The 56,640-nt window shown below is 67.4% G+C and carries 52 protein-coding genes and 1 tRNA gene (2 of these 53 running past the window's edge); 29 read left to right on the plus strand and 24 right to left on the minus strand.

Annotated elements, in window-relative coordinates; genetic code table 11:
* From rpsA to aroA, 3 genes are all read right to left on the minus strand, one after another.
* On the minus strand, positions 1-110 hold the 5' portion of the coding sequence (gene rpsA / locus D1610_RS10650) for a 30S ribosomal protein S1 (protein WP_118864164.1). Its footprint begins 1,609 nt before the window's first position; only the first 110 of its 1,719 coding nucleotides appear in the window; its start codon is at positions 108-110; its stop codon lies beyond the left edge, outside the window.
* A 202-nt stretch (positions 111-312) separates the two neighbouring features.
* Positions 313-942: a (d)CMP kinase gene (gene cmk, locus D1610_RS10655; RefSeq protein WP_118864165.1), complete on the minus strand. Its 630-nt coding sequence runs from the start codon at positions 940-942 to the stop codon at positions 313-315.
* A gap of 13 nt (positions 943-955) precedes the next feature.
* Positions 956-2,284, minus strand: coding sequence for a 3-phosphoshikimate 1-carboxyvinyltransferase (gene aroA / locus D1610_RS10660; RefSeq protein WP_118864166.1), 1,329 nt, complete (start codon positions 2,282-2,284; stop codon positions 956-958).
* A 101-nt stretch (positions 2,285-2,385) separates the two neighbouring features.
* Here aroA and D1610_RS10665 point away from each other — a divergent pair, with 101 nt between their 5' ends.
* The 6 genes from D1610_RS10665 (at position 2,386) to D1610_RS17070 (ending at position 5,798) form a co-directional block, all read left to right on the plus strand.
* A complete protein-coding gene (locus D1610_RS10665) occupies positions 2,386-2,712 on the plus strand; it encodes an FYDLN acid domain-containing protein (RefSeq protein WP_118864167.1) in 327 nt (108 codons plus the stop codon).
* Between the two features lie 57 nt (positions 2,713-2,769).
* Positions 2,770-2,845: transfer RNA gene (locus D1610_RS10670), tRNA-Ala, on the plus strand.
* A 114-nt stretch (positions 2,846-2,959) separates the two neighbouring features.
* Complete coding sequence (locus tag D1610_RS10675; protein WP_118864168.1) at positions 2,960-3,535, plus strand: SRPBCC family protein; 576 nt, start codon at positions 2,960-2,962, stop codon at positions 3,533-3,535.
* On the plus strand, positions 3,535-4,722 hold the full coding sequence (locus tag D1610_RS10680) for a zinc-dependent alcohol dehydrogenase (protein WP_118864169.1): 1,188 nt from the start codon (positions 3,535-3,537) through the stop codon (positions 4,720-4,722). The genes D1610_RS10675 and D1610_RS10680 overlap by 1 nt, the downstream gene beginning before the upstream one ends.
* 23 nt (positions 4,723-4,745) lie before the next feature.
* Positions 4,746-5,528, plus strand: a complete 783-nt coding sequence (locus tag D1610_RS10685) for an SDR family NAD(P)-dependent oxidoreductase (protein WP_118864170.1) — start codon at positions 4,746-4,748, stop codon at positions 5,526-5,528.
* 111 nt (positions 5,529-5,639) lie between these two features.
* Entirely contained in the window at positions 5,640-5,798 is a 159-nt protein-coding gene (locus tag D1610_RS17070) for a hypothetical protein (RefSeq protein WP_182466786.1), read from the plus strand.
* On the opposite strand, the gene D1610_RS10690 is transcribed toward D1610_RS17070, so the two are convergent.
* On the minus strand, positions 5,780-7,069 hold the full coding sequence (locus D1610_RS10690) for an MFS transporter (RefSeq protein WP_118864171.1): 1,290 nt from the start codon (positions 7,067-7,069) through the stop codon (positions 5,780-5,782). The two genes, D1610_RS17070 and D1610_RS10690, sit on opposite strands and share 19 nt — an antisense overlap.
* Before the next feature lie 114 nt (positions 7,070-7,183).
* On the opposite strand from D1610_RS10690, the gene pgsA reads away from it, so the two are divergent.
* From pgsA to D1610_RS10705, 3 genes are read left to right on the plus strand one after another with little or no spacing between them, the layout of a single operon-like run.
* On the plus strand, positions 7,184-7,735 hold the full coding sequence (pgsA, locus tag D1610_RS10695) for a CDP-diacylglycerol--glycerol-3-phosphate 3-phosphatidyltransferase (RefSeq protein ID WP_118864172.1): 552 nt from the start codon (positions 7,184-7,186) through the stop codon (positions 7,733-7,735).
* Positions 7,736-7,740: 5 nt separating this feature from the next.
* Complete coding sequence (gene moaD, locus D1610_RS10700; RefSeq protein WP_118864173.1) at positions 7,741-7,998, plus strand: molybdopterin converting factor subunit 1; 258 nt, start codon at positions 7,741-7,743, stop codon at positions 7,996-7,998.
* Positions 7,995-8,432: a molybdenum cofactor biosynthesis protein MoaE gene (locus D1610_RS10705; RefSeq protein WP_118864174.1), complete on the plus strand. Its 438-nt coding sequence runs from the start codon at positions 7,995-7,997 to the stop codon at positions 8,430-8,432. Before moaD ends, D1610_RS10705 begins: the two co-directional genes overlap by 4 nt.
* On the opposite strand, the gene D1610_RS10710 is transcribed toward D1610_RS10705, so the two are convergent.
* Both D1610_RS10710 and D1610_RS10715 read right to left on the minus strand, forming a co-directional pair.
* The gene (locus D1610_RS10710; RefSeq protein ID WP_118864175.1) at positions 8,429-9,025 is read right to left on the minus strand and encodes a fasciclin domain-containing protein; all 597 of its coding nucleotides are present in this window, start codon (positions 9,023-9,025) and stop codon (positions 8,429-8,431) included. The two genes, D1610_RS10705 and D1610_RS10710, sit on opposite strands and share 4 nt — an antisense overlap.
* A 43-nt stretch (positions 9,026-9,068) precedes the next feature.
* Positions 9,069-10,001 (minus strand): hydrogen peroxide-inducible genes activator, encoded by a 933-nt coding sequence (locus tag D1610_RS10715; RefSeq protein WP_118864176.1) that lies wholly within the window; start codon positions 9,999-10,001, stop codon positions 9,069-9,071.
* A 148-nt stretch (positions 10,002-10,149) separates the two neighbouring features.
* On the opposite strand from D1610_RS10715, the gene D1610_RS10720 reads away from it, so the two are divergent.
* Both D1610_RS10720 and ahpD read left to right on the plus strand, forming a co-directional pair.
* Positions 10,150-10,692 carry a peroxiredoxin gene (locus tag D1610_RS10720; RefSeq protein WP_118864177.1) on the plus strand — a complete coding sequence of 181 codons (543 nt, stop codon included), beginning with the start codon at positions 10,150-10,152 and terminating at the stop codon, positions 10,690-10,692.
* 227 nt (positions 10,693-10,919) lie between these two features.
* Positions 10,920-11,441 (plus strand): alkylhydroperoxidase, AhpD family, encoded by a 522-nt coding sequence (gene ahpD, locus D1610_RS10725; protein WP_118864178.1) that lies wholly within the window; start codon positions 10,920-10,922, stop codon positions 11,439-11,441.
* Between the two features lie 4 nt (positions 11,442-11,445).
* On the opposite strand, the gene D1610_RS10730 is transcribed toward ahpD, so the two are convergent.
* Positions 11,446-12,207: a sulfite exporter TauE/SafE family protein gene (locus tag D1610_RS10730; protein ID WP_118864179.1), complete on the minus strand. Its 762-nt coding sequence runs from the start codon at positions 12,205-12,207 to the stop codon at positions 11,446-11,448.
* Between the two features lie 374 nt (positions 12,208-12,581).
* On the opposite strand from D1610_RS10730, the gene epsC reads away from it, so the two are divergent.
* Positions 12,582-13,298: a serine O-acetyltransferase EpsC gene (gene epsC, locus D1610_RS10735; protein ID WP_425453215.1), complete on the plus strand. Its 717-nt coding sequence runs from the start codon at positions 12,582-12,584 to the stop codon at positions 13,296-13,298.
* Positions 13,298-13,636 carry a DUF2794 domain-containing protein gene (locus D1610_RS10740; RefSeq protein ID WP_118864180.1) on the plus strand — a complete coding sequence of 113 codons (339 nt, stop codon included), beginning with the start codon at positions 13,298-13,300 and terminating at the stop codon, positions 13,634-13,636. The genes epsC and D1610_RS10740 overlap by 1 nt, the downstream gene beginning before the upstream one ends.
* Before the next feature lie 48 nt (positions 13,637-13,684).
* Here the strand turns inward: D1610_RS10740 and D1610_RS10745 are convergent, their stop codons facing one another.
* From D1610_RS10745 to D1610_RS10795, 11 genes are all read right to left on the minus strand, one after another.
* Complete coding sequence (locus tag D1610_RS10745) at positions 13,685-14,731, minus strand: hypothetical protein (RefSeq protein WP_118864181.1); 1,047 nt, start codon at positions 14,729-14,731, stop codon at positions 13,685-13,687.
* 195 nt (positions 14,732-14,926) lie between these two features.
* Positions 14,927-15,826, minus strand: a complete 900-nt coding sequence (locus tag D1610_RS10750; RefSeq protein ID WP_118864182.1) for an SDR family NAD(P)-dependent oxidoreductase — start codon at positions 15,824-15,826, stop codon at positions 14,927-14,929.
* A 149-nt stretch (positions 15,827-15,975) separates the two neighbouring features.
* Positions 15,976-16,398, minus strand: a complete 423-nt coding sequence (locus tag D1610_RS10755; protein ID WP_118864183.1) for a hypothetical protein — start codon at positions 16,396-16,398, stop codon at positions 15,976-15,978.
* Positions 16,399-16,531: 133 nt separating this feature from the next.
* Positions 16,532-17,230 (minus strand): phosphate regulon transcriptional regulator PhoB, encoded by a 699-nt coding sequence (gene phoB / locus D1610_RS10760; RefSeq protein ID WP_118864184.1) that lies wholly within the window; start codon positions 17,228-17,230, stop codon positions 16,532-16,534.
* A gap of 10 nt (positions 17,231-17,240) precedes the next feature.
* Positions 17,241-17,933 carry a phosphate signaling complex protein PhoU gene (phoU, locus tag D1610_RS10765; RefSeq protein ID WP_118864185.1) on the minus strand — a complete coding sequence of 231 codons (693 nt, stop codon included), beginning with the start codon at positions 17,931-17,933 and terminating at the stop codon, positions 17,241-17,243.
* A gap of 11 nt (positions 17,934-17,944) precedes the next feature.
* Positions 17,945-18,691 (minus strand): phosphate ABC transporter ATP-binding protein PstB, encoded by a 747-nt coding sequence (gene pstB / locus D1610_RS10770; protein WP_222926997.1) that lies wholly within the window; start codon positions 18,689-18,691, stop codon positions 17,945-17,947.
* 83 nt (positions 18,692-18,774) lie between these two features.
* Positions 18,775-20,073 carry a phosphate ABC transporter permease PstA gene (gene pstA, locus D1610_RS10775; RefSeq protein WP_245942158.1) on the minus strand — a complete coding sequence of 433 codons (1,299 nt, stop codon included), beginning with the start codon at positions 20,071-20,073 and terminating at the stop codon, positions 18,775-18,777.
* Positions 20,066-21,460 (minus strand): phosphate ABC transporter permease subunit PstC, encoded by a 1,395-nt coding sequence (pstC, locus tag D1610_RS10780; RefSeq protein WP_118864186.1) that lies wholly within the window; start codon positions 21,458-21,460, stop codon positions 20,066-20,068. Before pstC ends, pstA begins: the two co-directional genes overlap by 8 nt.
* Positions 21,461-21,473: 13 nt before the next feature.
* Positions 21,474-22,508: a substrate-binding domain-containing protein gene (locus D1610_RS10785; RefSeq protein ID WP_118864187.1), complete on the minus strand. Its 1,035-nt coding sequence runs from the start codon at positions 22,506-22,508 to the stop codon at positions 21,474-21,476.
* Positions 22,509-22,566: 58 nt separating this feature from the next.
* Positions 22,567-23,832: an ATP-binding protein gene (locus D1610_RS10790; RefSeq protein WP_245942160.1), complete on the minus strand. Its 1,266-nt coding sequence runs from the start codon at positions 23,830-23,832 to the stop codon at positions 22,567-22,569.
* Positions 23,829-24,500 carry an HAD-IA family hydrolase gene (locus D1610_RS10795; protein ID WP_118864258.1) on the minus strand — a complete coding sequence of 224 codons (672 nt, stop codon included), beginning with the start codon at positions 24,498-24,500 and terminating at the stop codon, positions 23,829-23,831. The genes D1610_RS10790 and D1610_RS10795 overlap by 4 nt, the downstream gene beginning before the upstream one ends.
* 62 nt (positions 24,501-24,562) lie before the next feature.
* On the opposite strand from D1610_RS10795, the gene glmU reads away from it, so the two are divergent.
* The 4 genes from glmU to glmS are packed head-to-tail and all read left to right on the plus strand — an operon-like array spanning position 24,563 to position 28,467.
* A complete protein-coding gene (glmU, locus tag D1610_RS10800) occupies positions 24,563-25,936 on the plus strand; it encodes a bifunctional UDP-N-acetylglucosamine diphosphorylase/glucosamine-1-phosphate N-acetyltransferase GlmU (RefSeq protein WP_118864188.1) in 1,374 nt (457 codons plus the stop codon).
* Between the two features lie 46 nt (positions 25,937-25,982).
* Complete coding sequence (locus D1610_RS10805; protein ID WP_118864189.1) at positions 25,983-26,210, plus strand: DUF433 domain-containing protein; 228 nt, start codon at positions 25,983-25,985, stop codon at positions 26,208-26,210.
* A complete protein-coding gene (locus tag D1610_RS10810; RefSeq protein ID WP_118864190.1) occupies positions 26,210-26,635 on the plus strand; it encodes a DUF5615 family PIN-like protein in 426 nt (141 codons plus the stop codon). Before D1610_RS10805 ends, D1610_RS10810 begins: the two co-directional genes overlap by 1 nt.
* Before the next feature lie 8 nt (positions 26,636-26,643).
* A complete protein-coding gene (glmS, locus tag D1610_RS10815; RefSeq protein ID WP_118864191.1) occupies positions 26,644-28,467 on the plus strand; it encodes a glutamine--fructose-6-phosphate transaminase (isomerizing) in 1,824 nt (607 codons plus the stop codon).
* Between the two features lie 3 nt (positions 28,468-28,470).
* Here glmS and D1610_RS10820 read toward each other — a convergent pair whose 3' ends face one another.
* Entirely contained in the window at positions 28,471-28,773 is a 303-nt protein-coding gene (locus tag D1610_RS10820) for a plasmid stabilization protein (protein WP_118864259.1), read from the minus strand.
* A 102-nt stretch (positions 28,774-28,875) separates the two neighbouring features.
* Between D1610_RS10820 and D1610_RS10825 the strand changes: the two genes are divergently transcribed.
* Genes D1610_RS10825 through D1610_RS10845 form a run of 5 tightly spaced genes read left to right on the plus strand, consistent with a single transcriptional unit; the run spans position 28,876 to position 35,620 of the window.
* Positions 28,876-29,526: a protein-L-isoaspartate(D-aspartate) O-methyltransferase gene (locus D1610_RS10825; RefSeq protein ID WP_118864192.1), complete on the plus strand. Its 651-nt coding sequence runs from the start codon at positions 28,876-28,878 to the stop codon at positions 29,524-29,526.
* 43 nt (positions 29,527-29,569) lie between these two features.
* Positions 29,570-29,911 carry a tRNA-binding protein gene (locus tag D1610_RS10830; RefSeq protein ID WP_118864193.1) on the plus strand — a complete coding sequence of 114 codons (342 nt, stop codon included), beginning with the start codon at positions 29,570-29,572 and terminating at the stop codon, positions 29,909-29,911.
* Positions 29,912-29,965: 54 nt separating this feature from the next.
* Positions 29,966-30,769, plus strand: a complete 804-nt coding sequence (locus D1610_RS17395) for an ImuA family protein (protein ID WP_182466787.1) — start codon at positions 29,966-29,968, stop codon at positions 30,767-30,769.
* A complete protein-coding gene (locus D1610_RS17260; protein WP_245942176.1) occupies positions 30,696-32,213 on the plus strand; it encodes a Y-family DNA polymerase in 1,518 nt (505 codons plus the stop codon). Before D1610_RS17395 ends, D1610_RS17260 begins: the two co-directional genes overlap by 74 nt.
* Entirely contained in the window at positions 32,210-35,620 is a 3,411-nt protein-coding gene (locus tag D1610_RS10845) for an error-prone DNA polymerase (protein WP_245942161.1), read from the plus strand. The genes D1610_RS17260 and D1610_RS10845 overlap by 4 nt, the downstream gene beginning before the upstream one ends.
* A gap of 10 nt (positions 35,621-35,630) precedes the next feature.
* Here D1610_RS10845 and D1610_RS10850 read toward each other — a convergent pair whose 3' ends face one another.
* The 5 genes from D1610_RS10850 to D1610_RS10870 all read right to left on the minus strand — a co-directional run bounded on the left by D1610_RS10850 (position 35,631) and on the right by D1610_RS10870 (position 46,192).
* Entirely contained in the window at positions 35,631-36,734 is a 1,104-nt protein-coding gene (locus D1610_RS10850) for a glycoside hydrolase family 53 protein (protein ID WP_118864197.1), read from the minus strand.
* Positions 36,735-36,742: 8 nt separating this feature from the next.
* Entirely contained in the window at positions 36,743-39,421 is a 2,679-nt protein-coding gene (locus tag D1610_RS10855) for a TonB-dependent receptor (RefSeq protein ID WP_118864198.1), read from the minus strand.
* 328 nt (positions 39,422-39,749) lie between these two features.
* On the minus strand, positions 39,750-42,476 hold the full coding sequence (locus D1610_RS10860) for an exo-rhamnogalacturonan lyase family protein (RefSeq protein WP_118864199.1): 2,727 nt from the start codon (positions 42,474-42,476) through the stop codon (positions 39,750-39,752).
* On the minus strand, positions 42,473-43,168 hold the full coding sequence (locus D1610_RS10865) for a DUF6250 domain-containing protein (RefSeq protein WP_118864200.1): 696 nt from the start codon (positions 43,166-43,168) through the stop codon (positions 42,473-42,475). The genes D1610_RS10860 and D1610_RS10865 overlap by 4 nt, the downstream gene beginning before the upstream one ends.
* A 3-nt stretch (positions 43,169-43,171) precedes the next feature.
* Positions 43,172-46,192, minus strand: a complete 3,021-nt coding sequence (locus tag D1610_RS10870) for a TonB-dependent receptor (RefSeq protein WP_118864201.1) — start codon at positions 46,190-46,192, stop codon at positions 43,172-43,174.
* Positions 46,193-46,451: 259 nt separating this feature from the next.
* Here D1610_RS10870 and D1610_RS10875 point away from each other — a divergent pair, with 259 nt between their 5' ends.
* The 7 genes in view from D1610_RS10875 to D1610_RS10905 are tightly spaced (at most 20 nt apart) and all read left to right on the plus strand, a layout consistent with a single transcriptional unit that may run on beyond the window.
* Complete coding sequence (locus D1610_RS10875) at positions 46,452-48,302, plus strand: rhamnogalacturonan lyase (RefSeq protein ID WP_281268972.1); 1,851 nt, start codon at positions 46,452-46,454, stop codon at positions 48,300-48,302.
* Positions 48,303-48,306: 4 nt separating this feature from the next.
* Complete coding sequence (locus tag D1610_RS10880) at positions 48,307-49,509, plus strand: rhamnogalacturonan acetylesterase (RefSeq protein ID WP_118864202.1); 1,203 nt, start codon at positions 48,307-48,309, stop codon at positions 49,507-49,509.
* On the plus strand, positions 49,509-51,011 hold the full coding sequence (locus D1610_RS10885) for a rhamnogalacturonidase (RefSeq protein ID WP_118864203.1): 1,503 nt from the start codon (positions 49,509-49,511) through the stop codon (positions 51,009-51,011). Before D1610_RS10880 ends, D1610_RS10885 begins: the two co-directional genes overlap by 1 nt.
* A 20-nt stretch (positions 51,012-51,031) precedes the next feature.
* Complete coding sequence (locus tag D1610_RS10890) at positions 51,032-51,346, plus strand: L-rhamnose mutarotase (RefSeq protein WP_118864204.1); 315 nt, start codon at positions 51,032-51,034, stop codon at positions 51,344-51,346.
* On the plus strand, positions 51,346-54,351 hold the full coding sequence (locus D1610_RS10895) for a glycoside hydrolase family 35 protein (protein WP_118864261.1): 3,006 nt from the start codon (positions 51,346-51,348) through the stop codon (positions 54,349-54,351). Before D1610_RS10890 ends, D1610_RS10895 begins: the two co-directional genes overlap by 1 nt.
* A 19-nt stretch (positions 54,352-54,370) precedes the next feature.
* On the plus strand, positions 54,371-55,483 hold the full coding sequence (bglB, locus tag D1610_RS10900; RefSeq protein ID WP_118864205.1) for a beta-galactosidase BglB: 1,113 nt from the start codon (positions 54,371-54,373) through the stop codon (positions 55,481-55,483).
* A protein-coding gene (locus tag D1610_RS10905) for a glycoside hydrolase family 28 protein (RefSeq protein WP_118864206.1) crosses the window boundary here: on the plus strand, positions 55,483-56,640 show its 5' portion. 231 nt of this gene lie beyond the right edge of the window; the window shows 1,158 of its 1,389 coding nt (coding positions 1-1,158); the start codon lies at positions 55,483-55,485; its stop codon lies off the right edge, out of view. The genes bglB and D1610_RS10905 overlap by 1 nt, the downstream gene beginning before the upstream one ends.

The following is a 56,640-nucleotide window of genomic DNA, read 5'->3' on the forward strand; positions in this document are numbered from 1 at the left end:
CCGGTGACGGTGCCCTTGACGACGTGGCCCTCGAAACTGTCGGCGCCGCCGAGCGTCTCTTCGAGCATTTTCGCGAAATCGTCGCGCGTCGGATTGGTCATGGTTGCCATATGGCTCAACTGTCCTCAGTCATTGTTTCCGGCCAGCCGGTTGGGTCCGGCGGTCTTGGCCTCACACCCGCCCGCGGCCGCATGCCGCGCACGGAATCCGCGCGAAGTGGCGCATTCGCGGCAGGTTCGTCCCAAGCGAAAAGGGCGCGTGAGCCCTATCGGCAACGCCGATGGCCAACGCGCCTCGCTGCGGTGCGCCTTGTCAGGCCGCTGCCGCTGTCCGAGCCTCCACGAGCGCGACCGCCCGCTGGATCGCGGCGTCTATAGAGAGGAAGCTGGTATCGAGCAATACCGCGTCGTCGGCCGGTTTCAGCGGCGCGGTGGCCCGCGCCATGTCGCGCGCGTCGCGCTCGCGGATGTCGGCGAGCACCTTGTCGAAGCTGACGAAGCTGCCGCGCCGCTGCAGCTCGGCATGGCGCCGCTGGGCGCGGATGCGCGGGGTCGCCTTGACGAACAGCTTCACCTCCGCCTCGGGCGCGATCACGGTGCCGATGTCGCGCCCGTCGAGCACCGCGCCGCCGGGCTGGCGGGCGAACTTGCGCTGGCGGTTGAGCAAAGCGGCGCGGACCAGCGGGTGGGCCGAGACCTGCGACGCGGCGCGCCCCGCCTCGTCGCCGCGCAGCTCGGGATCGTCGAACAGCGCCTCGTCGAAATCGACCGCGGCCATCGCGTGCGCCTCGTTCTCCGGGTTGGCGCCCTCGCGCAGCACCGTCAGGCCGACCGCGCGATAGAGCAGGCCGGTGTCGAGATGGGGCAGGCCATAGCGCTTGGCCAATGCGCGGGCGATCGTGCCCTTGCCCGACGCGGCGGGCCCATCGACGGCAATGATCATGAAGGGTTCGAACTCAGTTTTGCAGATGTGCGAGCAACTCGAAGAAATCCGGAAAGCTGGTGGCCACCGGCGCGGCATCGTCGATGCTGATGGGCTTGGCGGCGTGAAGTCCAGCCACCGCGAAGCTCATTGCGATACGATGGTCGAGTTTCGAGGCGACCTGCGCGTCCCCCGGGAACCCGTCGCCGTCGCGGCCTTCGATGATCAGGCCGTCCGGCAGTTCCTCGCAGGCGACGCCGATCGCGCGGAGCCCCTCGGCCATCGTTGCGATCCGGTCCGATTCCTTGACGCGCAGCTCCTCGATCCCGCGGATCTCGGTGCGGCCCCTCGCCAGCGCGGCGGCGACGAACAGCACCGGATATTCGTCGATCATGCTGGGCGCGAGCGCGGGATCCGGGTCGGCGGCGACAAGCGGCGCGTGGCGCACGATCAGATCGGCCACCGGCTCGCCGCCGACGCTGCGCGCATCGACCTCCTCGATGTCCGCGCCCATCGCGCGGAGCGCCGTGAACACGCCGCTGCGGGTCGGGTTCAGCCCGACATTGGCGATGCGCACCTCGCTGCCCGGCACGATGCTGGCGGCGACGGCGAAGAAGGCGGCCGAGGAGGGATCGCCGGGGACGGCTATCTGCTGCGGCTTCAGCTCCGCCTCGCCGACAAGCGAGATGACGCGCGCGCCCTCTTCATCGATCTCGACCGACAAATCGGCGCCGAACCCGGCCAGCATCCGCTCGCTATGGTCGCGCGTCGCGACGGGCTCGATCACGCGGGTGATGCCGGGCGCATTGACGCCGGCGAGCAGCACCGCCGACTTCACCTGCGCGGAGGCGACGGGCAGCCGGTAGGAAATCGGCACCGCCGGGCACAGCCCGCGCACCATCAGCGGCAGGCGGCCTCCGGGGCTGGCGGTAATGTCGGCGCCCATCGTCGCCAGCGGATCGATCACGCGGCCCATCGGGCGCTTCGACAGCGATGCGTCGCCGATGAAGGTCGCCGTGATCGGGTGGCTCGCGACCAAGCCCATCAGCAGCCGGGTCGAGGTGCCCGAATTGCCCATGTCGAGCGCGCTTTCGGGCTGGAGCAATCCGCCGACGCCGACGCCGTGGACGCGCCAGACGCCATCGCCGCCGCGCATGATATCGGCGCCCATCGCCCGCATCGCGGCGGCGGTGGCGAGCACGTCCTCGCCCTCCAGCAGGCCTTCGATCCGGCTTTCGCCGACCGCGAGCGCGGAGAGCATCAGCGCGCGGTGGCTGATCGACTTGTCGCCCGGCACGCGGACGGTCCCGCGCAAGGGGCCGGGTGCGGAAATGACGCGCGGTTGCGGTGCGGGATGGGTCATCGGCGCGGGCTTTTGACAGCGCGCTTTCGCTATGGCAAGGCGCGCCCCTGTTCGGCGGGCCTGGCTCGCTATCCCACATAATCCGAAGGACAAGACGGCTCATGGTGAAGCCTGAATGGGGCACGAAGCGGACCTGCCCGAAATGCGCCACCCGATTCTACGATCTGGGTGAGGAGGATCCGGTGGTCTGCATCAGCTGCGGCGCCAAGTGGGAGCCGGAGCCCGTGCTCAAGTCGAAGCAGCCGCTGCCCTTCGACGCGCCCAAGAAGGAGCTGGAGAAGGACAAGGCCGACGACAGCGACCTGGATAGCGATGACGAGGATCTGGACATCGCCGAAGACGAGGAACCCTCGCCCGACGACGAGGTCGATCTCGGCGGCGACGACGATCTGGGCGTCGTGACCAACGACGACGACGAAGAAAGCTGATAAAGCCGATTGCATCGGCGGCGGCGCTTCGCTAGGGGCGTCGCCTTGCCAGCGGATGGGGCCGTAGCTCAGCTGGGAGAGCGCTGCAATGGCATTGCAGAGGTCAGGGGTTCGATCCCCCTCGGCTCCACCATCCCCTCTTGATTTCAATCAATGAGAATCCCGGCTGGTCGCCGCTCTATCGCGGCGAGCGGCCGGAACGTGTGCCCGTCTGACCGGTTCTTCCTTGATTCAAGGAGACCCGCAGATGGCCGATACACTGTCCGCGCGCGACGATGCGCCCGCCACCACCGCCAAGCACCCGCCAGACCCCGGCACCGATGATCTGATCGAACGGGGCAATGAATTCGTCGCCCGCAGCGTGACGATCAACCGCCCGCGCGCCGAGCTCTATGCCTATTGGCGCGACTTCGCGAACCTGCCCAGCTTCATGGACAATGTCGTCAGCGTCGATGCCACCGGCGGCGACCGTTCGCACTGGGTGGTCAGGGCGCCGGCGGGCAAGACGGTCGAATGGGATGCGCGCATCACCGAGGATCGCGACGGCGAGCTGATCGCCTGGGCGTCCGAGGAGGGCGCCGACGTGCCCAATAGCGGCCGGATCGAGTTTCGCGACGCCGGCGCGCGCGGCACCGTCGTCACCGCGACGATCGCCTATGATCCGCCAGCGGGAACGATCGGCAAGATCGTCGCCAAGCTGTTCCAGCGCGAGCCCGCCATCCAGGCGCGGCGCGATCTCAAGCGGTTCAAGCAGCTGATGGAGACCGGCGAAGTCGCCACCGCCGCGCGCAACCGCGCCCAGCATGCCGAGGAGATGAACTGATGCGCGCGCTCACCTGGCACGGCAAGCATGACGTCCGCGTCGACACGGTCGACGATCCCGAGATCGTCAATCCCCGCGACGCCATCCTCAAGATCACATCGACTGCGATCTGCGGATCGGACCTGCATCTGTACGACGGCTATATCCCGACGATGCAGAAGGGCGACATATTGGGCCATGAGTTCATGGGCGAAGTGGTCGATGTCGGCCCGGGATCGACGCTGAAGAAAGGCCAGCGGGTCGTCGTCCCGTTCAACATCGCCTGCGGCAGCTGCTATCAGTGCGGCAAGCAGCAATATTCGGCGTGCGACAACACCAACCCTGCGGACAATCAGGATCTCGGCCACACGCTATATGGCCACGGCATGCCTGGGATCTTCGGCTATAGCCACCTGACCGGCGGCTATGCGGGCGGCCAGGCGGAATATGTCCGCGTGCCGTTCAGCGACGTCGGGCCGATCGTCATCCCCGACGGCGTCGATGACGACAAGGTGCTGTTCCTTTCCGACATCCTGCCGACCGGCTGGATGGCGGCGGAAAATGCCGAAATCGAGCCGGGCGACATCGTCGCGGTGTGGGGCTGCGGCCCGGTCGGTCTGTTCGCGGTGCAATCGGCCTTCCTGATGGGCGCCGAGCGCGTGATCGCCATCGACCATTTCCCGCACCGGTTGGAGCTGGCGAAGAAGTTCGGCGCAGAGACGATCAACTTCGAGGAATCGAAGACTTACGAGGCGCTGATGGAAATGACCGGCGGCATCGGCCCGGATGCGGTGATCGATGCCGTCGGCCTGGAAAGCCACGGCCTGTTCCTCGATAACGTCGTCGATCAGATCAAGGCATCGACCTTCCTGGGCACCGATCGCATCCACGCGCTGCGCCAGGCGATCGTCGCTTGCCGCAAGGGCGGGCGGGTATCGATGCCCGGCGTCTATGGCGGCATGGTCGACAAGTTCCCGCTGGGCGCGCTGATGGAAAAGGGACTGACGCTCAAGACCGGCCAGACGCACTGCCAGCGCTATTTGCCCGCGCTGCTGCAGGCGGTGATGGAGGACGAGATCGATACGACCTTTCTGATCAGCCACCGCATGCCGCTCGAAGCCGGCCCGGAGGGCTACCGGATGTTCCATGACGAGCAGAACGAGGTGACCAAGGTCGTCCTCAAGCCCGACATGGCGCTCGCCGCCTGATCCCCATCCAAGGAGATACACCCATGGCCGACAAGTTCGCCATCATCACCGGCGCTTCGACCGGCATAGGCTTCGAGCTTGCCCAACTCGCCGCCGAAAACGGCTATGATCTGCTGGTCGTCGCGGATGAGCCGCTGATCGACGCAGCCGCAGCGGATTTCCGCAATAAATCGGTCGATGTGCAGGCGGTCGAAGCCGATCTCTCCACCATCGAGGGCGTCGACCGGCTGCTCGCCGCGGCGGGCGGGCGCGACATCGATGTGCTCTGCGCCAACGCCGGGACAGGGCATGGCGGCGCGTTCCTCGATCAGGACGTCGCCGGCTGGCGCCATGTGATCGACACCAACATCACCGGCACGCTCTACCTGCTGCAGAAGATCCTTCCCAGGATGATGGCGCGCGGGGAAGGAAAGGTGCTGATCACCGGCTCTATAGCGGGCTATATCCCGGGCGCGTTTAACGCCGTCTATAACGGCACCAAGGCGTTCGTCGACAATTTCACCGCTGCGCTTCAGAACGAGCTCAAGGATGCCGACGGCGTCACCGTCACCAACCTGATGCCCGGCCCGACGGACACCGAATTCTTCGCCCGTGCCGAGATGCTCGACACCGAGGTCGGGCAGGCGGAGAAGGCCGATCCGGCGAAGGTCGCGAAGGACGGCTGGGATGCGCTGATGGCGGGCCGCGCCTCCATCGTCTCGGGAGTCTCGAACAAGCTGCAATATGCCGCTTCGGGCCTGGCGCCCGTCGGCGTGCTCGCCGAAATGCACCGCAAGCAGGCGGAGCCGGGCGGCGCGGACGATTGAGCGACGCGCCCGGCGGCTGAAGGTCTCCGGGCGGTGTCCCAGCTTCGGACAGCGCGAAAAAGCGCGCAAAAGCAGGCGGCCAAATCGTTACCAAAGTGTTAACGTCGCGTCATGCAACGCGACTCGTCCTATCCGCTACCGGCCCGTCATCCGCTGCGGCGGCGCTTTCCGCCGCCGACGATCGCGATGCCCAACGAGGATAGCGACCTGAAGCTGTTCGCCCTGAGCTTCACCGCCTTCTTCATCGTGATCTACGGGTTCATCGCCTGACCGCAGTCGACCCCGTCGCACGCCTTGTGCAGCCGCCATGCCGCATAGGCGGAGGCGAGCGCCGTCACCACCAGCACCCAGATCGCATCGACGACGCTGACCCCCGCGGCGGTGACGCCCAATATTCCGACCGATCCGAACACCATCGCGCCTGAATTGACGATGTTGTTGGCGGCGACCGTGCGGGAGGTCTCGGACTGGTCGACGGTGGTGGTCAGGAACGCGTAGAGCGGCACGACGAACATCCCGCCGGTGATCGAGATGCCGGCGAGATCGATGAACACCCGGATAGCGCCCGGATCACGCAGGAAGGTGGGGATGTCCGACAGGCCCTCGCGCGGCGGCCAGCCGCGGGACGTGAAGTAGAAATCGATCAGGAACACCCCCATCGCGATCACCGATCCGGTCGCGTAGCGCGCCGAGACCTCGCCCTTGAGCAGCCGGTTGATGATCACCGATCCGATCGCGATGCCGACCGAGAAGATGGCGAGGAACACGCTCGCCACGCCGGCCTCGGCGTAGAAGGTGTTCTTGACCAGCGGCGGGAACAGCACCGCGAGCATGGCGGCGATCGTCCAGAACACGCTGATCGCGACGATCGCCAGGAACAGCCGGCGGATATGCATCGTCGCTCGCACCAGGTTGATCGAGGAACGCAGCACGTTCCAGTCGAGATCGAGATGGATGAGCGGCGGCGCGGGCGGGATGGCGCGGGCGGAGAGCATGCCCAGCACCGCGACGCCCAGCACCGCGAAGGCGGCGTGATGCGCGTCGAGCAGCCCGCCGGCGATGGTGCCGGCGAGGATCGCGATATAGGTGCCCGCCTCGACCAGTCCGGTGCCGCCCAGCACCTCGTCCTTGGCCAGATGCTGCGGCAGCACGGCATATTTGATCGGCCCGAAAAAGGTCGAATGCACCCCCATCGCGAACAGCGCCGTCAGCATCACCCATACGGTGGAGGTGAAGATGCCGATCGCCCCCACCACCATGATGCCGATCTCGGCCCATTTGATGATGCGCATGATCTGCGCCTTGTCGTGCCCGTCGGCCAGTTGCCCGGCGAGCGCGGAGAACAGGAAGAAGGGCAGGATGAAGATGCCCGTCGCCAGCGCCGAGAAGCTCGTTTCCGCCTCTACCGAATTATAGACGTAATAGGTGACGAAGAAGACCAGCGCGTTCTTGAACAGGTTGTCGTTGAAGGCGCCGAGGAACTGGGTGACGAACAGCGGCAGGAAGCGCCGCTTGCCGAGCAGGCTGACCGATGGGATCATGTGGGGGATTGGGTCCGCGTCGATGCTGGGACCGCTGGCATAGGCGATGCCGCCCGGCCTCTCAATCGCTTAATCCGCTTGCGGCGGCCGATGTCTGGCCTAGAACGGCACGCGATGCTGACCCTGCCCAACATCCTCACCCTGTCGCGGATCATCACCGTGCCGATCCTGGTCTGGGCCCTGTGGTGGCCGGGCTGGCCGTTCGGCTATGCGATCGGCTTCGCGCTCTACTGCCTGATGGGCTTCACCGATTATTTCGACGGCTATCTCGCGCGGTCCAAGGGGACGGTGTCGAAGCTGGGCGTGTTCCTCGATCCCATCGCCGACAAGATCATGGTCGCCGCGGTTATCCTGATGCTGACCGCCAATGGCGACATCCCCGGCATCCATCTGATCGCCGCGATCATCATATTGCTGCGCGAGATCGCCGTGTCGGGGCTGCGCGAGTTCCTTGCGCAGCTTCAGGTCTCGGTGCCGGTCTCGCAGCTCGCCAAGTGGAAGACGGCGCTGCAGCTCGTGTCGCTCGGCGCGATCATCCTCGGCGGCGCCCTGCCGCGCGAGGAGTGGATCTGGGCGATCGGCATCAGCGCCCTGTGGGGCGCCGCGATCCTGACGCTCGTCACCGGCTGGGACTATCTGCGCGTCGGCCTGAAGCACATGGACTGAATGCCGTGCCGGTCCAGATTCTGTATTTCGCCTGGGTGCGCGAGCTGGTCGGGGTCGGGATGGAGCGGATCGATCTGCCCGGCGAGATCGCGACCATCGCCGAGCTGATCGGCTGGCTGGCGGCCCGCAGCGAAGGCCATGCGGCGGCGATGGCCGATCCGGCGCGGCTGCGCGCAGCGATCGACCAGCGCTTCGTCTCGCTGGACGCCCCCGTCGCCGGCGCGCGGGAGATCGCGCTCTTTCCGCCGGTGACGGGCGGATGATTGTCGTTCGCGTCCAGCCGGGCCCGCTCGATCCCGCGGCGGAGCTCGCCGCGCTGGGGGCTTCGGGCGCCGTCGCGAGCTTCACCGGCCATGTCCGCGCGGACGACGGCGTGCGCCTGCTCGAGCTCGAACATTATCCGGGCATGACCGAGCGCGCGCTGGAGGAGCTGGCCGCCGCAGCTGCCGAGCGCTGGCCGCTGTCGGCGCTGCGCATCGTCCACCGCGTCGGCGCGATGCAGCCGGGCGAGGCGATCGTGTTCGTCGGCGCAGCCTCGGATCACCGCGCGGCGGCGCTCGAGGCGACCGCCTATCTGATCGACCGGCTGAAGACCGACGCGCCCTTCTGGAAGCGCGAAAGCCGCGGAGGTCCGGACGCCGCTTCGTGGGTCGAACGCCGCGCGGCCGATGATGAGGCGGCGACGCGCTGGGATTAACCCATCTTGGGCAAGAGCACGCCGTTCACCACATGGACCACGCCGTTGGACTGGCGGACATCGGCCTGCGTTACATAGCTCTTGTTGCCGTTGACGTCGGTCAGCATCACCGCGCCGGTCTCCATGCGCGCGGTCAGCGGTTCGCCCTGGACCGTGGTGAGCGTGGCGGTGCCGCCGCCCGCGGTGATCTGCTGCTGCAGTTGCGCGGCGCTGATGTTGCCGGGCACGACATGATAGGTCAGCACCTTGACCAGCGTCGCCTTGTTCTCGGGCTTCAGCAGCGTATCGACGGTGCCCGGCGCGAGGCGGCCGAAGGCGGCGTTGGTGGGCGCGAACACCGTGAAGGGACCGGGCCCGGACAGCGTCTCGACAAGTCCCGCCGCCTTGACCGCGGCGACCAGCGTGGTGTGATCGGCGGAGGCAGACGCGTTCTCGACGATCGTCCTGGTCGGCAGCATCTCCGCCCCGCCGACCATCGGATTGGCGCTGGCGGCCGCCGCCGTCGCGCCTTCGTCCGCCATGGTGGTGGAGCACGCCCCCAGCGCCAGTGCGCCGATCGCGGCCAGCGCGGCGTGGCCAAGGTTACGGATCATCGCATCTCTCCCGGTTCTTGTCGTGGATGCGCGGAGATACGGCTCAGCGCGCCCGATGGTTGCGCGCGCCGTTCGGGTCCGACTGGCCGAGCAGTTCGGCGAGCAGGCGGAAATCCTTCTCGCGCGGGGACGCCTTGCGCCACACCAGCGCGATCCGCCGCGCCGGATTGTCCGCCTCGAGCGGCCGCGCCTCGACATCGGTGCCGTCGAGGATGCCGGCGTCGATCGCCATCCTGGGCAGCATCGTCACGCCAAGGCCGTTGTCGACCATCTGCACCATGGTGTGGAGCGAGGTGCCGAGCATCGTCGCCTCGGCGCGCAGCTCGGGCCGGTTGCACGCGGCGAGGGCATGATCCTTCAGGCAATGCCCGTCCTCGAGCAGCAGCAGCCGCCCCTCGTCGATCGCATCGGCGGTGATCGAGCCGGTGCTGTGGCCGATCTCTCCGGCCAGCCCGGCGACGTACAGCGCATCGTCGAACAGTGGCGCCATCTCGACGTCGCCGCAGGCATAGGGGAGGGCGAGCAGCACGCAATCGGTGCGGCCGTGCTGCAGCCCCTCGCACGCCGCGGCGCTCGGCTCCTCGCGCAGGAACAGCTTCAGGTCGGGCCAGTCGCGGCGCAGGCGGGGCAGGATCTTGGGCAGCATGAACGGCGCGATGGTCGGGATCACGCTCATCCGCATCTCGCCCGAGAGCGGCCGTCCGGCGGCACGGGCGAGGTCCGAAAGCTCCTCCGCCTCGCGCAGCACCCGCCGCGCCTTGGCGACGATCTGGTCGCCCAGCGGCGTGAAGCGCACCACCCGCCGCGTGCGTTCGACCAGCACGATGCCGATCAGCGTCTCCAGCTCGCGGATGCCCGCCGACAGCGTCGACTGGGTGACGAAGCACGCCTCCGCCGCGCGGCCGAAATGGCCATGCTCGCGAAGCGACACGAGATATTGCAGCTGCTTGAGCGTCGGGAGGTAGGTCTGGCTCATTCATCGTCCAAATCGATCAACAATCACATAATAACCTATTGGATCGATGAAAATCCAGCCTATATGCGCTGCAGCATAGACGGCGGGCGAACCGCCGCATGTGAGGATTCCGTAAGGCCGCCATTCATTCAAAAGGAGGCCACAGCCCATGCTTACCGTTGGAGACAAGCTCCCCGAATTCACAATTCCCGTCCAGCAGGGCACCGACGCGCTGCCCGCGGGCGAGACGCTCAGCCATGACGCCTTCCCCGGCAAGTGGAAGGTGCTGTTCTACTGGCCGAAGGACTTCACCTTCGTCTGCCCGACCGAGATCGTCGGCTATAGCGAGCTGAAGGGCGATTTCGAGGATCGGGACGCCGTGCTGATCGGCGCATCGACCGATACCGCGCACGTCCACCTCGCCTGGCGCAAGTCTGACCCGGACCTCGCCGCGGCCGATTTCCCCTGGCTGGCGGACAATGGCGCGGTGCTGGCGAAGCAGCTCGGCATCCTCGATGCCGAAGAGCATGTCGCCTATCGCGCGACCTTCATCGTCGATCCGGACAACGTCATCCAGGCGGTGCAGGTCAACGGCCTCAACGTCGGCCGCAACCCGGCGGAGACGCTGCGCGTGCTCGACGCGCTGCAGACCGACGAACTTTGCCCGTGCAACTGGAACAAGGGCGACGACGTCCTCCAGATCGCGGCCTGATCGCCGGATCGGAAGGGCGCGGGGCAACCGCCTCGCGCCCTTTTTCACGCTTGGGCGGAATGACCGCCACCCCGGACTTGTTCCCCGTCACCCCGGACCTGTTCCCCGTCACCCCGGACTTGTTCGGGGGCCATCGTGCCGGGAGTGCGGCGTCCAGGTTCAGTCACCGGTCTGGCCGCCAGATCGTTCGATCCTGATCATCCGCTCCCCAACAAGAAGAGAAACCCATGTCCCTCAAGGATTTCGCCGCCACGCTCCCCGATTTCGCCAAGGATATCCGGCTGAACGTCGGATCGCTCCTCAACGAGACCAATCTTTCCGATCAGCGCAAATATGGCCTGCTGCTCGCCTGCGCGCATGGCTCGGGCCACAAGCCGTTGGTCGATGCGACCGAGGCCGAGGTCGATGGCAAATTGTCACCCGAGGCGGCGAACGCCGCCCGCGCCGCCGCGGCGGTGATGGCGATGAACAACGTCTATTACCGTTTCACCCACCTGGCGGGTAACAAGGAATATGTGAACATGCCGGCCAAGCTGCGCATGAACGTGATCGGCGCGCCCGGCATCGACAAGGCCGATTTCGAGCTGTTCAGCCTCGCCGTGTCGGCGATGAACGGTTGCGGCCTGTGCATCGATGCGCACGAGAAGGTGCTGAAGGGCCACGACGTCAAGGCCGAGACGATCCAGTCGGCGGTGCGGATCGCATCGGTGATGAAGGCGGTCGCGACGGTCCACGCCGCGACCGCTTGATCGGTCAGGCGACGAAATAGCGGTAGATGCTGTAGAGGCTGGTCAGCGTCAGCACGATGCCGACCAGCACCAGCAGGATCTTGGGCTGAACCCGCTTGGCCATGATCGCGCCGAAGGGCGCGGCGAGCACGCCGCCGATCAGCAGGCCGACGACGGCGGTGGTGAAGGCGGCGAAGCCCAGGCCGACGATGAACGTCACCGAGATCGACAGCGTCAGGAAGAATTCGACGCTGTTGACCGTGCCGATGGTGGTGCGCGGCTGGGCGCCCTGGACCAGCAGGTTGCTGGTCACCACCGGCCCCCACCCGCCGCCGCCCGCCGCGTCGAGAAAGCCGCCGGCCAGGCCCAGCGGTTCGACGATCCTGGGCTCGCGGTGGTGCGGCGGATAATGGAAGCCGCGCCACAGCAGGTACAGGCCGATCGCGGCCAGATAGGTCATCACGAACGGCCGGGTCACCGACGCGTCCAGCGTCACCAGCAGGTAAGCGCCCGTGACGCCGCCGATCACGCCGGGGATCAGCAGCCGGAAGAACAGCCGCCAGTTGACGTTCTTGTGGATGGCGTGGCTGATTCCCGAAACGCCGGTGGTGAAGCATTCGACCAGATGCACGCCGGCCGAAGCGGTCGCCGGCGGCACGCCGAGCACGCTGACGAGCAGCGTCGAGGATATCACCCCGAACGCCATGCCCAGCGCGCCGTCGATGATTTGTGCCGCGAAACCGACCAGGATGAAGGGCAACAGTGCGGCAAGATCGATCTCGGGCAAGGGCGTCGTCCTTCGTCGTTTTCCGCTCGCAAGCTAGCGTGCGTTCATAACCCCACAAGATAGATAGAGTTTCAAGCGCGCAATCAGGCGATGGACGATGCCGGAAACATGCCGGTTCGATGGAATGCGTTATCGCGGCCGAGACGCTCCCTGAAATCCTCCCTCGCGCAGCGGGGGAGGGGGACCAGCCGAAGGCTGGTGGAGGGGGCTGCCACAAGCGAATCGTTCGTGGCCTGCCCCCTCCACCATGCTGCGCATGGTCCCCCTCCCCCTGCTTCGCAGGGGGAGGATTTGCAGCGGCCATCCTGTTTGCCCCATCCCAGGCCATTGCCGGTAGCGAGGACACACCCTAAATTGCGGCGCTGACCAAGGATATGGGAGCATCCGCGGTGCCTGACGCCCTCAAGGCCTATCTCGATTCGGTGAAGGCGCGCGATCCCGCGCCCCGTTCGCGCTGGGAGGTGATGCTCTATCCGGGCGTTCTGGCGCTCGGTCTTCACCGCGTCGCGCATTGGCTGTTCGAGGCGGAAATGTTCTTTCTCGCGCGCTTCGTGAACCATTTCTCGCGCTTCCTGACCGCGATCGACATCCATCCGGGCGCGAAGATCGGCCGCAACTTCTTCATCGATCACGGCTTCGTGGTGATCGGCGAGACCGCCGAGATCGGCGACGACGTCACGATCTACCAATGCGTCACGCTGGGCGGGACAAGTCCCGACAATGGCGTCGCGGGCAAGCGGCATCCGACGATCGGCGACGGCGTGATCATCGGATCGGGGGCCCAGGTGCTGGGGCCGATCACCGTCGGCGCGCGCGCGCGCGTCGGCGCGAACGCGGTGGTGACCAAGGACGTGCCCGACGGCGCCGTGATGGTCGGCATTCCCGCGCGCCAGACGCTGGTCGACGCGGCGGACTATCAGAAGGAGTTCGTCCCCTACGGCACGCCGTGCAGCGAACGCTTCGATCCGGCGACCCAGCAGGTCGAGATATTGAAGTGCGAGCTGGAGGCGATGCGCAAGCGGCTCGACGCGCTTGCAGCCGAGAAGTCCGGCGCGAAGGAGCGCGCCGCCAAGGAACGCGATCGCGCCTGATGGGGACGGTCACCCCCTTTCCGATGCCGGCCACGGGGCAGGTCGGCTTCGAACGGATCGAACTCACACGCATCCTCGATCTTTACGGGCGGATGGTCGCGGCCGGGCACTGGCGCGACTATGCGATCGACCTGGGGCGCGAAGCGGCGATCTTCTCCGCCTTTCGCCGCACCGCGGAGAACCCCGAATTCCGCGTCGAGAAGCGCCCGGCGCTGCGCCACCGCCAGGGCATGTGGTCGCTGGTGGGGGAGGGCGGCGCGATCCTGCGCCGCGGCCACGAACTGGGCCCGGTGCTGGCCCCGGTCGAGCGGCGCCTGCTGAAGCTGGTCGGCGAATAGCGAAAGGGCCAGGCTTGCGCCCGGCCCTTCCTGCCTCCCGCTTGATTGCTACGCGCTCGCCGCGGCGGGTGCGAAGCGGTCGGTCAGCGGCAGGCGGCCCTGCCACATTTCCGGCAGGCGCTGCACCACCAGGCGGCGCGTCGGATGCCAGAAGGCCGAGAGCATCAGCAGCGCCGATCCGATGATGAGCGCGGTGAAGGCGGTGCCCAGCTCGACCGCGCCGGCATTCTCGAACAGACGCGAGAGCGCGAACAGGACGTAGGCGAGGCTGGAGACCAGCAGCGCCCGGCGGTCGATCGCCAGGGCGACCAGCCCGAAGCCGATATAGAGCGCGATCACGATGAACGCGGCGGACGGCGGGATCGCCCCGTCGAGCACGCCGAGCAGGTGGAAGATCGGGTGCGCGATCATCGGCGCGGCGGCGAGATGCAGCCAGAAGGCGACGTCCGAGCGGCGCGTGGTGCGTCCGCGGTCGCTCATGTCCCAGCGCATCGCCAGCGCGAAGATCGCCAGGCCCGCCACCAGCGCGACCCAGGGGATCGCCGCCTCCGGATCCTGGAAGGCGGTGACGATCAGCGCGCCCACGCTGGCCGCCAGCGCGACCGCGCCCGCGGCGACGGTGATCGGCACCATGAAGCGGCGCCAGTGGATCCAGGTGGCGAAGGCGGTCGCGAGCGCGATCCCCGCGACGATGAGCGCATCGACGCGGTCGCTGAAATCGGGATTCCACACCACCATCACGCCGACCAGCGTGGCGGCGACGCCGCCCGCGAAGCTCAGCAGCAGCAGGATGCTGGGCAGCGCCATCCGGCGGATGCGGGTGAAATATTCGGCGAGGCCCCAGCTCGCCGCCGCGACGCCGGCGCCGGCCAGCGGCTCGCTGATCGTCTCGCCGATCCAAGCGATGGCGACGAGCAGCAGCACGATCGCGATCGAGACGAAGATGTCGTTGAAGCCGGTGAGCAGCCGGAAATGCTCCTCATCCACCGCCGGCGCGGAGCGTGCGGCGGAAACATGGTTGCGCAATGCCGCGGCCGCCTCCGGAGTCAGCGCCCCCGCGCGTACCGCATTGTCGAGATCGCTTTCGCTATACATGCGATTCCTCCCTGTTGGAGATACCGCCATAGCATTGGTGTATTAAAACAGCAATACACCAATCTTCCACAGTCTGAGATTGGTCGGGCAACCCCGCCGTCGCCCCTGCGGAGGCAGGGGCCTCTGGATTTGTGGCACATCGGAATGCCGCATTTGCCGACTGAGGCCCCTGCCTCCGCAGGGGCGACGGAACGCTCACCCGCCCTGCAGGTGCCTGAGGATCACCATCGACTGCTCGGCGCCCGATTGCGGCACGATCTCGCCGGTGCGGTCGGTGATCCGGCTCCACAGCCGCTCGACCGCCTCCGGCGTGCGGTCGTCGGCGGGCAGCAGCGCGCCCTGAGTCATCGTGACATAGGCGGCGTGGACCACGCCCGCGCCCGCGCCGATGATCGCGTTGGTCGGCGCGTCCTCGCAGACCAGGTACAGCGCGGCCGGGACGACATTCTCGGGCGCGAAGGCCTTGAACGCCTCTTCGGGGAAGATGTCCTCGGTCATGCGCGTGCCGGCGACGGGGGCGATCGTGTTGACCTTGATCCCGTATTTCGCGCCTTCGAGATAAAGCGTCTTGGTGAGGCCGGCGAGGCCGAGCTTGGCCGCGCCGTAATTGGCCTGGCCGAAATTGCCGTACAGGCCGGTCGAGGACGCGGTCATCAGGATGCGGCCGTAATTCTGCTCGCGCATCGTCTCCCACACCGCCTTGGTGCAGTTGGCCGACCCGTTGAGGTGCACATCGACGACGAATTTGAAATCCGCCGGCTCCATCTTCACGAAGCTCTTGTCACGCAGCACGCCGGCGTTGTTGATCAGGATGTGGACGCCGCCCCACTTCTCCTTCGCCTTCGCCACCATTTCGACCATCTGGTCATACTCCGTGACACTTCCCCCATCGGACATCGCCTCGCCGCCCTCAGCCGCGATTTCCTCGACGACATTGAGCGCGGCGTCCGAATGGCCGGTGCCGTCGCGCGCGCCGCCGAGATCGTTGACCACCACCCTGGCGCCGCGCCGCGCCAGTTCGAGCGCATAGGCGCGGCCGAGCCCGCCGCCCGCGCCCGTCACGATGGCCACGCGGCCTTCGAAGCTGATGGTCATCGATTGCCCTCCCGTTCCGGCTGATTCGGCGCCGTCCTAGACCGCCATACCCGAAACGGGAAGCGCCGCCGCGACCGGGGGGGGATGGTCACGACGGCGCTGTGACAGCCTGATCGGGGGGAATGACCAGGTGTTCGGCTTCTAAACGGTCAAACGCCGCCGGGGTTCCGACAGCCGTCCTGCACCGAGCCGCGGCATACCGGATACTCGTCCTTCGGCGGCGGCGGCGGGAACGCCTGGGCGACCGGAACGGACGGCTTGAACACGACCTGCGCGCCCGGCTGCGGCGTGCCCGACATCGGCGGCGTCGACGGGGCATAGCCGCCCTCGGTCATCGTGCCGGTGGTCGCCATCGCCGGATCGGTGGCGGGCGCCGTCGCGCGCGCGGTCGATGGATCGGTGGGGGCAGCGGCCGGATCGGCGGGCGTGGTCTGCATCGCCGGATCCTGCGCCATGGTGCTGTCCTGCGTCTGCATCGTGTCCGGCTCGGCCGGCGGAGTTGTCGTGGTGTCCTGGGCGAACGCCGGAACCGACAGGGCGAGCGCGCTGGCTGCCAGCAATGCGAACTTCATGAGCTTCCTCCTTCGGCCGATCGCCCGGAAAGGCGCCGGCCAGTTGCATAACAGAGCGCATGCCGGGCGGCAGCGCGCACCCGGACAACGCATTCTTGTCAGGAAGGTTCAATCGCTTGCGAAACGATTTCGCTCAGGCGGTGCTTTCGGCGTCCAGAGCGTAGCCGGCGGAGCGCACCGTGCGGATCAGATCGGGCTTGTCGCCGACGTTGATCGCCTTGCGCAGCCGGCGGATGTGCACGTCGACGGTGCGCGCCTCGATATCCGAATCATGGCCCCAGACCGCGTCGAGCAGCCGGTCGCGCGAGAACACCCAGCCGGGGTGCTCCAGGAAATGCTTGAGCAGGCGAAACTCGGTGGGGCCGAGCGGCACCATCCGCCCCGAGCGGCGGACCTTGTGGCCGACGGTGTCCATCTCGATGTCGGCATAGGTCAGCGCCTCGCCGGCCAGCGCCGGGCGCACGCGACGCAGCACCGCGCCGACGCGGGCGACCAGCTCGCGCGGGGAGAAGGGCTTTGTGACGTAATCGTCCGCGCCGGTTTCGAGCCCGCGCACGCGGTCCTCCTCCTCGCCGCGCGCGGTGAGCATGATGATCGGCACATTGGCGGTCTCGGGCGCGCGGCGCAGGCGGCGGCACACCTCGATGCCGGGCAGCCCCTCGACCATCCAGTCGAGCAGGACGATATCGGGCGCCGCCTCGCGCGCGAGAAGCAGCGCTTCCTCGCCGTCGGCGGTATGGCGGACCTCGAAGTCCTCGCGCTTGAAATGCCAGATGAGCAGCTCGGCGAGCGCCGAATCGTCTTCCACCAGCAACATTTTCGCCCGGGCCATGTTCGTCTCCTTACACGTCGCTGCCGCCGCGGTCGCGCTCGGCCATGTAATTGCCGGTCGCCGCGAAATAGACCATTTCCGCCACGTTTGTCGCGTGGTCGCCGATCCGCTCTAGATTCTTGGCGACGAACAGCAGGTGCGCGACCTGGCCGATGGTCTTGGGATTTTCCATCATGAAGGTGACGAGCGCGCGGAACAGGCTCGAATAGAAATCGTCGAGCGCGTTGTCCTGCTCGCACACGCGCACCGCCGCATCGGCGTCGCGCGCGGCGAAGGCGTCGAGCACGTCGTGCACCATGTCGCTCGCCATCTGCGCCATCGCCGGCAGCACCGACAGCGGCTCGATCCCCGAATGCTGCTCGATCAGCGGCACGCGCTTGGCGATGTTCTTGGCGTAATCGCCGATCCGTTCGACCACCGCGGCGATCTTGAGCGCGGCGACGACCTCGCGCAGATCGTCGGCCATAGGCGCGCGCAGCGCGATCACCCGCACCGCCAGCCGTTCGACCTCCGCTTCGATCTCGTCGATCCGCGCGTCGTCGCTGCGCACCTTCGCCGCGAGCTTCGTGTCGCTGCGTTGCAGCGCCTGCATCGCATTGGCGATCGCTTCCTCGGCAAGTCCGCCCATCTGCGAGATGAGCCCGCGCAGCTGGCCGATATCCTCGTCGAACGCCTTGACCGTATGTTCCGTGCCCGTTGCCATGTGCCTGTCCCTCAGCCGTAGCGGCCGGTGATGTAATCCTTGGTGCGCTCTTCGCGCGGATTGGTGAAGATGTCGGAGGTGTCGCCATATTCGACGAGATGGCCGAGATGGAAAAAGGCCGTCTTTTGGCTGACGCGCGCCGCCTGCTGCATATTGTGGGTGACGATCACCATCGCATAACGCCCGCGCAATTCGTGGATCAGCTCCTCGATCTTGGCGGTGGCGATGGGATCGAGCGCCGAACAGGGCTCGTCCATCAGGATCACCTCGGGATCGACCGCGATCGCGCGGGCGATGCACAGCCGCTGCTGCTGTCCGCCCGAAAGCGCGGTGCCGCTGTCCGACAGGCGATCCTTGACCTCGTCCCACAGCCCGGCGCGGCGCAGCGATTTCTCGACGATCGCGTCAAGCTCGCTCTTGGCCGCCGCCAGTCCGTGGATGCGCGGGCCATAGGCGACATTCTCGAAGATCGATTTGGGGAAGGGGTTGGGCTTCTGGAACACCATGCCGACACGCGCGCGCAGCTGCACGACGTCCATGTCAGAGGCGTAGATGTCCTCGCCATCGAGCCTGATCTCGCCGGACACGCGCGCGCTTGCGACGGTGTCGTTCATGCGGTTCAGGGTGCGCAGGAAGGTCGATTTGCCGCAGCCCGAGGGGCCGATGAAGGCGGTGACATTGTCCATGTCGACATCGATCGAGACGTCGTTGATCGCCTGCTTCGCCCCGTAGAACACGTTGACGTTGCGCGCGGTCATCTTGGGATCGGAAATGCCCGTGGCATGCGCGGTCGATGCCGGGTCCGGCGCCACGAAAGCGTTGGGCGTTGCAATATCGGTCATCACCAGCGGGTCTCGAACTTGTTGCGAAGATAGATGGCCAGCCCGTTCATCGCGAGCAGGAAGACGAGCAGCACGATGATGGCGGCCGACGTCTTCTCGACGAAGCCGCGGCTGACCTCGTCCGACCAGAGATAGATCTGCACCGGCAGCACCGTCGCGGGCGCGGTGAAGCCGTCGGGCGGGGTGGCGATGAACGCGCGCATGCCGATCATGAGCAGCGGCGCGGTCTCGCCCAGCGCGCGCGCCATGCCGATGATCGTGCCGGTCAGGATGCCGGGCAGCGCGAGCGGCAGGACATGGTGGAACACCACCTGCACCGGGCTCGCGCCCACGCCCAGCGCCGCGTCGCGGATCGATGGCGGCACCGACTTGATCGCGTTGCGCCCGGCGATGACGATCACCGGCATCGTCATCAGCGCAAGCGTCAGTCCGCCGACGAACGCGGCCGATCGCGGCAGATGGAAGGTGCCGAGGAACACCGCCAGGCCGAGCAGGCCGAAGATGATCGAAGGCACGGCGGCAAGGTTGTTGATCGACACCTCGATCAGATCGGTCCAGCGGTTCCGCGGCGCGTACTCCTCAAGGTACACAGCCGAGAACACGCCGATGGGGAAGGCCAGCACGAGCGTGACGAGCATGGTCAGGAGCGAGCCCTTGAACGCGCCCCAGATGCCGACGGCGGTCGGATCGGTCGAATCCGCGCCCTGCAGGAAGCGCAGGTTGAAACCGGACGAGACCTGGCCGGCCGCCTCAAGCCGCTGATAGCGCGCCTCTGCGGTGGGATCGCCATCGCCCTTGGCCGCCATGTCGATCGCGGTCGATGCCGGCACCTCGATCACCGCGCGCTTGCCGAGCAGCGACGGATCGTCGCGCACCGCCTCGCGCACGGTCAGCCACGCGCTGTCGGAGAGCAATGTAGCCCCGTCAGCGCCGAACGCGGCTGTCGCCGCAGCGCTTGTGGTGCCCTGGAAATCGGCGCCCGCCAGCGCGAGGTCCGCCCCCGGTCCTTCAAGCGAAGCCGGCTCGACGACGAGGCCGCTGTTCGCGAAGTCCACCGGCAGCGCGATGTCGGTGCTGGTGAAGCCGCGCAGGCCGTTCGCCAGCATGGTCAGCAGCAGGAACGCGAGGAACCCGGCCGAGAGCAGGATGGCGGCCAGGCCAAGCAGGCGGAACCGCCGTTCGGCGGCATAGCGCTTGCGGATGCGCGCCTGCATCGCGCCGGTGTTCCAGTCGGTCGGGCGGCGTGCGGCGGGCTCGTGCCCCTCGGCCTGCGAGCCGGCGACGAGGGGGCTATTCATATGCTTCTCGATATTTCTTCACGACGCGCAACGCGACGATGTTGAGCAGCAGCGTGACGATGAACAGCACCAGCCCTAGCGCGAAGGCGGCGAGCGTCTTGGCGCTGTCGAACTCCTGATCGCCGGTCAGCAGCTGGACGATCTGGGTGGTGACCGTGGTCACGCTGGCGAAGGGATTGGCGGTCAGGTTGGCGGCCAGACCGGCGGCCATCACCACGATCATCGTCTCGCCGATCGCCCGGCTGACCGCGAGCATGACGCCGCCGACAACACCCGGAAGTGCTGCGGGCAGCAGCACCTTGCGGATCGTCTCCGAAGAAGTCGCGCCCATCGCATAGGAGCCGTCGCGCATCGCCGAGGGCACCGCCGCGATCGAATCGTCCGCCATCGAGGAGACGAAGGGAATGATCATCACGCCCATCACGAGACCGGCGGCGAGCGCGCTTTCGGAAGACGCGCTGCTGATGCCGATCGAGACGCCGAGATCGCGCACCGCAGGCGCGACGGTCAGCGCGGCGAAATAGCCGTAGACCACCGTCGGAACGCCGGCGAGCACCTCCAGAATGGGCTTCATCCATTTGCGCACATTGGGCGCGGCATATTGGGTCAGATAGATCGCGCTCATCAGGCCGAGCGGGATCGCAACCAGCATCGCGATGATCGCGCCGATGAAGATCGTCCCCCAGAACAGCGGGATCGCGCCGAACGCGCCCGACGAGCCGACCTGATCGGCGCGGATCGCGGTCTGCGGGCTCCACTGGGTGCCGAACAGGAACTCGGACGGCGAGACGAAGCTGAAGAAGCGGATCGATTCGAACAGCAGCGAGGCGACGATGCCGATGGTCGTGAGGATCGCGATCAGCGACGCCCCCAGCAGCACAGCCATCACCAGCCGCTCGACCCTGGTGCGGGCGCGGAAATCGGGCCTGATGCGGGTGAAGGCATAGGCGCCCCCGGCGAATGCCAATACCAGCGCCAGCACCGTGCCGATCAGACGGTATTTGCCGATCTCCGCCTCGAATGCGGGCGCAAGGGCCTGCGCCTGCGGGTTGAACGCGCCGGGCAGCTGACCGGTCGCGAGCTGCCGCGCCTCGACCAGGATCGCGGTGCGTTCCATGCCGAAGGCCGGCAATGCCGCGGCCTCGGGCGTCGCCAGCACCGCGCCGTTGATCAGGCCCGGCGTCACCGCGCTCCACACGCCGAGGAACAGCAGGGCCGGCAGCACCGCCCACAGCGCGACGTACCAGCCGTGATACATCGGCAGGGAATGCCGCGTGGCGCCGCCGCGCGGGCCGCCGTCCGCAAACGCCGCCGCGCGCGTGCGCGCCGCGATCCACGCCATCAGCCCGAGGCCGAGGACGAGGAAAAGAAGGGCGGTGGAAGACATTGCCTGGCTGGGCTTATTTCAGCTCGTCGCCGGTCATCGGCGTCAGCGCGGCCGCGCGCTGCGCCATTTCCTTGCGCACCGCATCGGGCGAGGCGATCAGCCCGCGACGCGTGAGATAACCGTCGGGATTCCAGGCGCCTGCATATTCGGCGACGAACTGCTTTAGCCCGGGAATGGCGTTCACATGCGCGCCCTTCACATAGATGAACATCGCGCGCGCGCCGGGATAGGAGAAGTCGGAAATCGTCTGATAGGTCGGCGCGACGCCGTTCATGCTCACGCCGCGGATGCTGTTCTGGTTCTCTTCGAGGAAGCTGTAGCCGAGCACGCCCAGCGCGGTCGGGTTGGACGCCAGCTTCTGGACGATCAGGTTATCGTTCTCGCCGGATTCGATGTACGCGCCGTCCTCGCGGATCTTGCTGCAGATCTGCTCGTGCTGATCCTCGTTGGTCTCCTTCAATGCCTTCATCGCCGGATCGGCGTCGCACCCGGGCACCATGATCAGCTCGACCAGCGAATCGCGCGTGCCCGAGGTGGAGGGCGGGCCATAGACCTGGATCGGCACCGCCGGCAGCGACGGGTTCACGTCGCGCCAGGTCCTGGCGGTCTGCGGCTTGCCGCCGGGGTTGGCGGCGAGCGCCTTGTAGACGTCGGCGGTGGTCAGGCTCATCGCCGGACCGTTATTGGCCTCGACCAGAGCCAGCCCGTCGATGCCGACCTGCAGCTCGACGATCTGCTTGACGCCGTTCGCCTGGCAGCTGTCGAACTCGGACTTCTTCATCCGTCGCGAGGCGTTGGTCAGATCGGGATATTGCGCGCCGACGCCGGCGCAGAACAGCTGCATTCCCGCGCCGGTGCCGGTCGATTCGATGATCGGCGAGCGGAAATCCGCGTTCTTGGTGGTGAACTGCTCGGCGACCGCGGTGGTGAACGGGTAGACCGTGGACGAGCCCACCGCGCGGATTTGCTCGCGCACCTCGCCGCCGGCATCCGAACATGCGGCAAGGGCGAGCGTGGAGGCGGCCAGCAGTGTCAACGTTCTGGTCATCGAATGGTCCCCGGTTTTTGCGAGTCGCGCTGGAAGGTGCGCGTTGCGGCGGCCGCTATCAGGGCTTCGCAGACGTCTCTGTGACGGTTCCGTGAAACTTTGATGACACCGGCTCCGCCGCGCGGGGGATGAGCACGGTGACGGTGGTGCCGACGCCGAGCTTGCTGGCGATGTCCAGCCGGCCGCGATGCCGCTCGACGATATGCTTGACGATGGCGAGGCCGAGGCCGGTGCCGCCGGCCGCGCGGCTGCGGCCGGGATCGACGCGGTAGAAGCGCTCGGTCAGCCGCGGCAGGTGTTGCGGCGCGATGCCGTCGCCCTGGTCGGTCACGGTCAGCGCGACCATGCCGCCCGAATCGGCGCGCAAGGTGAGCGTCACCGGCGTGCCGGCGCGGCCATATTTCAGCGCGTTGCCCGCCAGATTGTGGACGAGCTGCGAAAGCTGCGCGCGGTCGCCGGCGATCGGCGGCACGCCGTTGGCGAGATCGAGGACGATATCCTCCACCCGCGCCCCGCCGCCCTGCGCCAGCTCGATCGAGACCTCCTCGACCAACGCCGCCAGATCGACCGCGCGATCGGGCAGGCGGTATTTCTCGGCCTCGATGCGCGACAGCGACATGAGGTCATCGACCAGCCGCTGCATCCGCCGCGCCTCGTCGAACATCACCTTCAGGAAACGGCCGCGCACCTCTGCGTCGCCGCCGGCGTTGGGATCGTCGAGCGTTTCGATGAAGCCAAGGATCGAGGCGAGCGGAGTGCGCAGCTCATGGCTTGCATTGGCGACGAAATCGACGCGGATCTTCTCCGTCTGATAATTGCCGGTCTGATCGATCAAATGGACGATCCGGTGCCCCGCGCCGTCGTTCGCCACGCGCATCTGCCAGCGTTGCTCGCGTGCGCCGAGCCCGGCCAGATCGACCGGATCGGGATCGTCGAGATCGATCCGCGCGAGCCGCGCCGCCGCCGCCGGGTGCCGGATCGCGGTGCGGATGTCCTCGCCCACCACGTGCCGGCCGAGCAGCTTGAGCGCGGCCTCGTTGGCCAGCACCACCCGCAGGCCTGAGACGATCAGCACCGGCTCGACGATCGCGTCGATCACCGCATGGATCGAGGGGAAGGCGGCGCCCTCCGCCTCGGCGGCGCGCGGCGCCGCGCGTTCGACGGAAGGGTCGCCGAGACCGAAGGCGAGCAGCACCGCGGCGAACCCGGCGACCAGCATGACGACCACCGTTTCGGGCGTGCCGCCGAACAGGAAGGTGCCGATGGCGGCGATCGCGATGATCGCCAGGCCGACAAGCGCGCGCCGGGCGAGGCGGATTCTCACCGCAATCGCTCGAGCGTCGGGATCAGCTCGTCGAAATGGTCGATCACCGCATCGGCCTCCAACTCCTCGACGGGCTGCATCAGGAAGCCGAAGCTGACCGCGACCGACGGGAGGCCGGCGTTCTTCGCCGCCATGATGTCGTAGATCGAATCGCCGACGAACGCCGCCGCTCCGCCGCCGGCACGCCGCACCATCTCGTCGATCGGGGCGCGGTGGGGCTTGGCGAGGCCCGGGCCCATCGTGTCGCCGCCGATCAGCGCGGCGAAGCGGTGGGCGATGTCCAGCTCCGCCAGCACCTTTGCGGCCAGGCTTTCGAACTTGTTGGTGACGATGGCGGCGCGGACGTCCATCTCCTCCAGCCGGTCGAGCGCCTCGATCGCGCCGGGAAAGGGCCGCGTCGCCGTGGCGATGTTCGCCTCGTAATAAGCGAGCAGCAGCTTGTAGAGCCGGTGCAGTTCCCCGTCCGAGCAGCCCCCGGTCGCCGCCATGCCCTGCGCCAGCATGTGCTTCGCGCCGCCGCCGATCATCGGCTTGACCTGTTCGACCGTCAGCAGCGGCCGCCCCGCCTCGGCCAGCGCATGGTTGACCGCGGCGGTCAGATCGCCGCTGGTGTCGAGCAAGGTGCCGTCGAGATCGAACCCGACGACCTGAAAGGGAAATTCGGCCATCGCGCGCAGCCCTGCCAGCCGCACTATGGATTTGGCAACCCGTCCGTGGCAGGGCGCAGCCGATGGCGACCCCTTCGACCTCCCGCCCGCTTGCGGCGATCATCCTTGCCGCCGGGCAAGGGACGCGGATGAAGTCCGATAGGCACAAGGTGCTGCACCCCATCGCCGGGCGGCCCATGCTGCTGCACCTGATCGACAGCATCGGCCAGGCGGGCGCGGAAAGATCGGTCGTCGTGGTTGGCGCCGGGCGCGGGCAGATCGACGCGGCGGTCGCGCCGTTGGGCATCGCGACGGCGCTTCAGGCCGAGCAGCTGGGAACGGCGCACGCGACGCTGCAGGCGCGCGATGCGCTTGCGGATTTCGAAGGCATCGTGATCGTCTGCTTCGGCGACACCCCGTTCCTGCGGGCCGAGACGATCACGGCGATGGCCGCGCGGCTGGAGGCCGAAGACGCGCCGCGCATCGTCATGCTCGGCTTCCGGCCGGACGACGCGAAGGCCTATGGCCGGATCATCGCCGATGCGGACGGCTCGATCCGCAAGATGGTCGAGTTCAAGGATGCGAGCGAGGACGAGCGCGCGGTCGATCTGTGCAATTCGGGCGTCACCGCGATCCGCGCCGCCGATCTGTGGCCGCTGCTGGATCGGGTCGGCAACGACAATGCCGCGGGCGAATATTATCTGCCCGATATCGTCATGCTTGCGCTGGCGGACGGGGGTCGGGCGGTGGTGGTGGAGACGCGAGCCGACGAGGTGATCGGCATCAACAGCCGCGCCGAGCTGGCATATGCCGAAAGCCGCTGGCAGGCGGCGCGGCGGGAGGCGGTGATGGCGGCGGGGGTCTCGCTGATCGCGCCGGACACCGTCTGGTTCGCTCACGACACCGAGATCGGCCGCGATGTGACGATCGAGCCCAATGTCTGGTTCGGCCCCGGCGTGAAGATCGCCGACCGCGCCACGATCCATGCCTTTTCGCATATCGAGGGCGCGGTGATCGGGGAGGGCGCCGAGGTCGGCCCCTACGCCCGTCTGCGCCCCGGCGCGGTGCTGGGCGAGAAATCCAAGGTGGGTAATTTCGTCGAGGTGAAGAAGGCGGTGCTCGGCAGGGGCGCCAAGGCCAATCACCTGACCTATCTGGGCGATGCGGAGATCGGCGCGGGCGCGAACATCGGCGCGGGCACCATCACCTGTAATTACGACGGCTATTTCAAATACCGAACGGTGATCGGCGAAGGCGCCTTCATCGGCTCCAATTCGGCGCTGGTCGCCCCCGTTTCGATCGGTGCGGGCGCGATCGTGGGGGCGGGCGCGGTGGTCACCGCCGATGTCGAGGCCGACGCGCTCGCGCTGGTGCGCCCCGAGCAGCGCGCCAAGCCGGGTTGGGCGAAGCGTTTTCGTGACGCGATGATGGCGAAGAAGGCTGGGAAACAGCTATAGCGTTGCCGTAGGAGGCGGCGTAAGGATGCCGCCGAAAGGCCGACCGATGGAACAGTTTGACCGCATAACCCTGCGTCCGGACACAATGGGCGGCAAAGCCTGCATCCGCGGCACACGGGCCACCGTCGGCATGATTGTGGGGCAGATCGGAGCCGGACAGACCATCGATTCGCTGCTGCGCGACTACCCCTATCTTGAGCGGGAGGACGTACTGCAGGCTCTGCGCTATGCCGCCTGGCGCGCCGAGGAACGTGAGATCAAGCTCGCAAGTTGATGCGGCTGCTCATCGATATGAATCTTTCGCCTAAATGGGCCGACTTCCTTGAAGGCGCGGGCTATGAGGCGACGCACTGGTCAAAGCTCGGTGCGCCCGATGCGACCGATCCGGAGCTGATGACCTTCGCAACGTCGCACGGCTATGTGATCATCACCCATGATCTTTTCGGCGCTATATTGGCCGCCACGCAGGGCATGGGACCGAGCGTCGTTCAAGTCAGAGCCGATGATCTCGATCCAGCCGCTATCGGACCGCAGATTGTCGCCGCGCTTCACCAAGCCGGACAGGCGCTGACGGAAGGCGCCCTCGTTACGGTCGATCCCGCGCGGTCGCGGATCACGTTGCTTCCGATCAACAGGGAAATCAGTGGTAACGCCAATGCCCATACGGGTGAACTTCCTGCTTCCTTCAATGAGGATTGAATTCAGCAATGTGCGGTATCGTGGGAATTCTGGGCAGTGGTGACGTTGCCGATCGGTTGCTCGACGGCCTGAAGCGGCTCGAATATCGGGGTTATGATTCCGCCGGGATCGCCACCATCGACGGCGGCGAGATCAAGCGGCGGCGGGCCGAAGGGAAGCTCGTCAACCTGGCGAGGAAGCTCGCGGAAGAGCCGCTGCCCGGCGCTTCGGGCATCGCGCATACGCGCTGGGCGACGCACGGCGCGCCGACCGAGGACAATGCGCATCCGCACATCGCCGGCGACGTCGTCATCGTCCACAACGGCATCATCGAGAATTTCAAGCCGCTGCGCGACGAATTGATCGCCGATGGCCGGAAATTCCTCAGCCAGACCGATACCGAGGTCGTCGCGCACCTCGTCGCGCGCGAGGTGGAGAAGGGGAGCGACCTGCGCCAGGCCGTAGCCACGGTGCTGCCGCGCCTGCACGGCGCCTTCGCGCTGGCGGTGATGCTGAAGTCCGAGCCCGATCTGCTGGTCGGGGCGCGGCTCGGCGCGCCGCTGACGGTCGGTTATGGCGAAGGCGAGAATTATCTGGGGTCTGACGCGCTCGCGCTCGCACCCTTGACCCAGCGCATCGCCTATCTCGAAGAGGGAGACTGGGTCGCGATCACCCGCACCGCGGTCGAGATCTACGATCGCGCCAATGACCGCGTCGAACGGCCGATCGTCCAGTCGGGCGCGTCGGGCCAGCTGATCGACAAGGGCAACCACCGCCATTTCATGCTCAAGGAAATCCATGAGCAGCCGGTGGTCGTCGCGCAGACGCTGCAAAGCTATCTCCGCCCGCTGGAGGCGCAGGTCGCGCTGCCCGACATGGAGTTCGACCTGGCCGCGATCGAGCGCGTCGCGATCATCGCCTGCGGCACGTCCAGCTATGTCGCGATGATCGGCAAATATTGGATCGAGCAGTTCGCGCGCGTGCCGGTGGAGGTCGATGTCGCGAGCGAATATCGCTACCGCGATCCGGTCCTGACCCCCAACATGCTCGGCCTGGTCATCTCGCAATCGGGCGAGACGGCGGACACGCTGGCGGCGCTGCGCCACCTGAAGGTGGGCGGCGTCACTACCGCGGGCATCATCAACGTGCCGACCAGCAGCATGGCGCGTGAGGTCGATCTGCTCCTCCCCACCCATGCCGGGCCGGAGATCGGCGTCGCCTCGACCAAGGCGTTCACCTGTCAGCTCGCGGTGATGGCCGCGCTCGCCACCAACCTCGCCCGCGCCAAGGGCAAGCTCTCGCCGGAGGAGGAGCGCGAAATCGTCCGCCATCTCGCCGAGGTGCCCGAGGCGATGAGCGACGCGCTGTCCCGCGACGAGCATATCGCCGGGATGGCGCCGCGCATCGCCCAGGCGCGCGACGTGCTCTATCTGGGGCGCGGGCCGGACTATCCGATGGCGCTCGAAGGTGCACTGAAACTCAAGGAAATCAGCTATATCCACGCCGAAGGCTATGCCTCGGGCGAGATGAAGCACGGGCCGATCGCGCTGATCGACGATGCCGTGCCGCTGATCGTCATCGCCCCGTCGGGCCCGCTGTTCGACAAGACCGTGAGCAACATGCACGAGGCTGAGGCGCGCGGCGCGCAGGTGGTGCTGATCTCCGACGCGGACGGCATCGCCCAGGCCGGCGAGAACACCATCGCGACGATCGAGATGCCCAAGGTCCACCCGCTGATCGCGCCTTTGGTCTATGCGGTGCCGGTGCAGCTGCTCGCCTATCACGTCGCCGTCGCCAAGGGCACCGACGTCGATCAGCCGCGCAACCTGGCGAAGAGCGTGACCGTCGAATAGGCGCTAGCCGCCCTTCTTCCGCCGCGTCTCCCAACCCTTCTTGGCGGCGGCCGAGCGATCCGCGGCAGATCGGTTGGCCGACGCCGCGCCGCCCTTGCGGCCGCCTTTCTTCGACGAAACATTGGTGTCCTTCTTGCCGCGGCCCGACCCGGATTTGTTGCCGCCGCCCGATTCCTTGTTGACCGTCGCCCAGGCGCGGCTCTCGGCTTCCTTCTTGGAAACCCCGCGCTTTTCATATCCTTCCTCGATATGCTCGGCCTTGCGCTTCTGCTTGTCGGTGTAGCTGCTCTTGTCGCCTCGAGGCATCGCATCCTCCTTCATCCTAGCGAGGAGACAACGCGCGATGACCGACATCTCTCCCGCGGAGCCAAGGCGCGCGCCGGCCGTTGAGCGGTGTGGAGATTTGCGATGGCCGACACCGGACAAGCGCGCGCCGAGATGGTCGATCGGCAGATCGCCGCGCGCGGCATTCGCGACGAACGCCTGCTGGCGGCGATGCGCGAGGTGCCGCGCGACCTCTTCGTCGGCGAGGAACGGTCGGCGCACGCGCACGACGACAGCGCGCTTCCCATCGCCGCGGGGCAGACCATCTCGCAGCCCTATATCGTCGCCGCGATGATCGAGGCGGCGCGGGTGGGGCGGGACGACCGCGTGCTTGAGATCGGCGCCGGCTCGGGTTACGCGGCGGCGGTGATGGGGAGGCTCGCACGCGAGGTCCATGCGGTCGAACGCCTTGCCGAGCTGGCCGAGCTCGCCGCCGGGCGGATGGCCGGGCTCGGCTACGCCAACGTCCATATCCATCAGGGCGACGGAACCGGGGGATGGCCGGACGCCGCGCCGTTCGACGCGATCCTCGTCTCGGCGGCGGGGCCCGACGTGCCGCAGCCGCTGATCGAGCAGCTCGCGCCGGGCGGCCGCCTCGTCATGCCGGTCGGCGGCGGCCATGTGCAGTCGCTGGTGCGCGTGACGCGTGACGCCGCCGGGGCCGTCGCGCGCGAGAAGCTCGACGATGTCTGCTTCGTGCCGCTGATCGGCGCGCATGGCTGGCCGGAGCGATGAACGGCTCTGGCGCTTCGGCCTGTGATGGCGCTAGGGCAGGGATATGAGCGAGGCCATCACGTTCGACGATTTTCTGAAGGTCGATATCCGCGTCGGCACGATCGTGTCGGCCGAGCCCTTTCCCGAAGCGCGCAAGCCGGCGCTGAAGCTGGTCATCGATTTCGGCGCGGAGATCGGCCGGAAGAAATCCTCCGCGCAGATCACGCGGCATTATGCGGCGGAGGAGTTGGTCGGGCGGCAGGTGGCGGCGGTGGTCAACTTTCCGCCGCGCCAGATCGGGCCGATGCGCTCCGAGGTGCTGACCTTGGGCTTTCCCGACGCTCAGGGGGAGGTGGTGCTGCTCTCGCCCGAACGCGCGGTTCCCGATGGCGGACGGCTGTTCTGAAGGGCGCTTGACTCGTCCGGATAGTGGCTCGATAAGAGAACATATGAGGAACATATGTTCGAGTCGACTGATCGCGTCGCGCAGCTCCGGCGCAAGCTAGCGCGGATAGAGCAAGGCCGCCCATCCGCGCGCACGCGCCATTCGCGCTTCGATCATGCGGACCTCGACAGGGTGCTGGGCGGCGGTCTCGCGCGGGGCCGCCTGCACGAGGTCTATGCGGCGGATGGAGGCGATGCGGGCAGCGCCGCCGGCTTCGCCGCGATGCTCGGCTGCGAACTGGGCGGGGCGATCGTCTGGCTCCGCACCGCCTCGGCCGAACAGCGCGGCGGCCGGCTGCACGCGCCGGGGCTGTGCGAGATCGGGCTCGATCCCGCGCGCCTGATCCTGGGCGTGCTGCCCGATGCGCAGGCGGTGCTGCGCGCGGGGCTGGACGTGGTGCGCTGCCCCGATGTGGGCGCGGCGGTGATCGAGCTGTGGGGCGCGCAGCCCAGGCTGGATCTGACCGCGAGCCGGCGGCTGGCGGTCGCCGCCGAAGCCTCGGGCGTCACCGTGCTGGTGCTGCGCATCGCCGCCGAGGCGGTGCCGAGCGCCGCGCACACCCGCTGGGGCGTGCGCGCGGCGGCGTCGGCGCCGCTGGAGGCAGGCGCCCCCGGCCATGCGGCGCTGGAGGTGGAATTGTTGCGCCAGCGCGGCGGACCGGAAGGCGCGCGCTGGCTGTTGGAGTGGGATCGTGACCAACGCCGTTTCCGGGACGAGGATCAGCACGCCGGGCGAGCGGCGCCATATGGCGCTGTGGTTCCGCTTTCTGCCGGCGGACCGCTGGGCGCGGGAGCAGCCGCCTGGCGCAACGCCGGCTGATGCCCCCGTCGCCTTCGTCGAAAAACAGCGCGGGGCGATGCGCATCGCAGCGCTCGATCCCCGCGCGACAGCGCTCGGCCTTTCGCCAGGCATGGCGCTGGCCGATGCGCGCGCCTGCGTGCCCGATCTGATCGCGGTCGATCACGATCCCGCCGCCGACCACCGGCTGATCGAGCGGATCGCCGATATCTGCGACCGCTATACGCCGATGGTCGCGATCGATCCGCCCGATGGAGTGACGCTCGATATCACCGGCTGCGCGCATCTGTTCGGCGGCGAGGCGGCGATGACGGCCGATATCGAGGCGCGGATGGTCGGGCTACGCCTGCGCGTCCGCCATGCCGCCGCCGCGACGCCCGAAGGCGCGCAGGCGCTCGCGCGCTTTCAGACCATGCCCGCGGCGGACGAAGCGGCGGCCTTGCGACGATTGCCGATCGCCGCGCTGCGGCTGGAGGAGGATGCCGAGATCGCCTTGCGCCGCGCGGGGCTGAAGACGATCGGCGATCTCGCGGCGCGCCCCACCGCGCCGCTCGCCGCGCGCTTCGGCGACCGCACCGTGTCCGCGCTCGATCGGCTGCTGGGCCGCGTTGACAGCCGCATCACGCCCTTGCGCCCGCCGCCTGCCTTGTTCTTCGAACGCCGCTTCGCCGATCCGATCGTCAGCGCCACGCTCGGGGTCGCCGTGATCGGCGAGCTGGCGGAAGAGGCGGCGCGGATATTGGCGGAGCGCCGGGCGGGCGGCCGCCGCTTCGCCGCGCGCTTCTATCGCAGCGACGGCGCGGTGCGCGATCTGGCGGTGGAAACCAGCCTGCCGACGCGCGATCCAGGCGCGATCATGCGGCTGTTCGAGGAACGCGTCGCTGGGCTCGCCGATCCGATCGATCCCGGTTTCGGTTTCGACATGATCCGCCTCGCCGTGCCTGGCATCGAGCCGCTCGCGCCGTCGCAGCTGCGGCTGGAAGGCGGGGCTGCCAATGAGGAAGCCCTGGCCGCACTGGTCGACCGGCTGAGCACGCGCCTGGGCCGCGGGCGAATCCGCCGCTTCATGGCCTTGGACACGCATATTCCCGAACAAGGCGTGCTCGCCTTGCCCGCGATCGACGCGGCCGCCCCCGCCGCCTGGCCGCGCCCCGAACAGGGCGAGCCGCCGCTGCGCCCCTTGCACCTGTTCGATCCACCGCAGCCGGTCGAGGTGGTGGCCGAGGTGCCCGACGGGCCGCCCCACCGTTTCCGCTGGCGACGCACGCTGCACGAGGTGCGCCGGTTCGAGGGGCCCGAGCGGATCGCCGCCGAATGGTGGCGGCGCAAGGACAATCACGGCCTGACGCGCGATTATTACCGGGTGGAGGATGCGCGCGGACGCCGCTTCTGGCTGTTCCGCCATGGGCTGTACGAAAGCGAGCGCCCCGATCCGCGCTGGTATGTGCATGGGCTTTTCGCGTGAGCGGGTTCGCCGAACTGGTCGCGGCGACCAACTATTCCTTCCTGCACGGCGCCTCTCACCCGTCGGACATGGTCGCACGGGCGAACCATCTTGGATTGACCGCGATTGGCATCGCCGACCGCAATACCGTGGCGGGCGTGGTCCGCGCCTATGTCGCGCTGCGCGACGCGCCGGAAAAGGCCGAGGCCGCGCTGCTGAAGACGAAGGAGGAGCGCGGCGAGCCGCTGGAGCTGACGCCGGAGGAACTGGCAAGCTGTCGCACCGGCTTGCGCCTTGTCGTCGGCGCGCGGCTGGTGTTCGCCGACGGCACGCCGGACATCGTCGCCTATCCCGAGACGCGGCGCGGCTGGGGAAGGCTGACCCGGCTGCTGACCAAGGGAAATCTCCGCGCTGTCAAGGGCGGCTGCATCCTGAGGTTCGACGATCTGCTCGACCATCTCGACGATCTGGCGCTGATCGTCCTGCCGGACTCGACCGCGGTGGAGCAGGAAGCGCATCGCAAGCCGGTCGATTACCAGTTCGAAGACGGCGAAACCGGCCCGGCGCCGCACCTGAAGCTGGTTCCGCCCGCCGATCTGGAGGAAACCCTGTCAAGGCTGTCGGCCAGGGCGCCAGGGCGTGTGTGGCTGGGCGCGAGCATGGCATATCGCGGCAGCGACGCCCGGCGGCTCGTCCGCCTCAAGCGCATCGCCGCCGCTGCGCGCGCGCCGCTGCTCGCGACCAACGATGTGCTCTACGCCGATTCCTCGCGGCGCGCGCTGCACGACGTGCTGACCTGCATTCGGCTGGGCAGGACGATCGCAGAGGTCGGCCGCGCGCTGGAGGCCAATGCGGAACGCCATGTGAAGGGCGAGGTGGAGATGGCGCGGCTGTTCCGCGCCTGCCCGGAGGCGATCGGCGAGACGCGGCGGCTGCTCGCGCGCATCCGCTTCACGCTCGATGATCTGCGCTACGAATACCCCCACGAGCCCGTGCCGCCGGGCTGGAAGCCAACGCCCTATCTGCTCCATCTCGCCAAACAGGCGGCGATCGCCCGCTACGGCGCGCCGCTGCCTCCCAAGGTCCGCAAGCTGATCGCGGAGGAGATCAGACTCATCCGCAAGCGTAACTACGCCTATTATTTCCTCACCGTGTACGATCTGGTCCGGTTCGCACGCGCGCAGGACCCGCCGATCCTGTGTCAGGGGCGCGGATCGGCGGCCAATTCGATCATCTGCTTCCTGCTGGGAGTCACCTCGGTCGATCCACTCGAGCATGATCTGCTGTTCTCGCGCTTTGTCTCCGACGATCGCAACGAGCCGCCCGATATTGACGTCGATTTCGAGCACGAACGGCGCGAGGAGGTGATGCAATATGTCTATGAGCGCTACGGCCGCCACCGCGCTGGCATCGCCGCGACGGTGATCCATTACCGGTCGCGCAGCGCGGTGCGCGAGGTCGCCAAGGTGCTGGGGCTTAGCGAGGACGTGTCGGCGCGCCTCGCCGGCACCGTCTGGGGCAGCTGGTCGGGCGACATGGAGGATCGCCGTTTCACCGAAGCCGGCTTCGATCTCGCCAATCTGGAGATCACGCGGCTGCGCTTCGTCATGGACCAGCTGCTGGAGGCGCCGTTTCCGCGCCATCTGTCGCAGCATGTCGGCGGCTTCGTGCTGACTCAGGACCGGCTCGACGAGACCGTGCCGATCCACCACGCGGCGATGAAGGATCGCAGCTTCATCGAATGGGACAAGGACGATATCGACGCGCTGGGGCTGATGAAGGTCGATGTCCTCGCGCTCGGCATGCTCACATGCATCCGCAAGAGCTTCGATCTGATGCGCGCGCATGGCCTGGGCGAGCACGCGCTGGATCTCGATATCAAGGCGGATGACCCCAAAGTTTATGAGATGCTTCAAAAAGGCGACAGCATCGGCGTGTTCCAGGTCGAAAGCCGGGCGCAGATCAACATGCTGCCGCGGCTCAAGCCAGAAAACCTCTATGATCTGACCGTGCAGGTGGCGATCGTCCGCCCGGGGCCGATCGAAGGCGACATGGTCCATCCCTATCTCAGGCGGCGCAGCAAGGTCGAAAAGGTCGAATACCCGTCACCCGCGCCGCCCAACAATCCCGACGAGCTGCGCGGATTGCTCGGCAAGACCTATGGCGTGCCGCTGTTCCAGGAACAGGCGATGAAGCTCGCCATCGTCGCCGCCGCCTTCACACCTTCCGAAGCCAATCAGCTGCGCCGCGCGATGGCGACCTTCCGCAATGTCGGCACCATCCAGAATTTCCGCACAAAGATGGTCGAAGGCATGGTCAGGCGCGGGTACGAACGCGACTTCGCCGAACGCTGCTTCAAGCAGATTGAGGGGTTTGGGAGCTATGGATTTCCGGAAAGCCATGCGCTTTCCTTCGCGCGGCTGGTCTATGTTTCGTCATGGATCAAATGCCACCAGCCGGCGGTGTTCGCCTGCGCGCTGCTCAATTCGCAGCCGATGGGCTTCTACGCCCCCGCGCAGATCGTTGGCGATGCGCGCAAACATATCGAGGTGCGGCCGATCGATGTGAACGCCAGCACATGGGACAACAGCCTGGAGCGCCGCGAGGACGGCGCGCTCGCGCTCCGGCTGGGCTTCCGCCAGATCACGGGCTTCCGCGAGGACTGGGCTCTCGAAATCGCCAAGGCGCGCGCGAACGGCGCCTTCGCCGATGTGGAGACGCTGGCCCGCCGCGCCGGCCTGCCCCAGCGTGCGCTGCGCCTGCTGGCCGATTCGGACGCGTTCGGCTCGATCGGCAGCGACCGCCGCGCCGCCCTGTGGGAGGTGCGCCGCACGCCGAACAACGAACTGCCGCTGTTCGCCGCCGCCGCCGCCCGCGAGCTGGGCGCGGAGGTCGACATGGCGCTCCCCGCGATGGGCGAGGCCGAGCATGTCGTGATCGATTACCAGATGACCCGCCTGTCGCTGAAGGACCATCCGATGCGCTTCCTGCGCCCGGTGCTGGCGGGGGAAGGCGTGGCGAGCTGCGCCGACGTGTCGAACGCCAAGCCGGGCGCGAAGATCAGCGTCGCCGGCATCGTCCTGGTCCGTCAGCGCCCCGGCAAGGGCAACGCCATCTTCGTCACGCTGGAGGACGAGACCGGCATCACCAACATCATCATGTGGGCGCGCACCTTCGAGCGCAATCGCCGGCAGGTGATGGCGTCGCGGCTGATGCTGGTCGAGGGCGAGGTGCAGAAGAGCCCCGAGGGCGTCGTCCATGTCATGGCCTCGCGGATCATCAACCGCAACGAACTGCTCGACCGCCTGTCGGACACCGACGCGCCGGACATCGATCGCGCCCGCGCCGATATCGGCATGCGGCCCGATCCGCGCGCGCGCCACCCGCGGAACGTGCGCATCCTGCCCAAGTCGCGCGACTTCCATTGAAGAGGGCGGGCTATTGCGGCGGCGCGCTCCTGTAGCTCCGCCCAAGGAATTCGAACACCGGCAGCGCCTCGGTGTCCTTGAGGTCGAACCAGGCGGCGTTCTCCCAGTTGGAGCCCGTGCCCCAGCGCGTCTTGCACCCGGTCGAAACCCAGGCCGGCTCCCAATAGACCACGCCGATCCCGCCGTTGCCGACGACGAGCTCGGTCAGGTCGGTCATATAGGCGAGCTGCCCCTTGGGCGTCGCCGGATAGCCCTTGATCAGCGTGTCCGGCCCCAACAGGTCGGGCGAGCCGTCCTCGCCCTCCCGCGAGAAGGGGTAGGCGGTTTCGACCAGCACGACATCGGCCTTGTAGCGCGCCTTCGCCGCCCTGATCGTCGCGCCCAGTTGGGCGAGCGACCATTTCGACCATTTGCTGTAATAGCTGATGCCGATCAGATCGTAATCGAGCACCCCGGCCACCGTCGCCGCATCGAACCAGGGCATGACGTTCTCGGGCTGGGCGATGTGCAGCATCACCTTAGGGCTGGTGCCGGTCGCCTTGCCCGCCGCGCGCACCGCGCGGATGCCGGCGTTGAACAGGGCGGCGTTGCGCCGCCAGTCGATTGCCCTGGTCTTCCCGGCCATCAGCTCGCCATTGGTCTCGTTGCCGACCTGCACCCAATCGGGCATCAGCCCCTCGGCATGGAGCCTGACCAGCGTGTCGTAGGTGAAGTCGTGCAGCGCCTTGGCCTGCGCCTCGGTCGAAAGCCCGGCCCAGGCCTTGGGGACGATCTGCTTGTCGCCGTCGGCCCAGTCGTCCGAATAATGGAAGTCGAGCAGGGTCGCATGTCCCGCCGCCTTTGCGCGCTTGAGCGTCTTCGCGACATCGTCGAAGTCGCTGTACGGCGTCCAGTCGGCATCGTTCCACAGCCGCACGCGCACCAGGTTGCCGCCGCGTTTCGCCATATAGTCGAACGGATCGACCTGTTCGCCGCCCGCGCGATAGACCGCGCCGCAATCCTCCATCTCGTTGACGTAGGACAGGTCGGCGCCGAGATAGAGGCCGTTCCCGGTGCTGAGCGCCGCCGGCTCCTGCGCCGTCGCGCACGACGCGAGCGACGCCGCCAGAAGCATAGCCCACCTCACAACTCAAACCCGATGCCGAACATGTACCGCGCCCCGAACTTCTCGTAGCGGCCCTGCAGATCGCGATCGCCATAATAGGTTTCGAACGGCTCGTTGGTCACGTTGTTGGCCTGGAAGGTCAGCTGCAGCCCGCCGATCGGCGTGGTGTCGGGGAATTCGTAGCTCAGCTGGAAATCGACCACGCCCTCCGGCGCGGTAAACAGGATACGGTCGGTATCGCCCAGCTCGGTCGCGTAGCTGTCGCGCCAGCGATAGCCGATGCGCCCCTCGAACCCGGCCTTGCTGTAGTAGAGCACGCCGTTGAGCACATGCTTGGAGAGTCCGGGCAGCGCGATCGAGCCGATGGCGTTGTCGTTTTCCTCCACGCTGATGTTGCTGTCGGTGTAGCTGTAATTGGCATAGACGCCGAAGCCGTCGAGCGGGGAGGGGAGGAAGGTGAACGCCTTCTGGAACAGTATTTCGAAGCCGCGGATATAGCCGCCTTCGCCGTTGACCGGCTGGCGGAAGGTGCCTTCGAGGTCGGGACCGCCCGCCGGATTGGGCACCGTAATCGGGGTGACCTGCGGGACGATATAGGTGTCGAGGTCCTTGTAGAAGGCGGCGACGGTGATCGCGCTGTCACGGTCGAAATACCATTCCAGACTGGCGTCGAGCTGGTTGGCGCGGAACGGCTCGAGGAACGGATTGCCGCCGAACGCCGCGGGCGCGCCGAAGGTGAACACGCCGAAGCCGGCGTTGAGATCGTCGAGCGGCGCGCGCGCCACCGCGCGGCTCGCGCCCAGGCGCAGCTGCAGCTGATCGGTCAGCCTGAAGTTGAGGTTGATGTTGGGGAGCCAGTCGGTGAACTCGTTCGGGATCGCCACCGGCACCGCCACCTCGGTCACGCTGCCGTCCGGCTGCTGGGTCTGGTCGATCCGCGTGCTGCTGGATAGCGTCTCGGTGCGGATCACGCGCACGCCGGCATTGCCGGTCACCGGCAGGCCGAGCAGGTCGCCGTCGATATTGAGCTGCGCGTAGCCGGCATAGGTCTTCTCGGCGACCACCCAGCTCGACCGCTGATCGAAGAAGGATGTGGTCGGGTTGATCGGCCCGAAGAACTGGGCGACCGCTTCCTCGATGCGGATCGAGGAGACGCCCGGAAGCCCGAAATACTCGCCGGCGAAATAGAATGGCTGGTTGAGCAGGCTTGCCGGGATCGGCACGCGCGCGGCGGGATCGATGAAGCCGAACTGGGTGCGCTGGGTATAGTCCTTCGACCGATCTGTATAGCGCGCGCCGACCGCGACCGACCTGAACAGCCCGCCCAGTTCGCGCTCGACATCGAGCGTGCCCGATATCAGCTCGTCATTGACGATCGGCGCGCCGCCGCCATTTTCCGGGATCTGGAAATCGGCGATGCGATAGACGTCGGGATCGGTCAGATCGAGGCTGATCTCCATCTCCGGCACGCGGCCGGCAAAGGACCGGAACCGCGTCGTCGGCACCGCCCCGAACGGCTGGGTGCGCAGCGTCAGGAACTGCTGGTCGCGGTGCGTCGTCGAATAGCCGGCGTCGGCGGTGACGGTCCAGCCGTTCGCCGAATAGCGCGCGTTGAGGCCGCCGGCGTAGAGATCGTCCTCGAAGAAGAACAGCTCGTTCACCCCGCGCACGTTCTGGCCGAAGCCCTCATTGCCGGGAAAGACCGTGGTGGTGATGCCGGTGACGTACCCGTTATCGGTGACCACGCCGCTCTGCACGTTGCCGAATGGAAAGCCCTCGACGCGGAAGCCGCGCTGGGTCTCATCGAACGAGACATGGCTGTAGAGGAAGTCGGCGTTGATCTCGATCGTGTCCGACGGCTGCCATTGCACCGCCGCCAGCCCGCCATGGCGGATATCGTCGCCGCCACGCGCCAGCGCCTCGAAGCCGAAGGGGATGTTGTCGTTGCCCTGGCCGTCGCCATCCAGATCGGCGAAGCTGTTGGTGTAGCGGAAGATGTTGGTGCGCGTCGTCGCCACCGCCTGGCGCCGGCCCGAATAGCCGATCGCGACGCCCAGATTATCGGTCAGGCGGCCGACATAGCTGATGCTGGCGATATAGCCGAACGGATCGGCGTCCTGCACCTTGTCCGCCTCGTCGCCGAAGGTGCCGCGCAGGTTGACGACCAGCCGGTTGCCGACCGATCCGTCCAGCGGCTTGACCGTGCGCAGATCGACCTGCCCCGCGATCGCGCCTTCGACCTGTTCCGACGTCGGCGACTTGTAGATGAAGGCGCCGTTCAGCAGCTCGGCGGGGAATTGTTCGTAGCGGATGTTGCGGCTCGCCTCCGCGGAGACGATCTCGCGCCCGTTGAGCAGCGTGTTGACCAGGTTCGGCCCCATGCCCCGGATCGAGATCTGCGTGCCGTTGCCGCGATCGCGGTTGGTGGTGATGCCGGGCAGGCGGGCTAGCGATTCGGCGATGCTCGCCTCGGGCAGCTTGCCCAGGTCCTCCGACGACAGCACCTCCTGCACGCGGTCGCCCTCGCGCTTCTGGATCAGCGCCTGACGCAGCGACTCGCGATAGCCGGTGACGATGATCTCGGCTTCCTCGGCCTGTTCGATCTCGGCCGGCGCGTCCTGTTCCTGGGCGTGCGCCCGGACCGACCAGGCCGCCGACAGAATCGTGGTTGCGAGCAGAACCCCCAAGGCGCGCATCGTCTCTCTCCCCTGATCGCCGCTGTAGGCGCGGCGTATTTATCAGACATATACCAAAGGTATTTGTCTTACAAGTAAGAGGATTCGAGCGTTGTATTCGGCCCGGTTGACAATAAGCACTGCGGCGCCTGGACCACGTAGATCCTCCCGTCACCGAACCTTCAGGTTCCGGGCAAGCTTGTTCCGGGGTCCCTCAGGCGGCTTGGGCAGGAACAAGAGGCGTGAGCGCCATTCTTGCGGCGCGATGGACCCCGGAACAGGTCCGGGGTGACGAAAAAGGGGAATAGGGGACCTCACAACCGCTAACGTCGACCGCCATGGAGGCAGGTCAGCGTCTTCGCCGCCGCCGCGGTTCGGGGCTGGCGGCGTCGAGCGCGGCGGGGATCAGCGCCAGATTCTGGATCGCCGCCAGACCCCATTGCGACGCCCCGTTGGTCGAAACGCCGGGCCATTCGATCACCGGCGCGGCGAGCGGCTGCGTCGTCACCGGATGGCGCGGATCGCCGTCGGCGACGCCCAGCCCGGCGTCGCCCGAATAGAATTCGCGCGCCGCGCGCGCGGCGAGGGCGGCGTCGTTGGTTTCGTGCGCGGCATAGGCGGTCAGCCGCGAATGGCCTTCGCGCAGATTGGTCGAGCCGTTGCGCTTGCCGAACTTCGCCTCGAACTCGGCGACGGGCGCATTGTACCAGCGGCAATAGTCGAGCCAGGCGGCGCGGTAGCGCGGCACGTTGAGCAGCTGCAGCAGCTCGGCATTGACCTCCACCGCGCCGAACACCGAATTGAGGTGCGAGAAGGCGATCTTCGGCCCCGGATCGATGAAGCGGCCGCTCTTCAGGTCGAAGGGCGCGCCGCCCGCCATCCAGCCGCTTTCCATGCGGCCGATGCTGTCCATCCCCGCGACCAGCCGGTCGCGCCAGCGCGCATCGCCGGTGCGTTCCCATTCGGTCAGCCAGGCGGCGGCGAGCGAGCACCACACCGTGCCGAACGACATCTCGACGACGCCTTCGGGCAGCGGCACGCGCTTCGCCCCCGGCACCTTGCGGCCGATCTCCACATGCTGGAGCGTTGCGTCCGAGGTGAGCAGCTGGCGCATCAGATCGCCGACGCGCTCGTCCGCGGTCAGATAGTAGAAGATGCGGCGATAGGCGGCGGTGCTGACGCGCGGCTGTTTCGAGCTGTCGCTCCAGTGCTGCACGCCGTGGCGCGTGCCGAGCCCGGCGAAGCGGCCGATGTGATGGACGTCGACCTCGCCGGTGTGCCGCGTCATCGCCTCGGCCAGGCGGAAGGTTCGCGGATCGCGCGTGCGCAACGCGGAGTACCACAGCCACAGATCGGGCGAGAGCTCGCTGTTCGCCCAGGCGAAGCCGCCGATGTCGTAGCGCCACTGATGGCGGTCGCCATCATAGCTGTGCATCACGTCGCCGTGGTTCCAGAAGCCGTACCAGGACCGGCGGTCGACCTCGTCCGCGTAGAAATCGATCAGGTTGGCGAGCTGATCCTCGATCGCCGCGCGCTTGGGTGTCGAGCGGTCGGGCAGGTCCCAGTCGCCGAACACATCGGCGCTATGGATATGTGCGGGCGCGGCCATCAGCCGCGGCGGCTCGGCATTGGCCGCCGCCATGGCGAGCAGCGTGTCGGCGTCGGGCGTGGCGTCCAGCGCCCACAGGGTCAGCTCGCTCGTCCGGGCGATGCCGTGCGCATTGTCCCAGCCGGGCTCGTAATCCTCATAGGTGACGTCGAGGCCCTGGTTCTGCGCGTCATAGCCCTCCATCCCCATCGTGCCGTGATAGGGGCGCAGGTCCATCGCCGGCGCGTCGGGCGACCACAGCCACGCGGTGAGCGTCGCGGCGTCGCCGTCGGCGTCGCGGATGTCGATCTGGGTCGGATGGCGCTGCCAGAAATAGCGCAGACCGAGCGCCGCGCCGCCGTCCGGCCCGCCGACATAGCCCAGGCCCGCCGCGCGCCTGCCTTCGCCAGCGTCGATCCAGCCATGGCCAGCGCCGGTGCGTTTCCTCAAGGTGAAGCCGTTGGCCGAGAGCTGCTGGAGCGCGAAATCGCCCCAGGCGGGGATGCGATCGAGCCCTTCGCGCACCTGCCGGCCCATCTCGGCGAGCGGCGGGACGGCGCGGCCGGCGACCTGCGCCTCGCGGAAGGCGCGGCCGGGGTCGCGGCGCAGGCCGGTCAGCGGCCGCACCGCTTCCGCGAACAGCCCGCCGTCGGTGGCGAGGCGGACATGGCGGTCGTGGAGCGCGGCGCGCATCGGCACCGAGGCGCGCACGCCGAGGCCGCTGATGAAGTCGCGCGCGGGATCGCCGTCGAAGACGAAGCTGTGGACGATGCGCAGGTGATCGCCGCCGGCATGGGCGTAGAGGCGCAGTGTGAAGGGCAGCCAGTCGCGCCCGCCGCCGCGATGGACGCCCTCGATCCGCACCACCGCGCGCGCCGGCCCGTCCTGCTCGACCACCGCGCGGGTGACGTGGCCGGCGAAGGGCGTGCTCGCGCCGCCGTCCGGATCGGCGACGGTTGAGGCGACCAGCTCTACGGGTCCCATCACCACCCGATCGCCGCGCCGCGCCTCACGGATCAGCGCGCCGCCTGACTTGGCGACGGTCCAGGCGATGTCGCCGGAGCGGATGACGATCGTGTCCGTCGTCTCGCTGACGCGGACCCGGTTGGAGGGTCGGGTTGGGCGGCCCCGCGCCACGGTGTAGCCGGCGGCGTCCGCGCCGGCGGCGAGCGCGTGCCCGCTCCATTTGACCGATCCGTCCGGCCAGGTCGCGAGCGTCCAGTGCTGCGACGGAACCGCGCCGCCGCCCTCGGCGCGCACGGTCAGCGCCTCGCCGCGCTTCACCATGCCGCGCGGCCAGGGCACGCCGAAGGTCTGGCCCAGGTCGCGCGGCGGCGCGGCGCCGTCGATCCAGCCGATCGGGGCGGGGGCGAAGGCCGGCTGCGCCATCGCCGCCTGCGCGAGACCGCCGGGCAACAGCCCCGATCCCCCGCCGAGCAGCATCGCCTTCAGCACGGAACGGCGGTCGGCGGGCGGGGATGCGATCATGGCCGGGTGATCTCCAGGTTGCGGATGCGGATGTGGCTCTTGGTCGTGCGGATGGCGAAATGACCGCGCGTGTAGGGCTCGGGATCGTCGAGCGCGAACAGCAGCTCGCCGTCGCGCCTGACCGCGATGCGGCGGCCGTCGGCGATCAGCGCGATGCGCATCCAGCGGTTGGGCACCAGCATCGCCGCCTGGTCGCCGCGATCATGCTCGGGCAGTAGCGGCCGGTCGCCCGGCTTGCCGATATAGCGGCGGAAACGCGTCGTCGTGTTCCGATTGCCGCCGATGCCGACATAATAGGTCCTGAGCGTGTCGTACTCGGCGAAGGCGCCGCTGCGCGTGCGATCGAGCACCGGGGTTCCATCCTCGTTGGTCGCCATCCAGAAGGCGTTGAGGTCGCTGACCTCGTCGTTGGCGCCGCCCTCGGCCACCGCCATCGCCTCGAAGCTGATCGTGACCGGCGCGGTCAGCGCCTGCCGATACCAGAGCGACAGGCCCCTGGGCGTGTCGATGTCGATCACCCCCGCGTCGAACCGCACCACCGCCTCGGGAGATTCGGCTTCGATGCGCCACGCGCTGCGATCGCTCGTCGCCGTCGCGACAGGCGCGCAGGCGGCCAGCAGGCCCGCAAGGGCAAAAAGAAAGCCCGGACGCCGCGAGGACGACCGGGCCAGGGAGGAGACGTGGAATGTCATCGGTCAGAAGTTGGCCCGGAACCCCAGGAAATAGCGGCGGCCATAATAGCCGAGGCTGGTCATGCGGATGTCCCCGGCGGTCAGGCGGTCGACCTCGCCGGTCAGGTTCTTGCCCTCGGCGAAAATCTCGAAGCGCTCGACCGGACCGAGCCTGAACTCGTAGCCGATGCGCGCATCGACGTAGAGCTCGCCATCGTGGAACACGGGATTGCCGGTGCGGTCCGCCGCGCTGACGAGATACTCGCTGCGGTATTGCACGGGCACCGCGATCGAGATGCCGTATTTCTCGTAATAGGGTTTGATGTTGAAGCTGTGCTCCGAAAGGAACGGGTAGGGCAGCGTGTCGCCGGTCAGCTGGTTGATCAGATCGACGTTGGACGAGGTGCTGTAGGTGTAGTTGGCCGATATGCCCAACCCGTCGAACGGCGAGGGCAGGAAGGTGAAGGCGGTCTGGCCCGACACTTCCACGCCGCGCTGCGTCGCACCTTCGCCGTTGATCGGCTGGCGCACGTCGAACACCCGCCCGTCGCCGAAGAAATCGACATTGCTGACCAGGGTGCTGCTCAGGATGAAGCTGTCGATATTCTTCTGGTAATAGGTGACGGCAAGGCTGGTGTCGCGCGTCGGATACCATTCGGCGCCGATATTGAACTGCGCGGCGCGATAGGGCTTCAGCCGGGGATTGCCCGCCGAGCAATCGTCCAGATCGCCATCGCCGCTGCCTTCGGGCGTCAGATCGAACAGACAGTTCGAGTTTGGCGCGAGGTCGTTGAACTTCGGTCGCGCCATCACACGTGACCAGTCGGCGCGCAGAATCACCTCCGGGGTCACGAACAGCGCGAAATTGAACGCGGGCAGCAGATCCGTGTAATCATTGTCGATCGAGATGATCTGGCGGCCCACCTCGACATCCTCATAGCCGACCGCGTTGTTCGCCGGGCGGCGTTCGCGGATGATGTTGCTTCCGGTCGCCTTGTCCTGCGTGCGCACCACGCGCAGGCCGATATTGCCGCGCAGGTCCATGCCGAAGGGCTGGGCCTCGATGTTGAACTTCAGATAGCCCGCGGTGATCTTCTCGCTGATGTCGAACGCGGGAAGCTGGGGATAGCCTTCGCATTCGCGCACGCAGTCGAAATTGAACTCCGAGGTGTCGAAGAACTCGTTCACCGCCGCGAAGGTGGGCGTCGCCCAGCCATCGAACAGATTGTCGCGGTTGAAGCCCGGCGCGTTGAAGAAGGTGCCCGGCGTCACCCCGCTCGACGCGGCGAAGAAGTCGGCGAGCCGGTCGGGCGACCAGGTGAACACATAGGGATTGGTCGTGTCGCTGAAATCTTCCGGATCGCCGTTGACCACGGCGTCGATGTCGCGGTTCGCGGTCGGCACCATGAAGGTGGTGCCGTCATCATTGAGCGCGAGATAGCCGCCGCCGGCATAGCGGGTCGATGTCAGCCGCCGATACTGTCCGCCGAATTCGACGCTGGAGACGACCGGATGCTCGATCTCCCAGTCGAAATCGAGCTTGAACTGGTCTTCGGTCTGCTCGTTGAGATTGGGCCGCCAGTCGACCGAGACGACGGTGCGGTCGCCCGGTCCGTACATATAGCTGTTGATGTCGGTGACGTCGAAATCGTCCGGGAAGATGAAGCGCGGCGCGCCGTTCTCCGGATCGAGCTGGATGCGCACGCCGTCGGGATTGGCGCCGATGCCGATATTGTTGGTGGCGTTGGTGTGGCCGCCCGACGAGAGCACGGCGAGCCCGTCCACGGTGAGGTTGCCGACCTCCCACTTGAAGCCCGCCGTCCAGTATTTGGTGTCCTGGACGAACTGGAAGTCGCGCATCGAGGGGCCGACGACCGATCCGCCCGACGTCCACGGTGCGGTGGTGATGCCGATGACGTTGCCGTTCTCGTCGACTTCCACGCTGTCGCCGGTGACGACGCGCGACACCGCGCTCAGATCGAAGCCGAGATTATAATCGACCAGGTGCCGGTCCATCTTGTTGTACTGGAAGCCGACGAACGCGGTCAGGTTGCTGGCGAGCTCGGCCTGGATCTGCGCATCGATCGACCAGCGCTCGTCGTCGCGCTCCCACAGGCCGACGCGCGGCGTGCGGGGGCTGAAATCGTAGAACTGCGTCTGGCACGCCAACCGGTTGGCCTGCGGATCGTCGGTCGTTGTCGGCACCGCGTCGCAACCCGCGAGCGTCGAGATGCTGCCGAAATTCGCGTTCTCGGTGTTCTTGCGGCCGTCGCCGTTCAGATCGGCCAGGCGCACCCATTCGGTGTTGCGGATGAAGTCGCCGCGCGTCTTGTTGCGGTCATAGGTGGCGTTGACCAGCACGCCGAAGCGATCGTCGAGGAACTTGGTGCCTGCGACGATCGTGCCGCGCGGCTTCCACTCGCTGCCGACGGTGTCGACATTCTGCAGCGATCCGTTGATCGAAAGGAGCGGCCCGCGCAGTTCGAGCGGACGGCGTGTCTGGATGCTGACGGTGCCGCCGACGCCACCCTCGGTCAGATCGACCTGATAGCCCTTGTAGACATCGACCGACTTGATCAGCTCGGCGGCGAGCTCGCGGAAGTCGCCCGAACGGTCGCCGCCCGACGAGAGCGCCGTGGCGCCGTTGACCTCTACGCGGTTGAGATCGGGCTCGACGCCGCGGATCGAGACCTTCACGCCCTCGCCGAAATCGCGCTGCAACTGCACGCCGCTGATGCGCGACAGCGCCTCGCCCACATTGCGATCCGGGAAGCGGCCGACATCTTCCGCCACGATCGAATCGACGGTGGTGCCGGCGTTCTTCTTCCGGTCGCTGGCGGAGGCGAGCGATGCGCGGATGCCGGTGACGATGATCTCGTCGGCCTGCGGCGGGGCCGCATCGGTCGCCTGTTCTTCCGGAGCGGTTTCTTCGGATTGTGCCTGTGCCGTCTGGGCGTTGGCGCCGGCGGAGAATGTCGCGGCGAAAGCGAGCGCGAACAAGGACGCGGTGCCGCGAAACGCGCGGCGGGTACTCAACGGAGTCATCGGGGCCTCACCTAAACGAGTCTGCCAAATTGGCCCATTCGGACCACGATATGGCGGGCTGTCCCACCTTATGTATCATCAGACATATCGCGCGCCGCCCGACTTGAAAAGCGAAAAATTGCGTAATATGGTATGAACAACCACATTGTGGGATTTCGAGTTGCACGCAAGCGACCGAGCGAGGGAGAGACGGATGGCAATCAGGTCAATTACAAAGGGATCCGCGATTGCGGCCGCGCTTCTCGCCTCTTCGGCGGGCTTGGCGGAAACCGGAGCGAATGGCCGGCAGATCGAACGGCTTGATCGCGGCGTTGTCGCGGTTCCCGCCGCGGACGGGCGCGGCATGCATGTTTCCTGGCGGCTGCTCGCGAGCGACGACCGCCGAGTCGCGTTCGATCTGCTGCGCGACGGCAAACGGATCAACCCAGCGCCGATCACCGGCGCGACCAGCTTCGTCGATGCCGATGGCAGGCCATCCTCGCGTTACAGCGTCCAGCCGGCCGGCGGTCCGCGCTCGGCGCCGGTCGGTCCATGGGCGCAAGGCTATCTGTCGATCCCGCTCGATCGTCCGGCGGATCGGACCACGCCTGCGGGCGAGCGATATTCGTATAGCGCCAACGATGCGAGCGCCGGAGACCTCGACGGCGATGGCCGCTATGAGATCGTCGTCAAATGGGACCCGTCGATCTCCAAGGACAACGCCTTTGCCGGCTATAGCGGCGAAACGCTGATCGACGCCTATACGCTCGACGGCAAGCGGCTGTGGCGGATCGATCTTGGCCGCAACATCCGGGCGGGGGCGCATTATACCCAGTTCATGGTCTATGACCTGGATGGCGACGGGCGCGCCGAGGTGGCGATGAAGACCGCCGACGGCACCGTCGACGGTGTGGGCAAGGTCATCGGCGACGCCGACGCCGATTGGCGCGGCGGCGAAGGCGAGGTGCCGCAGGCCGACCGCACCGGATCGAAGACGCTCGCCGACGGCACCCGCGTCGCACCGCTCCAGGGCCGCATCCTCAGGGGGCCCGAATATCTGACGGTGTTCGACGGACGGACAGGCCGCGCGCTCGCCACCGCGCCTTATGCGCCGCCGCGCGGGGCGGAGACGACCGAGGCGCTCACCGCCCTGTGGGGCGACGGCTACGGCAACCGCTCCGACCGCTATCTCGCGGGCGTCGCCTATCTCGACGGCAAGCGCCCCAGCCTGGTGTTCGGCCGCGGCTATTACGCCCGCTCGACCATCGCCGCCTGGGACTGGCGCGACGGCAAGCTCACCCGGCGCTGGCTGTTCGACAGCGCTGCGCCGGGCAACGAGACATTCGGCGGGCAGGGCAATCACCAGCTCTCCGTCGCCGATGTCGACGCCGACGGCCGCGACGAGATCATCTACGGCTCTATGGCTTTGGACGACGAGGGCAAGGGCCTGTGGACCGCCGGCCTGGGCCACGGCGACACCATGCATGTCGGCGATCTCGATCCGAACCGGCCGGGGCTGGAGAAGTTCGGAGTGCACGAGAATGTCTCGCGCAACGGCGGCATTGGCGCGGCGATGCTCGACGCGCGCACCGGCGAGCGGCTGTGGACGACGCCCGCGCAGCGCGACACCGGCCGCGGCCTCGCCGCCGATATCGACCCGCGCCATGCCGGCGACGAGGCCTGGGCGTCGAACTCGCGCGAGCTGTACGACGTGCGCGGCCAGGTGATCCCCGGCGGCCATCCGCGCGCGGCCAATTTCGCCATCTGGTGGGACGGCGATCCCCTGCGCGAGCTGCTCGACCGCAACCGCATCACCAAATGGAGCTGGGAGAGCGCCAGCGAGACGCCATTGCTGACCGCCGAGGGAGCCACCTCCAACAACGGCACCAAGGCGACCCCGGCGCTGAGCGCGGACCTGATCGGCGACTGGCGCGAGGAGCTGGTGCTGCGCAGCGAAGACAGCAGCGAGCTGCGCATCTACACCACGCCGATCGCGACCGACATCCGCCTGCCGACGCTGATGCACGATCCCGTGTACCGCCTGGGCGTCGCGTGGCAGAACACCGCCTATAACCAGCCGCCGCACACATCCTATTTCCTGGCCGGGCGCGTGGAAGCAAAGGGCGAATGAAACGATGCCGGTCGCCGCGTTCCTTTTGCCGTTGGCGTTGATGGGAGCGGCCGGCGAACGCCATTTCGACCTGACCGAGGCTTCGACACGTCAGCCCTATGACGCGGCGCGAGGCTATGGTGTCGAGCCGGCCGGCGGGAAGGAGGGCTTCCTGTTCTCGGTCGCCGCGGCGGAGGGCAATTACCGCATCACGGTGACGTTCGGCGATCCGCGGCAAAATGGTGTCACCACCGTCAAGGCGGAATCGCGGCGATTGATGGGCGAGGCGGTGCGGACGGCCGCCGGCGAGACGGCGACGCGCAGCTTCGTCGTCAACGTCCGCGACGCCCGGCTCGCGCCGCCGCCGGACAATGCGCCCGGCGGCACGGCGGTGCGCCTCAAGCCCGGCGAACAGAAGAGCTTCACCTGGGACGACAAGCTGACGCTGGAGTTCCTCGGCGCGCCGGCGGTCCGATCGGTGACGATCGCGCCCGCCGATGTGCCGACCATCTATCTCGTCGGCGATTCGACGGTCACCGACCAGCGCGCAGAGCCGGCGGCGAGCTGGGGGCAGATGCTGCCGGCGTTCCTCGCTCCCGACATCGCCGTCGCCAACCATGCGGAGTCGGGCGAGACGATGAAGTCGTTCATCACCGCGCACCGGCTCGACAAGGTGCTGAGCCGGATGCGCGCGGGCGACTGGCTGCTGATCCAGTTCGGCCACAACGACCAGAAGCGCGGGTGGCCGCAGACCTATGCCGATCCGCGCTTCGCCTATCCCGCCTATCTGAAGGCCTTCATCGCCGAGGCGCGGGCGCGCGGCGCGACGCCGGTGCTGGTCACCTCGCCCGAGCGGCGCACCTTCGACGGGCATGGCCGGATCGAGAGCACGCTCGCCGACTATGTCGCCGCGGTGAAGCGCGTCGCCGCCGAGGAAAAGGTGCCGCTGATCGATCTCAACGCCGCGAGCGTCGCGATCTACCAGGCGCTGGGGCCGGAGCGCGCGCCGCTGGCGTTCAACGACGGCGGCAAGGACAGGACGCACCACAATAATTACGGCGCGTGGCTGCTCGCGCGGGCGGTGGCGGAAGGGATGCGGGGCACCGCGCTCGCCCGCCATCTCGCGCCCGGCCTATCCCGGTTCGATCCCGCGCGCCCGCCGGCGCCGGAGCAGGTTCCGATCGCGCCGAGCCTGGCGCGGAGCGACGCTCGCCCGGCGGGCAATTGATGCCGGCCGGCGCCGCCCGTTTCGACATCCGCGATTTCGGCGCGCGCGGCGACGGGGAGACGTTGGCGACCGGCGCGATCAACGCCGCGATCCGGGCGGCGGCGGATGCGGGCGGGGGCATGGTCGCCGTGCCCGCCGGCCGCTTCCTCTGCTTCACCGTGCGGCTCGCGAGCCGCGTCACGCTGCTGCTGGCCGAGGGCGCGGTGATCGAAGCGGCCGATCCGGCGCGGCATGACGGCGCCTATGACCTGCCCGAACCCAGGCCGCCCGCGCTCTATCAGGATTTCGGCCACAGCCATTGGCACAACAGCCTGTTCGTCGGCGATGGGGTCGAGGATGTGGCGATCATCGGCCCCGGCCTGATCGACGGCCGCGGGCTGACGCGCGACGGGCCGGGCGCGAGCTGGCGGAAACAGGCGGGCGAACGGCCCCTGTCGATGGCGGGGATGACCGAAGAGGAGATCGCCGCGCTCGAGCCGCCGGAGGAGCGGATGCGCGGGCTGGGCAACAAGGCGATCGGGCTGCACGACGCGCGGCGGGTTCATCTCGCCGGCTTCGCCATGCGCGATTGCGGCCATTTCGCCATCCTCGCCACGGGCTGCGCGCAGCTGACGATCGCCGATCTGACGATCGACACCGAACGCGACGGGATCGATCTCGATTGCGTGCGCGACGCCATCGTCGAGCGCTGCCGGGTCAACACCCCCAATGACGACGCCATCGTGATCAAGTCGAGCCTGGCGATGGGCCGGCCGGTCGCGTCCGAACGGATCGTCGTCCGCGATTGCACCGTATCGGGCTACGATCCGGGCACGATGCTCGACGGCAGCTTCGGCCGCGCGCAGCAGATCGCGCCCGACCGCGACCGGGTGACCGGCCGGATCAAGCTGGGCACCGAGAGCAACGGCGGCTTTCGCGACATATTGATCGAGGATTGCCGCTTCGAACGCAGCCGCGGCCTCGCGCTGGAGGTGGTCGACGGCGGCGCGATGGAGAATATCATCGCGCGGCGGCTGGTGATGGAGGAGGTGACCACCGCGCCGCTGTTCATCCGGCTGGGCGACCGGCGGCGCGGACCGGACGGAACGGGGATAGGCAGCATTTCGCGCGTGGAGATCAGCGGGGTGGACGCCCGCGGCATCGATCCCCGCTTCGCCGCGACGATCGCAGGATTGCCCGGTCATCCGGTGCGCGACGTGACGCTGCGCGATATTCGCCTGACCTATGACGATGGCGCGGACATCGCACCGCCCCCCGCGCCCGAGGAGCTGCACGACGCCTATCCCGAACCGAGCATGTTCGGCCCGACCCCGGCCTGGGGTCTGTGGCTGCGCCATGCGCAGGACATCAAGATCGTGAGACTGGAGCTAAGCTCGACGGGCGCCGGCGCGCGCCCGGCGATCGCGGTCGAGGACGCGCCTGGATTGGAGATATCGGCCGGCGATCGATTGACCTGCGTGACATCTAGAGATATCCATATGTTGGATAATCATCCTACATAATGGACTAAAGGAGAGGGGCGTTGGCGAGACAGGCCTTCCGGATGCAGCTGAAGCCCGGCGCCGCGGCGGAATATCGCGCGCGCCACGATGCGATCTGGCCCGAGCTCTCGGCGCTGCTCCACGAATCGGGCATCTCCGATTATTCGATCTTCCTCGATGAGGAGACGCTGGCGCTGTTCGCCGTGCTTGATCTGGCCGAGGACAATAATCGTGACGCGCTGCCCGATCACCCGGTGATGAAGCGCTGGTGGGACCATATGGCGCCGCTGATGGAGGTCGAACCGGGCAACCGGCCGAAGGAATGGCCGCTGACGCAGGTATTCCACCTGCCATGATGTTTCGCACGTCCATCGCCGCGCTGCTCGCCGCCGCGCTCGCCACGCCGGTGGCGGCGCAACAGGCGAAGCCAACCGCCAATTTCGAAGCCCCGGTGCAGACTTTCGGCCGCGTCGGGTTCGACGAGCGCTCGCTCATCATCGACGGCAAGCGCACGCTGATCTGGGGCGGCGAGATGCACGCCTTTCGCCTGCCTTCGCCGGACCTCTGGCGCGACATTCTGCAGAAGATGAAGGCGACCGGCTACAACACGGTCGCCATCTATGTTTACTGGGGTTTCCACAGCCCCAAGCAGGGCGTCTATGATTTCAGCGGCATCCGCGACATCGACCGGCTGCTGGAAATAGCGGCCGAAGAGGGGCTTTACGTCATCACCCGCGCCGGTCCCTATGTGAATGCCGAACTGTCGCGCGGCGGCTATCCCGGCTGGCTGGTCAACCAGCGCTCGCGCGCGCGAACCGATGCCCCCGATTATCTCGAAGCCTCGGACGAGTGGCTGACCCGGATCAACCGCATCATCGCCAAGCACCAGATCAACGGCGGCCCGAACGGCGAGAAGGGCGGCACCGTCATCCTCCACCAGATCGAGAATGAGCTGGCGCTGACCACCCCGGCGCAGCGCCGCTATATGGACCATCTCTATGCCAAGGCGCGCGCCGACGGCATCACCATCCCGATCTTCCACAACGATCAGGGCCGCAACGGCTATTGGGTGCCCGAGGGCAGCAATGTCCCGCTGACCGTCCCAGGCCCGGTCGATCTCTATGCATTCGACGGCTATCCCGGCGGCACCTGCACCGTCCAGGGCGAGCCGACCAAGGGATCGCCCGCGCCTGACTGGGGCTATTACGGCGCCGGCGGCGCCAAGGGCGGCGCTTCGGCGAGCCCCAACACCCCCGGCTTCGCGGCCGAGTTCGGCGGCGGCTGGTTCGATTATTGGGGATCGAACGGCGGCTATGAATGCAACGCGATCCAGCGCGGCCGCCGCTATCAGCGGGTGTTCTACGGCACCAATCTCGCCAACGGCATCTCGATCCAGAGCTTCTACATGACCTTCGGCGGGACGAGCTGGGGCTGGATGCCGGCGCCGGTGGTGTTCACCAGCTATGATTATGGCGCGGCGATCAGCGAAACGCGCGAGGTGCGCGACAAGGCGTTGGAGATGAAGCAACTGGGCGGCCTGATCGCCAGTGTGCCCGATCTCGCCGGCATGATCCCCGCCGGTCCGGTCGAGATCTCGACCGAGAAAATCCAGGTCTATCACAACCGCTCGCCAGAGACCGACGCGCGGTTCCTGCTGGTCACGCAGAACCCGTCGAACGAGAATGGTGACCACCGCTTCACCATCACCGCCAACCTGCCCGACGGCCGCTATACGATGCCGATGCGGCTCAACGGCTATGATGCGAAGTGGCTGGTTGCGGGCGTCAACCTCGCCGGCCAGCGGCTGGTCTATTCGACCAGCGAGCTGCAGCACGCGATGACGCTCGATGACGAGAGCCTGTTGCTCCTCTACGGCCGCGCCGGCGAGACCGGGCAGACCGCACTCCGCTATGCGAGCGCCCCGACCGTCACCGTCATCGAAGGCAACGTCACCCACCGCTTCGATGCGGCGAAAGGCGACCTGATTCTCGACTATCCGCACCAGGAACTGGCCCGCGTGCGGATCGAGGGCGGCGGGCGGCCGCCGCTCACCCTGCTGCTTGCCGACGAGCCCGAAGCGATGCGCTTCTGGAAGGATGGCGAGGTGCTGGTGCGCGGACCGCAGCTGCTGCGCAACGCAGAGATCAAGGGATCGACGCTTGCGCTGACTGGCGACATCGCGGTCGCAAGCCCGCTCGAAATCTGGGCGCCACGCGGCGCAAACACGGTCACCTGGAACGGCACCCGCATCGCAACCACGCCCGGCGTCGGCACCAGCCGGGTCGCTGCCCAACCGCTCGCCGGCCCCGCCGAGTTCGCGCTGCCCGCGCTCGACAATTGGCGCGTCCACGCCGGCTCGCCCGAAGCGCAACCCGCCTTCGACGACAGCGAATGGCAGGCGATCGACCGCCGCGCTTATGCCAGCATCACCGCACGCCCCGACGGCCAGCCCAACATGCTGATGGACGCCTATGGCTTCCACGAAGGCGATGTCTGGTATCGCGGCCGCTTCACCGGCACGCCCGATGCCGAGCGCATCCGCCTCTATTACGGCGCGGGCGGCTCCGGCCTGGTGCAAGTGTTCCTCGACGGCAAGCTGGTCGGCGAGGACGAGACCCCCGGCGGCCTCCCCCGCCCGATCACCACCGGCACCGCGACATTCGACCTCCCGCCCGAGGCACGCACGCCGGGCGAGCATGTCATCGCGATCATGGTCCGCAACAACGGTCATAACTGGGACCTCGACGCCGACGATTTCCACAAGGAGGCGCGCGGCCTCGTCTCGGTCTCGGTCGAGGAACAGGCCGGGCCGAGCTATGCCATCCCGATCGCGTGGAAGATCCAGGGCCGGCGTGGCGGCGAAGACCTCGCCGATCCCGTGCGCGGGATCACCAACAATGGCGGCCTCTATGGCGAACGCGTCGGCTGGCACCTGCCGGGCTTCAACGACCGGAGCTGGCAGGCGACCACCATTCCCGCCACCAGCGCCCAGCCCGGCACGACCTGGTATCGCACCAGCTTCGACCTCGACGTGCCAAAGGACCAGGACGCGACGATCGGCATCCAGTTCGGCGACCCCACCGTCCCGCGCTCGCCCGTCGATTACCGCGCGCTGATCTTCGTCAATGGCTGGAACATGGGCCAGTTCATCGCCCATGTCGGCCCGCAGCGGACGTTCGTCGTGCCCGAAGGCATCCTCAACCATGAAGGCCGCAACACCATCGCGCTCGCCGTCACCAGCGACGGCCAGCCCGGCAACGCGCTCGAAGCGGTGCGGCTGGTGACGCTGCGCAATGTCAAAGGCGGCATCCCGGTGCGCATGGTCGACGCGCCGCAAAATCCGTCGCAACTCAAGAACTGACCCCAACGGAGCCCATTTCATGGCCGCGCTTACCCACGACGTTCCCCGCCAGCAGGTCACCGACGCGATCGGTTTGCTGATGCACAACCTCGTCAACATCAAGGACGAGACCGGCGAGTTCCTCCTCCATCTGGAGGACGGGCGGATCATCGACACCAAGGGCTGGGCCGGCTGGGAATGGACCCACGGCGTCGGCCTGTTCGGCATGTGGCGCTATTATGAGCAGACCGGCGACCAAAAGGCGCTGTCGATCATCAAGCAATGGTTCGAGGACCGCTTCGCCGAAGGCACGCCGACCAAGAACATCAACACCGTCGCGCCGTTCATCACCCTCGCCTATCTTTACGAGCACGAGCCCGACCCGCGCTATATCCCCTATCTCGACACCTGGGCCGAATGGCTGATGGCGGACGATGGCCTGCCCAAGACCGAGGAAGGCGGCTTCCAGCACATCGTCTATAATGACGAAAATCCGGGCGAGATGTGGGACGACACGCTGATGATGTCGGTGCTGCCGCTCGCCAAGATCGGGCTGCTGCTGGGCCGCCCGCATTATATCGAGGAAGCCAAGCGCCAGTTCCTGGTCCATATCAAATATCTGTTCGACAAGAAGACGGGGCTGTGGTTCCACGGCTGGGATTTCAACGGCCGGCATAATTTCGCCGAAGCCCTGTGGGCGCGCGGCAATTGCTGGGTGACGATCGCCATCCCCGAGATCATCGAGATACTCGACCTTCAACCGGGCGATGCGTTCCGCACCTTCCTGATCGACACGCTCGCCGCGCAGGTGAAGACGCTCAGCCAGACGCAGGACGAAAGCGGGCTGTGGCACACGTTGGTGATGGACCCGTCGAGCTATCTCGAAGCGTCGGCGACCGCGGGCTTCGCCTATGGCATCCTGAAGGCGGTGCGAAAGGGCTATCTGCCGCGCGAGTACGAAGCGGTCGGCATCAAGGCGGTGCGCGGCGTGCTCGCCAATATCGACGACAAGGGCGAGCTGCAGCAGGTGTCGTTCGGCACCGCGATGGGCGACACGCTGCAATTCTACAAGGACATCCGCCTGACCTCGATGCCATACGGCCAGAGCCTCGCGGTCTGCGCGCTGGCCGAGTTCCTCAGGACCTATATCTGATGCTCGCGCGGCGCGACCTGCTCCAAGCCGGGGTCGCGCTGCCGCTGCTCGCCGCGCGTCCCGCCTGGGCGCGCGGCGCGCGGCGGCGACAGGTGCGGGTCGCCGCGCCGTTCGACATGCCGGCGATCGAAATGCCCGATTTTGCCGCCGGCCGCCGTTTTCCGATCACGGAGTTCGGCGCGGCGCCCGGCGACCAACGGCGCAACACCGCCGCCATCGCCCGCGCGATCGGGGCGGCGCATGCCGCGGGCATTGGCACGGTGGTGGTGCCCGCCGGCACATGGGCGACCGGGCCGATCCATCTCAGGAGCAATGTCGAGCTGCATCTGCAAAGGGGCGCGACGCTCGCCTTCTCGCCCGATCCGGCCGACTATTTGCCGGCCGTCCCGACGAGCTGGGAGGGCATCGAGTGCTACAACTACTCGCCGCTCGTCTACGCCCATGCGTGCGAGAATGTCGCGATCACCGGCGAGGGGACGTTGCTCGCCCGGCTCGACACATGGCGCATCTGGTATGCCCGGCCAAAGCCGCATCTGGATGCCCTGGTGTCGCTCTACCAGATGGCGCGGCACGGCGTTCCGGTGGCGGCGCGCGACATGTCAAAGGGCGAGGCCAATCTCCGCCCGCACTTCATCCAGTTCAACCGTTGCCGCCATGTGCTGATCGAGGGCGTGCACATCCAGAACAGTCCCTTCTGGACGATCCATCCCTATCTCTGCCGCGACGTCGTGATCCGCGGCGTCAGCATCGAGGCCCACGGGCACAACAATGACGGGGTCGATCCCGAGATGAGCCAGAACGTGCTGATCGAGGATTGCGTGTTCGATCAGGGCGACGATGCGATCTCGGTCAAGTCGGGCCGCGACCATGACGGCTGGCGGCTCGATACGCCGTCGCGCAACATCGTGATGCGCAACTGCCGCGTGAGGAACGGCCATCAGCTCATGGCGATTGGCAGCGAGCTTTCGGGCGGGATCGAGAATGTCTTCGTCGACAATTGCCATTTCGACCATCAGGGCTCGACGGCGAAGAGCGCCATCCAGAACATCCTGTTCGTCAAGACCAACGAGCGTCGCGGCGGCTTCGTCCGCAACATCCACCTTTCCAACGTGAGTGCTACCAAGGTGGCCGGCGGCGTGCTGAGCGTCGACACCGAC

The organism is Sphingomonas gilva (genome assembly GCF_003515075.1).
GTDB lineage: Bacteria > Pseudomonadota > Alphaproteobacteria > Sphingomonadales > Sphingomonadaceae > Sphingomonas > Sphingomonas gilva.

What these genes read in the sequence shown, in the direction of transcription:
- cmk (WP_118864165.1), bottom strand. Translation starts at nt 942, where the DNA reads ATGATCATTGCCGTCGATGGGCCCGCCGCGTCGGGCAAGGGCACGATC.
- aroA (WP_118864166.1), bottom strand. Translation starts at nt 2,284, where the DNA reads ATGACCCATCCCGCACCGCAACCGCGCGTCATTTCCGCACCCGGCCCC.
- D1610_RS10665 (WP_118864167.1), top strand. Translation starts at nt 2,386, where the DNA reads ATGGTGAAGCCTGAATGGGGCACGAAGCGGACCTGCCCGAAATGCGCC.
- D1610_RS10675 (WP_118864168.1), top strand. Translation starts at nt 2,960, where the DNA reads ATGGCCGATACACTGTCCGCGCGCGACGATGCGCCCGCCACCACCGCC.
- D1610_RS10680 (WP_118864169.1), top strand. Translation starts at nt 3,535, where the DNA reads ATGCGCGCGCTCACCTGGCACGGCAAGCATGACGTCCGCGTCGACACG.
- D1610_RS10685 (WP_118864170.1), top strand. Translation starts at nt 4,746, where the DNA reads ATGGCCGACAAGTTCGCCATCATCACCGGCGCTTCGACCGGCATAGGC.
- D1610_RS17070 (WP_182466786.1), top strand. Translation starts at nt 5,640, where the DNA reads ATGCAACGCGACTCGTCCTATCCGCTACCGGCCCGTCATCCGCTGCGG.
- D1610_RS10690 (WP_118864171.1), bottom strand. Translation starts at nt 7,069, where the DNA reads ATGATCCCATCGGTCAGCCTGCTCGGCAAGCGGCGCTTCCTGCCGCTG.
- pgsA (WP_118864172.1), top strand. Translation starts at nt 7,184, where the DNA reads ATGCTGACCCTGCCCAACATCCTCACCCTGTCGCGGATCATCACCGTG.
- D1610_RS10705 (WP_118864174.1), top strand. Translation starts at nt 7,995, where the DNA reads ATGATTGTCGTTCGCGTCCAGCCGGGCCCGCTCGATCCCGCGGCGGAG.
- D1610_RS10710 (WP_118864175.1), bottom strand. Translation starts at nt 9,025, where the DNA reads ATGATCCGTAACCTTGGCCACGCCGCGCTGGCCGCGATCGGCGCACTG.
- D1610_RS10715 (WP_118864176.1), bottom strand. Translation starts at nt 10,001, where the DNA reads ATGAGCCAGACCTACCTCCCGACGCTCAAGCAGCTGCAATATCTCGTG.
- D1610_RS10720 (WP_118864177.1), top strand. Translation starts at nt 10,150, where the DNA reads ATGCTTACCGTTGGAGACAAGCTCCCCGAATTCACAATTCCCGTCCAG.
- ahpD (WP_118864178.1), top strand. Translation starts at nt 10,920, where the DNA reads ATGTCCCTCAAGGATTTCGCCGCCACGCTCCCCGATTTCGCCAAGGAT.
- epsC (WP_425453215.1), top strand. Translation starts at nt 12,582, where the DNA reads ATGGGAGCATCCGCGGTGCCTGACGCCCTCAAGGCCTATCTCGATTCG.
- D1610_RS10740 (WP_118864180.1), top strand. Translation starts at nt 13,298, where the DNA reads ATGGGGACGGTCACCCCCTTTCCGATGCCGGCCACGGGGCAGGTCGGC.
- D1610_RS10745 (WP_118864181.1), bottom strand. Translation starts at nt 14,731, where the DNA reads ATGTATAGCGAAAGCGATCTCGACAATGCGGTACGCGCGGGGGCGCTG.
- D1610_RS10750 (WP_118864182.1), bottom strand. Translation starts at nt 15,826, where the DNA reads ATGACCATCAGCTTCGAAGGCCGCGTGGCCATCGTGACGGGCGCGGGC.
- D1610_RS10755 (WP_118864183.1), bottom strand. Translation starts at nt 16,398, where the DNA reads ATGAAGTTCGCATTGCTGGCAGCCAGCGCGCTCGCCCTGTCGGTTCCG.
- phoB (WP_118864184.1), bottom strand. Translation starts at nt 17,230, where the DNA reads ATGGCCCGGGCGAAAATGTTGCTGGTGGAAGACGATTCGGCGCTCGCC.
- phoU (WP_118864185.1), bottom strand. Translation starts at nt 17,933, where the DNA reads ATGGCAACGGGCACGGAACATACGGTCAAGGCGTTCGACGAGGATATC.
- pstB (WP_222926997.1), bottom strand. Translation starts at nt 18,691, where the DNA reads ATGACCGCGCGCAACGTCAACGTGTTCTACGGGGCGAAGCAGGCGATC.
- pstA (WP_245942158.1), bottom strand. Translation starts at nt 20,073, where the DNA reads ATGAATAGCCCCCTCGTCGCCGGCTCGCAGGCCGAGGGGCACGAGCCC.
- pstC (WP_118864186.1), bottom strand. Translation starts at nt 21,460, where the DNA reads ATGTCTTCCACCGCCCTTCTTTTCCTCGTCCTCGGCCTCGGGCTGATG.
- D1610_RS10785 (WP_118864187.1), bottom strand. Translation starts at nt 22,508, where the DNA reads ATGACCAGAACGTTGACACTGCTGGCCGCCTCCACGCTCGCCCTTGCC.
- D1610_RS10795 (WP_118864258.1), bottom strand. Translation starts at nt 24,500, where the DNA reads ATGGCCGAATTTCCCTTTCAGGTCGTCGGGTTCGATCTCGACGGCACC.
- glmU (WP_118864188.1), top strand. Translation starts at nt 24,563, where the DNA reads ATGGCGACCCCTTCGACCTCCCGCCCGCTTGCGGCGATCATCCTTGCC.
- D1610_RS10805 (WP_118864189.1), top strand. Translation starts at nt 25,983, where the DNA reads ATGGAACAGTTTGACCGCATAACCCTGCGTCCGGACACAATGGGCGGC.
- D1610_RS10810 (WP_118864190.1), top strand. Translation starts at nt 26,210, where the DNA reads ATGCGGCTGCTCATCGATATGAATCTTTCGCCTAAATGGGCCGACTTC.
- glmS (WP_118864191.1), top strand. Translation starts at nt 26,644, where the DNA reads ATGTGCGGTATCGTGGGAATTCTGGGCAGTGGTGACGTTGCCGATCGG.
- D1610_RS10820 (WP_118864259.1), bottom strand. Translation starts at nt 28,773, where the DNA reads ATGCCTCGAGGCGACAAGAGCAGCTACACCGACAAGCAGAAGCGCAAG.
- D1610_RS10825 (WP_118864192.1), top strand. Translation starts at nt 28,876, where the DNA reads ATGGCCGACACCGGACAAGCGCGCGCCGAGATGGTCGATCGGCAGATC.
- D1610_RS10830 (WP_118864193.1), top strand. Translation starts at nt 29,570, where the DNA reads ATGAGCGAGGCCATCACGTTCGACGATTTTCTGAAGGTCGATATCCGC.
- D1610_RS17395 (WP_182466787.1), top strand. Translation starts at nt 29,966, where the DNA reads ATGTTCGAGTCGACTGATCGCGTCGCGCAGCTCCGGCGCAAGCTAGCG.
- D1610_RS17260 (WP_245942176.1), top strand. Translation starts at nt 30,696, where the DNA reads ATGGCGCTGTGGTTCCGCTTTCTGCCGGCGGACCGCTGGGCGCGGGAG.
- D1610_RS10850 (WP_118864197.1), bottom strand. Translation starts at nt 36,734, where the DNA reads ATGCTTCTGGCGGCGTCGCTCGCGTCGTGCGCGACGGCGCAGGAGCCG.
- D1610_RS10855 (WP_118864198.1), bottom strand. Translation starts at nt 39,421, where the DNA reads ATGCGCGCCTTGGGGGTTCTGCTCGCAACCACGATTCTGTCGGCGGCC.
- D1610_RS10860 (WP_118864199.1), bottom strand. Translation starts at nt 42,476, where the DNA reads ATGATCGCATCCCCGCCCGCCGACCGCCGTTCCGTGCTGAAGGCGATG.
- D1610_RS10865 (WP_118864200.1), bottom strand. Translation starts at nt 43,168, where the DNA reads ATGACATTCCACGTCTCCTCCCTGGCCCGGTCGTCCTCGCGGCGTCCG.
- D1610_RS10870 (WP_118864201.1), bottom strand. Translation starts at nt 46,192, where the DNA reads ATGACTCCGTTGAGTACCCGCCGCGCGTTTCGCGGCACCGCGTCCTTG.
- D1610_RS10880 (WP_118864202.1), top strand. Translation starts at nt 48,307, where the DNA reads ATGCCGGTCGCCGCGTTCCTTTTGCCGTTGGCGTTGATGGGAGCGGCC.
- D1610_RS10885 (WP_118864203.1), top strand. Translation starts at nt 49,509, where the DNA reads ATGCCGGCCGGCGCCGCCCGTTTCGACATCCGCGATTTCGGCGCGCGC.
- D1610_RS10895 (WP_118864261.1), top strand. Translation starts at nt 51,346, where the DNA reads ATGTTTCGCACGTCCATCGCCGCGCTGCTCGCCGCCGCGCTCGCCACG.
- bglB (WP_118864205.1), top strand. Translation starts at nt 54,371, where the DNA reads ATGGCCGCGCTTACCCACGACGTTCCCCGCCAGCAGGTCACCGACGCG.